This window comes from Sorangium sp. So ce117 (assembly GCF_051524395.1).
Taxonomy (GTDB): domain Bacteria; phylum Myxococcota_A; class Polyangia; order Polyangiales; family Polyangiaceae; genus Sorangium; species Sorangium cellulosum_B.
Map to the genome: position 1 here is coordinate 3,885,514 of NZ_CP150309.1, position 57,671 is coordinate 3,943,184.

Sequence of the window (57,671 nt, forward strand, 5' to 3'; positions counted from 1 at the left end):
ATGCGCTGAAGGAGCTGCTGGTCGGCGGGGGCGGTGCGCCGAGGGGCAATTCGAACGATCGCGAACACAGCAATCTTTCGAGCGTCGAGGACCATGCGAAGAATACTTTGTGCTCTTCTGTTTTTGGCTGTCGCCGGCTGCGGCGATGACACGGACACCACGACATCCAGCAGCACGTCGAGCTCGTCGTCCAGCTCGAGCAGCGCGGCGAGCTCCGGCGGGGGTGATGCCTCCGGCGGCGGCGGCGCTGGCGGCGGCGACACCGGCGGGGGCGACACCGGCGGGGGCGACACCGGCGGGGGCGGCGCTGGCGCCACCGGCGGCGGCGCGGCCACGGGCGGTGGCGGCGACGGCGGCGGTGGTGGCGCCGGCGGCGCGGCGGAGGCGCACTGGGTCGGGACGTGGACGACCGGCCCGCAGCTGACCGAGCCCAACAACAACCCGCCCGCGCCGGGCCTGGCCAACAACACGCTGCGCCAGGTGATCTATACGTCGATCGGCGGCAAGGGCGTGCGGCTGCTGCTCTCGAACGAGTATGGCGACGGGCCGGTGACCATGGAGTCGGTCCACATCGCGGAGTCGACGACCGCCGACGGCATCAACGTGGCCACCGACCATGCACTGAAGTTCGCGGGCGCCGACGCGGTGACCATCGCGGTGGGCAAGACCGTCTTCTCCGATCCGATCGAGTACGCCATCAAGCCCAACACCAAGATGGCGGTGACCATCAAGTTCGGCGCCGTGCCGGCCGGGATCACCGGGCACCCGGGCTCGCGGACCAACTCGTATATCCAGACCGGCAACGGGGTCTCGGCGGCGAACCTGACCTCCCCTATGTCCACCGCGCACTGGTACTACATCACGGGCCTCGACGTCGACGCGGCTCCCGAGGCGGCGGCGGTCGTCATCCTGGGTGACTCGATCACCGATGGCCGCGGCTCGGACACGGACGGGAACACCCGCTGGCCGGACTTCCTGTCTCGCCGGCTGCGGTCCAATCAGGGCACCCAGCAGGTCGCCGTGCTGAACCTCGGCATCGGCGGGGGCAACGTGCTCACCGGCGGGCTCGGGCCGACCGCCAAGGCCCGCTTCCAGCGTGACGTCCTGGACCAGCGCGGCGCGAAATGGCTGATCACGTTCATCGGCGTGAACGACATCGGCACCGACAGCCAGCCGCCCGTCGCCGAGAACCTGATCGCGGCCTATGGCGAGTTCATCACCAAGGCGAAGGAGAAAGGGATGCTCGTTTATGGAGCGCCCATCACGCCGCTCGGCACCGGGTACTTCTCGGCAGCCCGCGAGACGACCCGCCAGACGGTCAACACCTGGATCCGCACGAGCGGCAAGTTCGACAAGGTCATCGATTTCGAGCCGGCGGTCGTCGACCCCAGCGATCCTACCAAGCTGAAAGCTGACCTCGACTACCAGGATGACGGGCTGCACTTCAACCCGACCGGCCTGGAGGCGCTGGCGAACGCCATCGACCTCTTGCTGTTCGTCCCCCAGCCCAAGTAAAGCGGACGCCACTCGTGGGGGGGCGCCCGATCGGGCGCGCGGAGCTCCGAGCTGCCACGCGCCCGGCGAAGACCACCCGCTCCCCCGGCGGAGAACGCGCCTCGGTCCTCGCATGGCGCTGCGATCAGTAACCTGGACAACTGAGTCGTCAGTCTTAACGCGTTGCGCTATGCGTCCTCACGTATTCAGCGGCAACGGTCCTGAGTAGCCTTGTCCCATGCGCGGGCTCGAGGTGGCGCCGTGAGCCGGATCCTGCTGGTCGAGGACGAGGTCGTCATCCGGACGGAGCTCCGGCGGCTGCTCGTCCGTCACGGGCACGACGTCATCGAGGCGGGGTCGGTCGAGGATGCCTCGGCGGATCACGATCTGCGCGCGTTCGATCTGGTGCTGGCCGACGTGCGCTTGCCGGGCGCGCCGGGCACCGCGCTCGTCGGGCAGTGCGGCGGCGCGCCGGTCGTGCTCATGACGAGCTACGCCACGGTGAAGGCGGCCGTGGACGCCGTGAAGCGCGGCGCTGCGGATTACCTGTCGAAGCCGTTCGATCACGCCGAGCTCGTCGCTCTCCTCGACCATCATCTCCCCGGCGCGCGGTCTGCGCCGAGCGCGCTCCCCGACGTCGCGCCAGGCGCCTCGGTGCCCGCGCCGTCTGCGCCGCCCGTGCCGCCCACATCCGAAGACGACGAGCTCGAGGGCATGGTCGGCGGCTCTGCGGCCATGCGCGAGGTGTTCGCGCGGGTGCGCAAGGTCGCCCCGAGCGAGGCGACGCTGCTCGTCCTCGGCGAGAGCGGCACGGGCAAGGAGACGCTCGCCCGCGCCGTGCACCGGTTGAGCCCGCGCCGGCAGCTGGCGTTCGTCCCGGTCCACTGCGCGGCCATCCCCGAGGGGCAGATCGAGGGGGAGCTCTTCGGATACGAGCGCGGCGCCGTCCCCGGCGCGATCTCCGCCCGCGCGGGGCTCTGCGAGGCCGCGGAGGGCGGGACGCTGCTGCTCGACGAGATCGCCGAGCTGCCGCCCAAGGTCCAGGCGCGGCTCCTCCGCTTCCTCCAGACGGGCGAGGTGCGGCGCGTGGGCGCGACCCGCGCCCGGCGCATCGACGTGCGCCTCATCGCGGCGACGCGCCGAGATCTCGTGGCGATGGTGCGCGACGGATCGTTCATGAGCGACCTCTACTTCCGGCTGCGGGTCCTCGAGATCCGCCTCCCGCCGCTGCGAGAGCGGCCGGGCGATGCGGTGCGCCTCGCGGAGTCGCTGCTCCGGCGGCGCGCGTGGGCGATGGGCCGCGCGCCGCTCACGCTGACGCCGGAGGCGCGCGCCGCCATCGCGGCGGCCCCCTGGCCGGGCAACATCCGGGAGCTAGAGAACGCCGTTCACCGCGCGATGGTGCTCGTCGACGCGAGCGAGATCGGGCTGGAGCTGCTCGGGCTCGACGCGCCCCCTCAACCGCCTTTGCCCGCGCCTGCCGCGGACGCGCACGAGGGAGAGCCCCCGTCCGACTCTCTCGAGGGTTATTTCCGCCGCTTCGTCCTCGAGCACCAGCACGAGCTGACGGAGACCGAGATCGCCCGCCGCCTCGGCATCAGCCGCAAGGCGCTGTGGGAGCGGCGGCAGCGGCTCGGGATCCCCCGGCCGCGCTCCTGAGCCTCCGTCGACGGCGGCGCGCCCTCGTCAATTTTTGTTTGACTCGTCGAATGTGAACGTTCACAATTGACTCAGGCACGCTCGGGCAGGGCGGTGACCTGACAACGCCTCCCCTGGATTTGCTTTTCGCGGAAAATTGAACAGGGAGACGGGGAGAACGGTGGAATTTTACTCCCCGTCTCCCTGCCTCCCTGTGAATTTTCCCGAGAGATTCGGGCGAATGCTTCTGGACGGCGACCGCGCGACCACGCCGGGTCGTCGCGATCGAGGAGCAGCGTCGCCTCGACGCGTTCGTTTTTTCTTTTTCTGGCAGCAGCGGGCCGCGCGCTCTCGCTGACACCTCTTATCAGGCCATCACCATGCACCTTCCTTCCCGAACTACCAACACCCGCTCTCTCAACCGACGCGCAGGCGGTACGGCGTCTGCTGTCTGTCTCCTCGCTCTCGTCGCAAGTTGTAGCGGGGAGTCGCAGGTGGGCGACGGTGATGGCGGCGGCGGCGCCACGGGCGCGACGACCGGCCCTGGAACGGGCGTTTCGAGCAGCAGCGGCTCGGGCGGGAGCGACGGGCAAACGACGAGCGGCGGTTCGACGAGCGCCAGCGGAAGCTCCGCCGCGTCCGGGGGCGCTGACCCCGGCACCGGCGGCAGCGGCGACGGCGGCGACGGCGGCGGCGCCCCCGCCGTCTGCCCCGAGACCTACTCCAATCCTCTCATCTGGCAAGACCTCCCCGATCTGGAGGTCATTCGCGTGGGCGACACCTACTACTACACGGCGTCCACCTTCCACCATTCGCCTGGAGCGCCCCTGCTCCGCTCCTACGATCTCGTCCACTGGGAATACGTCTCCCACTCCGTTCCGCTGCTCGACGTCGACCCGTCGTACGACCTGGGCCGGGATAGATCCTATGTGAACGGCATCTGGGCTTCCACGCTCCAGTACCGGGAGAGCAACAAGACCTTCTACTGGATGGGCTGCATGCACAACAAGGGCGGCGGCTGGGTCTTCACGGCCAAGTCCCCCGAAGGCCCGTGGGAGAAGCACAAGGGCGGCTGCTACTACGACATGGGGCTGTTGATCGACGACGACGACACCATGTACGTGGCCTACGGAAACAACACGATCAGCGTGGCGCAGCTGAGCGCAGACGGCTTCAGCCAGGTCAAGAATCAGGTCGTGTTCCAGACGCCGGGCAACATCTCCGGACCGCTGGAGGGCTCTCGCATCATCAAGAAGGACGGGGACTACTACATCTTCACCACGCAGTACGCGAACGGTGAGTATGTGCTGCGCTCGACGAGCGGGCCCTTTGGTCCCTACGAGCTGCGGCCCTTCGCGGTCAAGCTGCCCTACGCCGGCGCTCCGGGCTCCGGCGGCGCCCCGCACCAGGGCGGCGTCGTCCAGACGCAGAACGGCGACTGGTACTACCTCGGGTTCAACGACTCGTACCCGGCTGGTCGCATCCCGGTGATGGCCCCGATGACCTGGACCGACGGCTGGCCGTCGCTCACCCTGGTGGACGGCAAGTGGGGAGGTACGTACCCCTTCCCGAACCTGCCTTGCGGATCGAACCGGGTGAAGCCGCCTGTGACCAAGGACACCTTCGCGGCGGCGACCCTGCGCCCCGAGTGGGAGTGGAACCACAACCCCGACAGCACCAAGTGGTCGTCCGGGGCCGGGCTGACCCTGCAGACGGCGACGGTGACCGACGATCTGTACGCCGCTCGAAACACGCTGACGCGCCGTATCGAAGGACCCGTCTCGATCGCGACGATCGAGCTCGACCACAGCAAGATGCAGAACGGCGACGTCGCCGGCCTCGCTGCCCTGCGCGACATGTCGGCGTGGATCGGTGTCAAGAAGACCAACGGGGCGACGCGCGTCGTGATGACCAATGGGGTCAACATGAACACCTCCTGGGCCACGACGAGCAAGGGCACCGAGGTGGCCGGCGCCGACGTGTCCGGCGGCAAGATCTGGCTGCGCGTGGAGGCCAACGTCCGCACGGATAACGGCGGAGCGCAAGCGCGCTTCTCCTACAGCACGGACGGCGCCCGGTTCACCAACCTGGGCAACACGCTCAGCATGAACAAGAACTGGCAGTACTTCCTCGGCTACCGGTTCGGCATCTTCAACTACGCCACGCAGTCCCTGGGCGGCTCGGTGAACGTCGCGTCCTTCGAGGTAACCAAGCCGTAAGATGCGAGCCGGTCGCCTGCATGGTCATCGGCGTGGCCGAGAGCGAGAGCCCCACGGGCCCGCTCGAGGGCGCGCTGGCGCGCCCGCCGGCTCGTGCACCGTACGGGGTGGCATCGAGCCGGCGGCGTCCTTCGATGACGATGGAGAGGCGTGCCTTGACGGGCGGTTGGCTCCCGCGGGCCGCTCCTGCGCAGGGGCGAGCGGGCCGTGGGGGAGGCGGAGCGGGGCGAGTCTAGTTCTTCGTCGGCGCGGGCGCGCCGCTCTGGATCCACTGGCGGAGGGCCGCGAGCTCAGCGCTCGTCACGCTCGGCTTGCCGTCCGCGGCCTGCGGCATGACGCCCGTCTGGCAGGTGCCGCCGGCGGAAGGCCTGCATCCGGCGCTCCCGGCCGTCCCTGCGACCTTGAGGTAGAGCCAGCTCTGGTCCGGGTTCCCCGGGACGATGAGCTTGAACTGCCCACCGCCCTTGGCGGTCTTGTTGACGAGGCCCGCGACGATGTCCGTCGAGCTGATGTCGCCGCCGAGCGACAGACCTGCTGCGGGACCGGTCGACGGCGCAGCGTGGCAACCGCTGCACTTGTGGATCGCGCTCTCGAAGATCGGACGGATGGTCTCGTGGAACACGCCGGACTCCTCGGGCAGGGGGTTCCCCGGATCCGGATCCGGCTTCAGGTCAGGATTGATGACCTGAGCGATCGCGTCCATCTCGTAGCACTGGGCGGCCACCGCGTCCTTCAGCTTCTGGTCGGTGGGCGACATGCCCTTGGCGACACGGTACTTCTCCCAGACGTTGTCGATCCAGCCGTGCAGCTTCCAGAACATGTAGTTGTCGATGTTCGTGAACTGGTTGCCGAGGCCGTGGTCGGTGTTCTGGGGGCGCACCCACTTGAAGTGGAGATCGCCGTGAAGGCCGCTGGCCTGCTGGTTGCTGCCGGGGATGGCCTGGCCGGCGAAACACTGGAGCCACATGCCGAACGCGCCCTCGTCCGGGAAGCGGCTCAGGTTCTCCGGCTTGTCGATCTCGTCGCCGATCTTCGCGTTGGCGAGCGTCGTGGCGCTCCAGGGCCTGAAGTCCGATCTCCACTGCTGGGGCAGCTCGTCCGCCGTCGTGGGGAACTTCTTGAAGCCCTCGAACTGCTCCGAGTGCTTCGGCCAGAGCTGCTTCAGCGACTGGATCATGTGCCGGTGCATGGCGAGGAACTGGAAGCCGTCGCCCGTCGTCTTGCACTCCTGGTCCGACGGGACCGGGACAGCCGACCTGCAGATATTGACCCTGCTCATGCCCATGCCGCCATTGCAGCGCCGGATGCTATGCCACTCGAAGTGGGCGGCTTGCCATTCGTTCTCCTCCATCCAGGCGATGACTTCCGGCTGAACCGTGAGATCGATCTGGTTGTTCTTCACGAACTCCGCCGAGCCGTCCTTCATCGTCGCGTCGCTGGGATGGGGATCGTAACCATCCACGCAATGATCCTTCGGGTGCGTGTCGCCCGTCCCGCTCGAGCCGCCGGTGCCACCGGCGGGATCTCCGCTCGACGAGGAGGAGCCCGTGGTCGCGGCGGAGCTGGAGGGGTCGCCCGCGCCGGCGCTGCTGGTGCCGGGGCCGGCGCTGGTGCCGGTCAACGAGGAGGTCGTGGTGGAGGTGGACGACACGCCGCCGCCTGCTCCACCAGAGCCCCCGACCTCGGGATCTTCGCCGCCACAGGCGCCCAGCAGCAAGGCCGTGACGCACGAGAGGAAACCGAACGTGCGTTGAGACATCTTGCCCAATGATACGGTGGACGGACCTGCCTGATCGTTGATTCGCATGGTGCTCCTCGTTACCGCTGGATGCCGGACCGCTGGGTGCCGGGTGCATGCTTCCGCGCAGCCGCTGAGCCAGACGCCAGATGGAGCATCGCCCAACCGCCGGTGTCATTTGCGTAGCACGAGGCTTCCGAGCAGAGAAGCGGGTGTAAATTTGCTCCACAACGATCCTCTCCGACGTTGGATGGGCCGCGGGGGAGGGGAAAGTAAAGAGTTTTTAATAAGTCAAGGGTGATCGCCGCTCACCCGGGTGAACGAGGGTTCCGTGCGCCATCCGCCTTCTTCTTGGAAAAGTGAAGCTGTATCGATGGTTGATCCCGTTCAGTGAGGCCATAAATTGCCCGTTCCTGCCCGACCCTTGCGCTGACCTGCGAGATCAAGGGGGCTCCATGGGAAGGCGAGCTCCGCAGGCCAGCGATGCTGGAGGCGGCGAGCGACCTCATCCGAAGTTGACCCGTGGCGGCTGCGCCTTTGATAGCCTGGCCGAGCGGGGCGCTGCTGTGCGTGCCGGCGCTTCGGGGGAGCACGGGACCATGAACGAGAGCCATGTGAATGGTAGTGTTGCAGCGGGCGCGGAGCTGGAGATGCTCCGGCGGCGCAATGCCGAGCTCGAGCGGGAGCTCGCCGAGAGGCGGCGCGTGGAGACCGCCCTGCGGGCGAGCGAGGCGCGGTTCCGGGCCATCGTCGAGGGCCAGACCGAGCTCATTTGCCGTTTCCGGCCAGATGGCACGCTGACGTTCGTCAACGAGGTCTACTGCCGATTCTTCGACAAGACGCCGGAGGAGCTGGTCGGCCACCGCTTCACACCACTGATCCCCGAGGAGGACCAGCGGTTACTAGAGAAGCAGTTCGCGACCGTCGGCCCCGAGAACCCCATCCTCCACACCGAGCACCGGGTCCTGTGCCCGGACGGATCGGTCCGCTGGCTACAGTGGACCAACCGCGCCCCGGTCGGTGATGAGGGGCTGCACGCCGAGTTCCAGTCCATCGGAGTCGATGTCACCGAGCGCCGGCGGGCGGAGGACGAGGTGAGGCGCCTCAACCGCGAGCTCGAGCAGCTGGTTCGTGAGCTATCGACCCCGCTCATGCCGGTGGCGGATCAGGTCATCGCGATGCCGCTGGTCGGCTTCCTGGACGCCGCCCGCGCCGCGGCGGCGCTCGAGACCCTCCTCCAGGGGGTCACCACGTACAACGCAAGGACGGTGGTCGTCGATATCACCGGTGTGGGGGTCTTCGACGCCCAGGTGGCCGACGCGATGATTCGGCTGGCCAAGGCGGTGAAGCTCCTCGGCGCCCAGGCGGTGCTCACCGGCATCCAGCCGCGGATCGCGCAGTCGTTGATCGAACAGGGCGTCGGCCTCGGCGACCTCGTGACGCTTCAAACCCTGAAGGAGGGTATCGCCTTTGCGCTGCGGCGCGAACACCGCGGCTCTCGATCGCCGGCCCGCGAGCGGGCAGCTCGATGAGCTCTCGGAGATCGTCACGGAGCATGTGAAGCGGCCCGCGGGCGCGTCCTCTGCCTCGTTGACCCTCTCGCGCGGCGCGATCTACCTTGCGAGCGCCCCCATGACCCTCCACGTCGTCCGCCAGGGCGAGCTCCCGGCCGCCATGGCGCGTCGCTGCTGAGGGCGATGCTTCCGGCGGACGAGGTCATCAAGAAGCTGGTGGACGTGCTCGCGCCGTACCTCGGCGAGAACATGGCGCGCGCGGCCGTGCGCAGCCAGGCGGACAAGCTGGAGTTCAAGCACGGGCGCCTCTCCCCGGCCGACGTGGAGCGCTTGCTCGCCGCGGTCGCGCCGGGGCTCGGCGTGTTCGTCGGGCGCGACAAGGCCCAGCGGATCCTCGACGAGGCGCGCGCCGCGATCGGGGCGCAGGGAGGAGCTCGATGACGCGCGTCCCCGTTCGCCGCGTGGCGCCGGTGGTGGTGACGATCGTGTGCGCGGTGTACGTCCCGCGCCTGCTGCCCCAGTCCGCCGAGCTCTCCGAGAGGCTCCTCCCGACGTCGGTCGTCGACACCGTGGGTCCGCTCGTGCGGCTCGTGTGCCTCGCGGTCGCCGCCGTGTTCGGCCTGCGCAGCGCCGCGCGCCTCGAGCGCGACAACCCGGCGCGCGGCCCGTGGTTCCTGCTCGGCGCGTGGCTCGCGCTCTTCACCCTGGGCCAGGTCGGGCTCGTGTACTATCCGCTCGTCGCGCGCGCGCCCACGCCGCTGCCGTCCATCGCGGACGCCGCGTTCCTCCTGGGATATGCGCTGCTGATCGCCGCGTCGGTGCGCTTCGTCTTCGTGTACCGCGCGTCCGGCTTCCCCGTCGGCAGCGCGCGCGAGCACCTCGGCATCGCCGCGGGCGCGGCGGCGGCGATGGTGATCATCGGTTATCCCCTGCTCGCGCCGATCGCGCGCGCGCCGGTGCCGCTCGGCGAGCGGCTCATCAACATCGCCTATCCCATCCTCGATCTGATCGCGCTCGTCCCCGCGCTGGTGATGCTGCGGATCGCGCGCGCCTTCCGCGGCGGCAAGGTGTGGGCGATCTGGGGATCGCTGCTCGCGGGCTGCGCGCTCATGGCCGTGGGAGACATCCTGTTCGCGTTCTTCTCCTCGGCGAAGGTGACCGCGTTCGGGCCAGGCGTGGACATGATGTTGCTCCTCGGGTACTTCGCGGCGGCGTGCGGGACGATGCTTCAATACGAGACGATCACCGACTGACGACGGTGGTGCGGTGGTTGCCACAGGTCACAGGACGCCCCGGCGGCGCGCGATGGCACGGTCAGGGTGTGACGGCGGGCGTGACATGTCACGCTCTCGGGTGTGACATGTCACGCTCTCGGGTGTGACATGTCACGGCGGCTCGCCCGGCGCAGAGGTCGAGCCGTCGGCCCGGCGCGCGCCGCGGCTCGCCCATGGGGGTCGAATCTGGCGCGTTGGTGCGCTTGCGCTGCGTCCATGGGTGTCACGCCGGGGAGGGCGCGCCACGCGGCATGCGCGTTGCGTGATCGCTCGCGACACCCGTCCACGGGCGCGCGGCGCCGCCGCGCCATCACACGGAGCTGAGCGCCATGATGTCTGCGCCGATACCGATGACGACAATGAATCTCCTCTCGAGGTCCCTCTCTGTCGAAGAGCGGATCGACGAGGCGGTCCTCTGCGGCAATGTGCCGAGCCCGCTGTCCTCCGTCGCATTTCATGAGGACGTCGAGTGCATCCGCAGGTTCTTCGCCGCGGGGTTCCCGGTTCACCTGGCGGTTCATCGGGTGGACAGCGCCGAGGCGGCGCGCCGGGATTACACGGCGCTGCACACCCACGACGGCCCGGAGATCAACCTGATCCTCCCGGATCCCGCGGGCCTCGAGTACCGCGTCGAGCTCGGTTCCCGCGTCCACCACGTCACCGAGAGCACGAGCATCTGGATCCCGCCGGGCGTCCCGCACTCGGCGAACGTGGTCCGGGGCTCTGGCTACTTCATCACCGCGCGCTTCGACGACGGGGGGGCGAGATGAGACGTGACCTTCCTCGGAGCCTCGACAAGGACGCCGGCGTCAGGAGGCCCGCCGTGGCGGCGTCGAGCGCCGCACAGGCCTACCGGAGAGGGAGCCTCTGGCAGAGGGGGCGCGGCGAGCGCCTCATCGCGTTCGCCGGCGCGAGGCGGGGCGAGCTCGTGCTCGACCTCGGCTGCGGCACCGGCGGCCTCACGCGGCAGCTCGCCGAGCTCGTGGGCCCCGACGGGCGCGTCCTTGGGATCGATCCGGACGAGGCGCGGATCGCGCTCGCCCGGCGCACCGCAGGCGCGCCCAACCTGGAGTTCCAGGTGGCGGCGGCCGAGAGCCTCGGCGAGGTCGCCCGGGACCGCCGCTTCGATCTCGTCTTCTCGAACTTCGTGTTTCACTGGATCCGCGACAAGCGCGCGGTCCTCCGCCGGATGCGCGACCTGCTCCGCCCCTCAGGGCGCATCCTCGTCCAGTGCGTCTCGTCGCTCCCCGCGCTCGTCGGGGAGCTCTCGCGGCTCGCCGACCCTTCGGGGGAGAAGATCCTGCGGGATTTCGCCTTCGAGGACGCCGCGGCGCTCGGGCACCACGTCGAGGGCGCCGGGCTGCAGCTGCTCCGCCTGGAGGAGCAGCATGGAACTCACGTGGTTCCGACGCTGGACGCATTGCTGAGGTGGTGGCAGGCGACGACCCACGAGCGGTTCGACCCACGGGCCATCGAGCCCGCGGCGCTCTCTCGGTTCGCCGAGCAGCACGGCGACGGCGGTGTGTTCCGGGTGCGCGAGACGTTCTGCTGGTTCGAGGCGCGGCTCGCCCCGGCGCACTCGTGGGGACGCGGAGGCTGACTCCCTGAATCTCGAGGGTCTTTTCTGGATTGCGTCGACGTTTGTCTGGTCTCGGGGCCAGGACGACGCGATGCTCCTGGTCGCCACGCCCCCGTTCTTTTCCGAGGTGGGCTACCATCCGCTCCCGCAGCCTCCCGTGGCGGCGCTCGCACCCAGGACCGATCCGAATGTCGATCTTCGAGCTCTCGTTCCAGTCCGGGGAGGCCTCGCTCTCCGTGCGCCGCGTCGTGGTCCAGGAGGCTGTCTCCGAGCTCTTCGCCGTCTCGGTGTGGGCCCGGTCCAGGCTCTCGGATCTCGAGCTGGAGTCGCTCGTCGGCCAGAGCGCGTCGCTCCAGATCCAGCCCGACGCCGCGCACCTCCACTGGCTGAGCAGCAGGCTCTGGCAAGGCGTGTGCAGCCACGTGGAGCAGGTGCAGGCCGAGCCGACGGGGCTCTCGACGTACTACCTCCGCATCGTGCCGCGCCTCTGGCTGCTCACCCAGCGCCGCGGCCACCGCATCTACCAGCACCTCTCCATCCCCGACATCGTCGACGCGCTCCTCGGCGAGTGGGCGATCGAGCCGGCGTGGAAGATCGATCGCGGCGCGTACCCCAGGCTCGAGTACAAGGTGCAGCACGGCGAGAGTGATCACGCCTTTCTCTCCCGCCTCCTCGAAGAGGCGGGCATCGCCTACACCTTCCCGGACCACGGGGCGGACACCAAGCTCACGCTGAGCGACAAGCTCGAGGCGGAGCCGCTGCGGCCGGGGCCGCCGCTGCCGTACGTCGACAACCCCATCGAGACCGCCGAGCGCGAGTTCGTCACCAGGGTGCGGCTCGGCCACGAGGTCCGGCCCGGGGCGAGCACGATCCGCGGCCACGACTTCCGCAAGCCCTCGTTCTCGCTCACCGGCGAGGCGCCCCCGGCGCCCGCGCCCGAGGCGAAATACGAGCAGTACCGCTACGAGCCCGGCGCGTTCCTCGCCGCGAGCGCCGGGGGCGGCGCGCCCGTCGGCGACGCCAAGGGCGTTTACCGCCACGACCCGAAGCACGGAGCCGATCTCTCGACGCGGGTCCTCGCGGCGATGCGCGCCGACAAGCGCGCCGTGCTCTTCGAGGCCAACGTGATCGACCTCTACCCCGGCCGGGTCTTCGCCGTCGATCAGCACCCGCACCCGGAGTTCGGAAGAGGGCCGCTCTTGGTGGCCGAGCTCGAGATCGTGGCCTCGCTCGGCGAGCCGTGGAGCGTGCGCGGGCGCGCGCTCTTCGCCGATCCCAAGGTCCCGTACCGGCCGGCGCGCAAGACGCCCAGGCCGGTCGCGCCCGGGCTGCAGAGCGCGACCGTGGTGGGGCCGCCGGGCGCCGAGATCCACACCGACGAGCTCGGGCGGGTGCGCGTGCAGTTCCCGTGGGATCGCGAGGGCAAGCTCGACGACAACAGCTCGTGCTGGATGCGCGTGAGCCAGGGCTGGGCGGGCGCCGGGTTCGGGATGTTCATGCTCCCCCGCGTCGGCCAGGAGGTGCTGGTGGCCTTCCTCGACGGCGATCCAGATCTCCCGATCGTGGCCGGGCGCGCCTTCAACGGCCGCGAGCTCGTGCCGTACAAGCTGCCGGATCACAAGACGGTGAGCACCTGGAAGAGCAGTTCGTCGCCCGGCGGCGCGGGGTACAACGAGATCAAGTTCGAGGACCAGGCGGGCCAGGAGCTCGTCTACATGCAGGCGCAGCGCGACAGGAACCAGCTCGTCAAGCGCGATGAGGTCGAGCGCACAGCGCGCCACAAGCGGAGCACCGTGGGAGGCGACGAGCACGTGGTCGTGAAGGGCGCGCGAAGGCAGCTCGTCCACGGGGGCGACCACGTGCACGTCAAGCTGGACCAGCGAACGGCCGTCGACGGCTCGGTGTCGCTCACGGTCGCGGTGAACCGGGACGAGCGCGTGGGCGCGAACCACGCGCTCGAGGCCGGCAAGCAGCTCCACATCAAGGCGGGCGCGACCCTTGTGCTCGAGGCCGGGCAGCGGCTCACCATCAAGGGGCCAGGAGGCTTCATCGACATCCACTCAGGGGGCGTCGATATCGTGGGAACCATCGTCAACATCAACAGCGGCGGCGCGGCGGGCGCCGGCCAGGGCGCGAACCCGGCGGCGCCGCTCGAGGCCGAAGAGGCGCACCCCAAGGACACGCCGTCTCCCTGAGACGAGGAGGAGCGAGATCATGCCCGCCGCCGCGCGCCTCACCGATCTGCACACCTGCCAGACCCACCCTGGGACCACGCCGCTCGTCTCGTCGGCCAGGACGGTGAACATCGGCTTCCTGCCCGCGGCGCGGGTCGGCGATCGCGCCGCGTGCCCGGCCAGCGCCGCGATCGTCCAGGGCTCGGCGACCGTGTTCATCGAGGGCGCCATGGCCGCGCGGCTCGGCGACGAGACGGCGCCGAAGGGCGCGATCGTGACGGGGTGTCCGACGGTGAACATCGGCTCGACCCCCACCCTCGATGCGCTGCTCGCCGCGTCCGTGTCGGGGACTCCGTTCCTCGATTGCGAGAGCTGCCGGATGGACGGCGCCGGGTGAAGGCGCTGCTTTATGTGACATCAGGGCTGCTCGCCGGGCGGCGCGTGCGCCTCCAGGCCGGCGAGGCGCTGCGCGTGGGGCGCCTCGGGCGGGCGGACATCGTGATCTCGCAGGATGAGCAGATGGCGCCGGTCCACTTCGAGATCGCGTGGGACGGCGCCGCGTGCCTGCTCGTCGATCGGAGCCGCCGGGGGACGCAGGTCGGCGGCAAGGCGGTCGCCGAGGCCACGATCGGCGACGGCGCCCTCATCGTCGCGGGGCAGACCCACTTCCTGCTGCGGCTCGTGCCCGACGATCTGGGCGCCGATCTCCCCCCTGCGCTGCCGCGCCCGCCGCCGTCACGGGAGCTGCTCGCCGCGCGGGCGGTCGCGCTGGAGGCGCTGCAGAGCGAGCCGGAGCCGCTCTTCGCCCTCCTCGACGCCGCCCGCGAGCGGCGCATCCTCACGCTGCTGCGCGGCTGCGAGGACGAGAATCGCTCGCTCTTCGAGGGCATCGCAGGTGAGGCGATGGCCCGGGCGGCGCCTCACCTGGTGAGGATAGAGAAGGGGTCGGCGCTCCTGCCGGTGCTCGTGAACGAGGGGTGGGGCGAGAGCTGGGGAGTCTACCTGACCGGGCGGAGGCCTCTTCGAGAGGTGCGGCAGAGATTGCGGCGGTCGCTGATCGTGAGGGACGAAGAGACGGGGAAGGGGCTCTATTTCCGGTTCTACGATCCGCGGGTGCTGCGGTTGTTCCTGCCGTCGTGCTCGGCGCGGCAGCGGAGCGAGATCCTGGGGACGGAGATCGGCGGGTTCGTCATCGAGGGCGAGATGGGCGAGGTGCTGCGGCTCGGGGGGGTGTGACGGCGGCTGTCCGGATCCTCAGGATGCGCGCCGCTGCCTGACCTGCACCACGCGCCCCAGCGCCGCCGCCTGGAGCGCCACCGGCTCCGCCTCCCGCTCGTCCATCGCCGGGTGCACCGCCGCGATCACCCGCGCCCGGAAGCGCGCCGAGAGCGGCAGCGCCTCGGCGATCGAGGCCGGCAGGTAGATCACGAGCGGCTGCGTCTCTCCGGAGACGCGCAGCAGCCCGCGCAGGTGCGGCCCGCCCAGCACCTTGCGCTTCTGGTAGTGCCGCTGCTCCAGCAGCGCGCGCTCCACCTGCTCGTTCGCGAGCTCTACCCGGCCCCTCTTTCCGTGGCCGAGCGCCTCGCGGATCTTCCCGCACAGCGCCTCGGCGACGGCGGGCGCTGTCGAGACGCCCGGCGTGGCGAGGAATTTCTCGGCGGCCCCGAGCGCCGCCGCGAGCGCGTCGTCGCCGGCCGCGAGCGGCGTCGCGGTGGAGACCAGCGCCTTCAGCGTCTCCACTTCGTCAAAGGACAGCGAGAGCTCGCCCTCGACCAGCTCGAGCGGCGGCACCGGCATGCCGCGCTTGCCGGCGGCGCGCGCGAGCGCCCCGTGGACGCCCGCGACGTCGGCGGCGGCGCCGCGATCGAGGATCTCGAAGACCTGCGCCCGATCCTCGATCTCGGCGGGCTCGTCGGAGAGGGCCGGATCGTCGGCCTCCGGGTCGAGGGGCTCGGCCTCCATGGCGTCGAGCAGGCACTGCCAGGCCGGCTTGCGGACGATGCGCGGCACGCTCTTCCGATCGAACCAGACGAGCGTCAGCGCGTCCCGCTGCGCCGGCGCGAGCGCGGCGCTGGCGTCCGCTGTCCCGCCTGCGCCCGCGAGCATCGCGCCGATGGTCTGCGGCGCCGCCGGCGCGTGCGGGATCATGCCCATGGCGCTCGACCCGGGCTGCGGAGCGCCGGCCGCCCAGGGGCTCACCGGCTCGCCGGGCGAGGCCTTCGCGATCGGCGGGGCAGGGATCGGAGAAGGGGTATTCGGAGGAGGGGTGTTCGAAGGAGGGGTGTTCGATACGGCCGCGGGGGGCGGCGCCGAGGACGGGGCGACGAAGGGGAGAGGCACCTTCGTCGCATCCTCGGTGAGATCGCCCGTCTGGCCCTCGGCCGAGCTCGGCTTCGGTTGGACACCGGGCGGCTCGGCCGGCCGCGGAGCGGGCGCCTCGGGAGGAGGCGGCGCGGGCGGCCCCGCGCGAAAGGGCATGATCGACGCCTGCACGGCGTCGAGCGACTTCGCCGGCATGTCGACGGTCTGCTTCGACGGGCCGAGGGAGGGAGGCGTCACCCTGAGCGCGGCCGGGGCCACCCGCGGCGGCGGATGGGGCCCCGGCGCCGAGGGGGTGGGCGCCTCGGCCGACGCCTGCCGCGCGGGCCGCTCCAGCGAGACGCGGATCTGCCCTGACTCCTTGGGGCTCGCGAGCGGGAGCTGGCCTCGCCAGGTCAGCGTGCAGAGGAGGCGATCGGTGTCGATCACGAGCGTGTCGCAGCGCATGCCGAGATCGCGCGGCCCGCCGGCGCGGCCGGTGACGGTCGCCCGCGGGCGGACGCCGGGGAGGCTTGTGACGAGGCGCGGGTGGCGAGGATGGAGGTTCTCGAGCACGATCTGCTCGTCCTCGCGGAGCTGCAGCAGGCGCTGATCGAGCGGAGCGACGTTGAAGAAGGTGCGATCGAGATCCTCCGGCAGCGGGCTCGAGAGGAGCGCGCCCGACGACCAGGCCGCCGCGTGTCTGCCGAGCCTGCGGTGCCGCAAAGGCCAGGTGGGGGCGATGGGCCCGAAGCCCACGGCCGCGATCGGGTCGTTCGGGCTGGCCACGAGGTGATCCACGGGGAGGAGGTTCGGGACGGCGGCCCTGCCGCGGGCGTCGCGCGCCTCGCGATGGATGCCCGCAGGGTTGTCCGTGTCCGGCCCGCCCGCGGCGCGCTCGTAGGCGAGCGGCATCGCCGTGAAGTGCGCTCCTTCCTGGAGCTCGCCCCCCTGGGTGAACAGGCGATCGCAGAACACCTGAATGGGTTTGTCGATCTCGCCCACCGCCATCCGCGCGATCAGCGACCGCGCGGGGCTGCCGCCGGGCGCGTGGGCGTGGCCGATGAGGACGACATCGGCGCCCTGCTTCTGCGGCGCGAGATCGCTCGCCTCGATCAGGCTGCGCGCGGGGTCGTCGCCCAGGTGCGCGTCGCGCTCGCGGATCGGCTCCTGCGCGGGCGCGAGCGGCGACTCGCCCGGCGCGAGCGTGAACGTCGCCTTGCAGACGACGGTGAGCACCCAGGTCAGGGAGCGCACCTGCCAGAGGAGCGAGGCGACGGGGAGCGGCCCGTCGGAGACGACATCCATAGGTGGGCCGACGGTACCACCACTCCGGCAAATTGGATTCGGTCAGGCGCGGCGCTCCGCGCCGTCAGGGGGCGCGCGGGCTGTCCGCGATGAACGGGAGCCCTGCCGCGGCCGCGTCCCGGAACGCCTGGGCCGAGGCGGCGGCCCGCTGCATGCACGGCCAGCACGGCTCTGCCTGCGCATCGTCGGGCTCCTCCACCGGCGCTGCCGCGGCGCGCGGGCGCTGGGCCGGGACCGCCGCGGCGGGCGAGGGCGCGGGCTGGGCCAGGTCCTTCCCGGAGCCACCCTGGTCCGGGGCCTCCGCGACGTGCACGTGCCCCGCCGCGAGCGCGGCCGCGAGGTGGTCGATCACCTCGCGATCGTCCGGCGATATCGAGAGCCAGGGCCGATCCTCGCGGAGGAACCGCCGCAGATCGTGCAGGATCTCGGCGCGCGCGCAGAGCGAGGCGATGGTGCGCCGCGCCGCGAGCCGATCTCCGCGAAGCGGCACGCGATCGCCCTGGGGCGGCTCTTCCCACGACCAGAAGAGATCGATCCACCGCTCCTCGCCCGGCCTCGCGGGCCCGCCGCCCTCCGGCGAGACAAGGTCGAGAAAACGCTCGTTCAACCGCAGCCGCAGCACGGAGGCAGGTTATCATGCCCGGGGCCGCGCCGGGCGGCCTCGCCGCGAGGTGATGGATGGATGACGCCGCGCTCGATCGAATCGTTCAGCACCTCTGGGGCGCGGAGGCGGACCTGGTCTACGCCGTCCTCGACGGCGCGCGCGACACGGCGATCTCCGGCTCGGTGCGCTCCTCGGACCTGCCGCACTGCTGCCTCCTCGCGGGCGAGCTGGGCCCGGAGCTGGCCCAGGTGGCGCCCTACCTGGTGAGGCTCCAGCGATCGGGGGAGTTCACGCGACGCCTGCTCCGGCTCGGGTGGGGGAAGAGCTGGGGTATCTTCCTCGCCACGCCGTCTCCCCTCGAGACAGTGCGGCGGCACCTGCGCCGGCTGCTCCGTGTCCTGGGTCCGGACGGAGCCGCCATGTTCTTTCGCTACTACGACCCGCGGGTATTGCGCACCTACCTGCCCACGTGCAACGCCGGGGAGCTCGGCGAGGTGTTCGGTCCTGTCCTTCGTTACGCGGTCGAGGGCGAAGACACCGGGGAGCTCGTCGTGTTCCGGCGCGCCGGGCCCGAGCTCGCGCGCTCCGTGGTCGACCTCCGGGCGGCCGCGCCGGCGTGAAGCCGAAGCGCGGCCCTGTTGCTCCATGCGCGTGTCGTTCGCGTCGACGCAAGAAATGCAGGTCGCTGCCCACGATCCCGGCCGCGGATCCTCGGCAACGCCACCTTGCCAGCCCGCGATGAAGCCCGGCGGGACGTCGGCGCGCGGGTTGCACGTCGTGAGTCCAGTGCGACCAACGCTTTTCGAGATCGTGGTCAAGACGGCCGTGACCCACTCTGTCACCTACACCATCGTGGGTCTTCTGGCGTCTTCGCTGCTCGATTATACGCGGTTCTTCGCAGAGTCCAGCCTGAACCTCCTGATGCGGCCGACGAGCGATCCCTGGGTGATGGCGGGGCCGCTCTTTCAGCCCATCCGGGGAGTGATGTTCGGGGGGCTCTTCCATCTGCTGCGCGAGCCGCTCTTCGGGAAGAGGAACGGGTGGCTGGTGATGTGGATCGCCCTGGTGGTGATAGGCATCCTTGGCACGTTCGGACCGGCTCCGGGATCCATCGAGGGGATGGTCTATACGACGTTGCCGACATGGGTCCACCTCAGGGGTCTTCCAGAGGTTCTCCTGCAGTCCCTGTCTCTGTCGCTGCTGCTGTCAACCTGGGTCCATCATCCGGAGAAGAGATGGTTGCGCTGGACGATGGGAATTTCCTTCTCGGTGCTGCTGTCGTTGCCCGTCATCGGCCTGCTGGTAGGTCAGCCACGGTAGCCGAGCTCACCGCCCTGAAGCGGCGGTCACTCCTCCCTGAGGAGCCCGCGAAAGATGTCCACATAACTGACGATGCCGACCAGCGCGCCTTCTCCGTCGACGACCGGGAGCGCGCCGATCTTGTTGTCGAGCATGAGCTCCATGAGCTCGGTGACGTCCGCGTCCGGACTGGCGCTCACGACATTGCCGCTCATGATCGTGGACACCGGCGCGCCGGCCTTCCGCGGCGCTGCGCCGACCACCGCGGTGTCCTCGGCGTAGGGCGACTGGAGCGCGCGCAGGTCGCGATCGCTGAGCATCCCGACCAGCTCACCCTGCTCGTCGACGACCGGCACGTGGCGGAAGTCCATCGTCTGGAGCACGTTCACCGCCTCGCCGATGGGGTCGTCGACCCGCACGGTCCGGGGGTTCTCGGTCATGAGCTCGGCGGCGCAGATCTTGGGCAACGGCATCACATGCACATTTGAAGCAACTTCCGGACCCGTCGATCCTTCGATGATGTCGAGCTCGCCGGATGCGCGAGCGGCCCCATCCGCCGGCCCGGCGACGCCGCCGAGGGCCTCTCCGAGGCGCGCGACACGACGCGACACGACACGATGATATAGGCGTTCGGCGGCGGGAGCCTCCGAGGGGTGGCGCGAGAGATCGTCTCTGGCCGCGATGAACACCGGCCGGTCGTGGATGCGCGGCGTGGCCTTGGCTGCTGAGCGCGCATCGTGCGACAGCCACACGGCATGCGACCTCCCGTCGTGATCCGAGCTCTCCGCGCACCGCCGTTCGCCGCGCCCGCCCCGCCACGCCGCGAGGTGACGGCGTGGCCCTGCGCGGCTAAGCTCGCGCTCGTGCCGTTTCCCCGGAAGACCAACCCCCTGCGCCGCCTGCCCGCGCTCGCGCTCGCGCTCGCAGCGCTGACGGCGATCGCCGGCGCCGCGTGCGTCAGCAAGCCGACGATGCAGCTCGACCACGCCGAGATCACAGGGATCCGCATCGCCTTCCCGCCGAGCCTCGGCATCCTCATGACGATCGTCGTCAACGTCCACAACCCGAACTCGTACGACGTCGCTGTCCGCGCGGTGCGCGGTCAGGTCGTGCTCGCCGGCCGCTACCCGCTGGCTGTCGACTTCCGGGCCGACGGCGACGGCGTGTGGCTCGCTTCCGACCGCACGACCCAGGTCCGCGTCCCGGTGAGCGTCCCCGTCGATCTGGGCTTCCAGCTGCTCCGCGAGACGCTCACGTCGCCCGTCATCCCGTACCGCTTCAGCGGCCGGGCGGACGTCACCGCGACGCGCACCTTCCGGCTCGAGGCCGACGACTACTCGATCGACGATCACGGCGTCGTCGCCCGCAACCAGATCGAGACCGCCCTCGGCATTCTGCGATAACACCCGCCGCGGCCGGAGGCCGCCGGCGGCACCCTGGCGGCCCACGGGGCGCCCCCGCGCGGACGAACACGCGCTCGGTCTCCGGCGAGGACCACGCGCCGCGGTGCCCGCGTCGCCGTGGCGCGCGACGTGCCGAGGTTGCGCAAGTCGCGCCGACGCGGCGCGGCTGCCCTCGACGTCGGCGCCCGCGCTGGCCGGCCGGCCAGATCGACGCTCGACGCAATGACAGTCCATGACAGCGGCGCGCCCGCGCCGTGAGCGTCTCCCTCCTTCCTGGTGGCGGCTCCCGCCATCAGGTGGAGGCTCCGGCCTCCAGGCGGCACGGCGAGCCCCGACGCGCAGCCTCCGCGCGGGACATCCTGCGCGTCCTGCTCGCTCTCCTCGGCGGTGCCTCGCGCCGCCACGGAGCACGCGGGATCCGGGCCAGTCCGTTCATCGATGGATCGGCGTGTTGGCCACCGACTTGCTTCGGCTCGCTCCTGAACTCGGTCGCACTTGCGACACACGCGTCCCGCGCCTTCGGCGCGAGGGGGAGCTTTCATGGTGGATGGCTGTTCCAGCGGTTTTCTCGCGCTCGATCCGGAGATGAGGCGCCTGCGCGAGGCCCTCGAGACCGTGGCGCCCACGCCGCTTCCGGTCCTGATCCTCGGCGAGACCGGGACGGGGAAAGAGGTGGTGGCGGAGTGGATCGCCGGCATGTCGGGGCATCCCCGCGAGCGCTTCGTGAAGGTCAACTGCGCGAGCCTGTCGGAGTCGCTCGTCGAGAGCGAGCTCTTCGGCCACGAGCGCGGCGCGTTCACCGGGGCGGTGGCGCCGCGCGAAGGGCTGTTCGAGGCCGCCCACGAGGGCACGCTCTTCCTCGACGAGGTGGGGGAGCTGTCCCCGCGCACGCAGGCGAAGCTGCTCCGCACGCTGGAGTACGGCGAGATCGTCCGCGTCGGGAGCACGCGCCCGCGGCGCGTGGACGTCCGGGTGATCGCGGCGACGCACCGCGATCTCGAGCAGATGGTGCGGGAGGGGAGCTTCCGCCAGGACCTCTACTTCCGCCTCAACGCGATCACCCTGCGGATCCCGCCGCTCCGGGCCCGCACCTCCGAGATCCTGCCGCTCGCGGCGCTCTTCGCGGCGCGCCTGTCGCAGCGGCTAGCGCGCCCGGCGCCGCCGCTCGCGAAGGAGGCGACGGACGCGCTGCTCTCGCACGCCTGGCCGGGGAACGTCCGGGAGCTGCGCCACGTGGTCGAGCGCGCGGTCGTGATGTCGAAGGGCGGGACGATCGGCGCGGACCACCTGATGCTGGAGGCGCCGCGGGCGCCGGTCGAGGCCGGGATCAAGGGCGATCTGCGCTCCTTCGAGCGAGACCGCATCGTCGCCGCGCTCGAGCAGGCCCGCCAGAACCAGACGCGGGCCGCCGAGCTGCTCGGCGTGTCGCGGCGCACGCTCACCAACAAGCTCAACGCGTACGGCATCGCGCGGCCCCGCAAGAAGGTCGCGCTGGAGGAGTGCTGACGTGGCCTCGCCGTTCTTCCGCACGATGCGGTCGCTCGAGATCGAGCGCGGTCCGAGGACGTGGATCCGCCTCGCCGTGATCCTCGCCGTCCTCGGCGCCTGGGCGGGCTGGATGCACGCGGCGCGCGTCTCCGTCTACGCGACGACCGGGAAGGCGCGCCTGGAGGTCAGCCGGATGGCCCACCGCGTGGCCGCCGCCGAGCCCGGGCGCGTGTCGGTGCTGCAGGTCTCGCTCGGCCGCCACGTGGAGCAAGGGGAGGTGCTCGTCGAGCTGGACGCGGCCGTCGAGGAGCGGCGCCTGGAGGAGGAGCGCACGAGGGCGGCCGCGCTCGCGCCGAAGATCGAGGCGCTGCAGCACCAGATCGCGGTCGAGGAGGAGGTGCGCGCGTGGCAGGTGAAGCTGTCCGACGCCTCGGTCGCGCGCGCCAGGATCGACCTGCGCCAGCGGGATCTCTCCGCCGCGCACGGCGAGGAGCTCCGCGCGATCTCCGAGCGCCTGCACGACGAGCGGCTCGCGTCGACGGCCGACCACCTCGAGGCGAAGAGCCGCGCCGCCGACGAGCACATCAAGGCGGAGGGGGCGCGCGCCGATGTCCGGCGGCTCTCGGTCGCGGGGCGCCACGACGAGCGGCAGACGGCGGCCCGCCTCGCCGAGCTGGCCCGCGCGCTCGGGGATCTGGTGGCCGAGCAGCAGGCGGCCGACGCGGCGGTGCACACGGCGCTCGCGCAGATCGAGCGGCGCAAGGTCCGCGCGCCCATCGCGGGGAAGCTCGGGAACATCGCGGCGCTCCAGGTGGGGGACGTGCTCAAGCCGGGCGACCTCGTGGCGACGGTCGTCCCGGGCGACGACCTCCACGCCGTCGCGCTCTTCGCGCCGTCCGACGCGGTGGGGCGCGTCGTCCCCGGGCAGCGGGCGCGGATGCGCCTCGACGGGTTCGCGTGGACGCAGTTCGGCATGATCGAGGGGGAGGTCTCCCACGTCGCGAGCGAGCCGTACGACGGCGCGATCCGCGTCGAGCTGCTCGTGCGGCCGGAGAGCGCGGCGTCGATCCCGGTGCAGCACGGGATGCCGGGGACCGCCGAGGTCGAGGTGGAGCGCGTCTCGCCGTGGGCGCTCCTCCTGCGCGCCGTGGCGCCGGGAGGTGCGCGATGAAGCGCGCGTTCCTCGTCCCCGAGGTGCTGCAGGCGTCGCTCATGGACTGCGGCCCCGCCGCGCTCAAGGCGGTGCTGCAGGGGTTCGGCGTCGACGTGCACTACGAGTGGCTCCGCGACCGCTGCCAGACGGACGTGGACGGGACGTCGATCGACGCGCTCGCCGCGCTCGGGCAGGAGCTCGGGCTCGCGACCGCCGAGGTGGTGGTCCCCCACGACAGCTTCCTCCTGCCAGAGGCCGACTGCCTGCCCGCGATCGTGGTCAAGCGCGGCGCGGGCGGCGCGCTCCACTTCGTGGTCGTCTGGCGCCGGCTCGGGCCGTTCGTGCAGATCCTCGACCCAGGCAGCGGGCGCCGCTGGGTGCGCGCTGAGCGCTTCATGGAGGACATGCCGCACTTCCCGATCCCGATCTCGGTCGATCGGTGGCGGCGGTGGGCGTCGTCCGCCGACTCGCTCGGCCCGCTCCGCGCGAAGCTGCGCGCGCTGCGCGCAGACGGGGAGGCGCTGATCGCCCGGGCCGACGCGGACCCGGGGTGGCGGCCCTTCGCGGCGCTCGACGCCGCGGTGCGGATGGTGGCGCGCCTCGTCCGCGGCGGCGCGATCGCGCGCGGGGGCGAGGCGCAGCGCGTGCTCGAGGGCGTCTTCGAGCGCGCCCTCGCCGGGGAGGCGGGCGCCATCCCGAAGGGGTTCTTCTGGGCCACGGAGGGCAAGGCACCGGGGAAGCTCCTCGTGCATGGCGCCGTCATCGTTCACGTCGGCCCGCGTCGCCCGCGTCAGGGCGGCGCGGGCGAGGCCAGCGCGGCCGCGCCCGCGCCTAGGTCCTCGGCTGTCGCGCCGCCGCCGAGCTACCGCGGCAGCGCCGCGCCCGAGGCCGCGCGCGCGGCCACGCCGGACCGGCCCGCGCCGCGCGCGAGCGCGACCGCGGCGCTGCCGGCGTCCGTTCGCCGGGAGCTCGAGCTGCCGACGCCATCCCCCTCGCGCCTGTTCTTCTGGATGCTGCGCGCCGACGCGGGCGGGGCGCTCGCGCTCGTCGGGCTGGCGCTCGCGGCGAGCGCGGCCATCGCGGCGATCGACGTGGTCGTCCTCCGCGGGCTGTTCGACGCGGTGAAGAGCGTCACCGTCGCGTACCAGCGCGCGCTCGGGCTCCTCGCCCTCGTCGCGTTCGCCGCCGGGGGCCTGGCGCTCGAGATCTTCGTGGCCCACGCCGTCTCGCGCCTCGGGCGCGCCCTCGAGGTGCGCTTCCGCGCCGCGTTCCTGGAGAAGCTGCCGCGGCTCGAGGATCGCTACCTGCGCAGCCGGCCGACCTCGGACATGACCGCGCGGGGCCACGCGATGCACCTGATGCGCGAGGCCCCGGCGCTCTTCGCCCGCATCGCGCGCGCGGCGCTGTCGTTCGCCGCGACGCTCCTCGGGGTCGTCTGGCTCTACCCGGGCGGCGCGTGGCTGTCGCTTGTGGCGGCGGCGGTCGCGCTCGCCGCGCCGTACCTCGCGCGGCGGCCGCTCGTGGAGAGCCTCATGCGCCTGCGCACGCACGCGGCGTCGCTCGAGCGGTTCTACCTCGACGCGCTGCTCGGCGTCGTGCCCATCCGCGTCCACGGCGCGGAGCGGGCGGTGCGGCGCGAGCACGAGGCGCTGCTCGTCGAGTGGGCGCGGACGGGCCGGCTCGTGCACGCGCAGTCCACCGCCATGCAGGCCGCCCAGGGGATCGCGAGCACGGCCGTGGCGGTCGCGATCGTCGGGGGCTACGTCGCCTCCGGCGGCCCCGCCGCGGCGCTGCTCCTGCTCGTGTTCTGGTCGCTCCGCCTCCCCGCGGCGGCGCAGGAGCTCGTCGCGGCGCTGCTCGGCTGGAAGAACGTGCGCAACGCGTCCGTGCGCCTCTTCGCGCCGCTCGCGGCGCCGGAGATGGACCTGCCCCGCGCGCCCGCCGAGGACGCCGACGACGCGACGCGCGCCGCGCAGGGCGCCGCGCCGGCCGCCGCGTGCGCCACGTCGATCGACCTCCGGGGCGTGAGCGTGAAGGCGGGAGGGCACACGCTCCTGTCCGATGTCTCGCTGAGCGTCCCGGCGGGGGCACACGTGGCGATCGTGGGGGCGTCGGGCGCGGGGAAATCGTCGCTGCTCTCGCTGCTCCTCGGGTGGCTGCGGGCGTCCGGGGGGGAGGTGCTCGTCGACGGGCGCCCCTTCGACGACGCGGCGGTCGAGCGCCTGCGCCGCACGACCGCGTGGGTGGACCCGGCGATCCAGCTCTGGAACCGCACGCTCCTCGAGAACATCACCTACGGCCACGCCGGCGACGCCCTCGCGCGCGTGCCCCTGTCCATGAGCCAGGCCGAGCTCACCGGCGTCCTGGAGAGCCTGCCCGACGGCTTGCAGGCGGCGATCGGCGAGGGGGGCGCGCGCCTGTCGGGCGGGCAGGGGCAGCGCGTCCGCCTCGCGCGGGCGCTCATGAAGGGCGACGCGCGCCTCGTGCTCCTCGACGAGCCGTTCCGCGGGCTCGAGCGCGAGCGGCGCCGGGAGCTGCTCGCGCGCGCGCGGGAGCACTGGGGGCGCTCGACGCTCGTCCTCGTCAGCCACGACGTCATGGACACACTCGGCTTCGACCGCGTGCTGGTCGTCGAGGGGGGCAGGGTCGTCGAGGACGGCGCGCCGCACGAGCTCATGGATGACCCGCGGAGCCGCTACCGCGCGCTCGCCGAGGCCGACGCGCGGGCGCGCGACGAGGTCTGGTCGAAGGAGCGCTTCCGGAGCGCGACGATGGAGGGCGGCCGGCTCCTCCAGGGGGCGGCGTGAAGGCGGGCGAGGCCGGACAGGCCGCGCTGGCGGGGCTTGCGTGGCAGCCGTCCGCGCTCGGCCACGCGATGAGCGCGCTCACGGCCGCGTGCGGGCTCGCGAGCGGCGCGGCGCCGTCGCCCGGCGCGCCGCCGGAGGGCGACCCCACCGCGTGGATCGAGGCGTACGCGGGGTGCATGGGCGTCGAGGCGGAGGCCGTCCAGTGCAGCTTCGCCGAGCTCGCGCGCGCGCTCCCGTCCCTCGGCCCCTCGATCGTCCGCGTCGAGCAGGGCTACCTCGCTGTGATGTCCGCGGGCCGGCGGGGGCTCTCGGTGCTGACGCCGGCGCTCACGCCGGCGCGGATCCCGCTGGAGACGGTGCGCCGGGCGCTCACCGCCCACCTCGAGGATCGCCCCGCGTCGCACGTCGACAAGTGGCTCGCCGCGGCGCGCGTCCCGCCGCGGCGCGCCGCGCGGGCGCGCGACGAGCTGCTCTCCCAGCTCGTCGCGGATCGCCCCATCGACGGCGTGTGGCTGCTGCGCCCCGATCCGGGGTCGAGCTTCCGGCGCCTGCTCTCGAGGCGCGGGGTGCTCCGCCGGGGCGCGATCTTCCTCGCGGCCGCCGCTTTGCAGATTGCGCTCGGCGTCTTCGCCTGGTGGCTGATCGGCGCGGGCGCGCTCGACGGCGACGTGCAGCCGGGGTGGCTGCTCGCGTGGGTGCTCCTGTCGCTCTCGGCGCTCTTCGTGCAGCTGTTCGCCTCGTTCACGGGGGGCATGCTCACGATCGACGTCGCCGCGCTCCTCAAGCAGCGCCTGCTGTGCGGCGCGCTCCGCCTGGATCCGGCGACGATCCGGGCGCGCGGCTCGGGCGAGCTGCTGGCGATGGTCTCGGAGTCCGAGGCGGTCGAGACGGCCGGGCTCGGCGGCGCGCTCGGGGCGATCGTCGCGCTCGTGCAGCTCGCGAGCGCCGCGGCGGTCCTCGCCGCCGGCGCCGGCGGCGGCCTCCACGTCGCGCTGCTCCTCGGGTGGACGCTCTCCGTGGCGCTGCTCGGGCGCCGCTTCGCCCGGGAGCGGGCGGCGTGGACGGGCGAGCGGTTCGCGATCACGAGCGGCTTCGTGGAGCACGTCGTCGGGCACCGGACGCGCGTCGCCCAGCAGGCCTCGCAGCTCCACCACCTGGAGGAGGACGCGGCGCTCGAGCGCTACCACCGCGCCGCGCGCGGAATGGATCGCGTGGGGGATCTCCTTGCGTCGCTCCCGGCGCGCGGGTGGCTCGCGCTCGGGCTGCTCGGCCTGGTCCCGGCGGTCCTCGGCGGGGTGGGCGTGGGCCCGCTCGTCGTCGCGACCGGCGGCATCCTCCAGGCGCAGGCCGCGTTCGCGACGCTGGCGACGAGCCTCGGCGCGCTGCTCTCGGCTGCGGTGTCGTGGCGCTCGATCGCGCGGCTTTTTGCGGCGGCCGAGGGCCGCGAGCCCGCAGGGATCCCGCAGGCCGTGCTCGGGCGCTCCGCGGCGTCGGACGTGGTGATCGAGGCGCGGGGCGTGTCGTTCCGCTACGACGGGGAGCGCGGCGAGCCCGTCCTCCGCGGCTGCGACCTGGTCCTCTCGAAGGGCGACCGGCTGCTGCTCGAGGGGCGCTCCGGCGGCGGCAAGTCGACGCTCGCGGCCGTGCTCAGCGGCCTTCACGCGCCGTCGTCGGGGCTCGTGCTGCTGCGCGGCCTCGACCGGCGGACGCTGGGCGGGGCGGCGTGGCGCAGCCGCGTGGCGAGCGCGCCGCAGTTCCATGACAACCACGTTCTCTCCGGGACGCTCGCGTTCAACCTGCTGATGGGCCGCGCGTGGCCCGCGTCGCCCGAGGACCGGCGGGAGGCGGAGGTCGTCTGCCGCAAGCTGGGGCTCGGGCCGCTGCTGGACAGGATGCCCTCGGGGCTCGATCAGGTCGTGGGCGAGACAGGGTGGCAGCTCTCGCACGGCGAGCGGAGCCGGCTGTTCCTGGCGCGCGCGCTGCTCCAGCGCTCGGACGCCGTGATCCTCGACGAGAGCTTCGGGGCGCTGGATCCGCTGACGGCCCGCGAGTGCGTCGGCGCCGTGCTGGAGCGGGCGCCGGCGCTGATCGTTATCGCGCACCCGTGAGCGTGAGGGAGCGGATGCTCCTCCCCTTGTCATGGCCTCTGGGGGGACCGTCGTGTTACGATGCCCATGGGATGAGCGCCTGCCTGCACCCCGTCGCGTCGCGTTCGTGGCCTTGCCGCGGCGCGCGTAGCGCGCTCATTCCCCTGCGATCCCGGCTCCTCTGCCGGAGGTCGCCCGCACGCTCGTAGGGGAGCGGCCTTCCGGCGTCTTTCGCTGGCCGCTCCCTGAAGGAAGCGGGCCTGGCGTCGAGGGCGCCTGAGCGGGCGACCTGGGCGAGCACTCACGCCGTCCAGCTCGCCGGCGCGGACCCTCGGCCAAGCCCGGATCGCACTGACGACACAAGGAGATCCCAGCTCATGGCACCTCACACGAATCCCATCGTCCTCACCGAATTTGACCGCGATCGCCTCGCGCGGCTGCTCGAGGCGCTGCGCGCGCGGCCCGGGGGAGACTCCCCGAACCTGGAGGCGCTCGAGATCGAGATCGAGCGCGCCGACGTCGTGAAGCCGGCGGATATCCCGCCGAACGTGGTCACCATGAACTCCAGGGTCGAGCTCTTCGATCTCGACACGGAGGAGCGGCTCTGCATGACCGTGGTGTTTCCCGGGATCGCCGACGTGAAGAGCGGCCGTATCTCGGTGCTCGCGCCGATGGGGCTCGCGCTGCTCGGCTGTCGAGAGGCCGACGAGGTGGAGTGGCCCACGCCGAGCCGCACCCGGCGGCTCCGGATCGAGCGCATCGTCTATCAGCCGGAGGCGTCGGGTCGCTTCGATCTGTGAACCTTCGGCGTGAGCGGCCGGCCTCGCCGGCGCATCGTGCGTCTTGAACCGTCTTGAACGCGAAAGGCCCGACGCTGCTCATCGCAGCGCGGGCCTCCGCGGTCGTATCGTCAGGTTCGAGGGGCCGGTCGCCGCGGGCTGCGGTCTTCGGCTCCTCGCGGGCCTCGTCGGCGTCTCAGCAGCAGCAGCCGGGCGGACAGGTGCAAACCGGCGCGGCAAGGCCCGCCTGGAGCTCCGTGGGGACCTCCACCGTCAGGCGCGCAGGGCGCTCCTCGACGATCTCCTGCTTCGACTCGACCTCGACCTCGACCTTGATCTGCTCGTTCATGGCGATTGCTCCGTAGATAGGTTGGTTATTTCATTCGGGGACTCGACGTCCCGCGAGGAGGGCTATTGCAGTCGCCGTGCCACGCCGTTTTGGGCGCGGTATCGGCCGCTTTGGCGCGGTATCGGCCGCGCTTGAGCAACCCCTTTCCCAATTGGGGAAATCCGTCTGGCATCGCCCTTCCCTTCCAACCAGCTTCCGGTGCGCCGAGCACCGAAAACGCCGATCTGGGCCCGTCCCCGAAGCGGGTGAGCGCCGCTCGGCACGAAGCTCGCAACGGGTCCGCGGTGATGGACACGTCAATCATCCCCGAACTGCTCTCCTTCCGTGCGCCGTGGCTCGAGGAGAAGCTCGTCAAGGACCGGATGGTCTCTTCCCGCGACGATGCGGCGCGGCTCTTCGACGAGGTGAAGAAATACATCTTCGTCTGCCGCGCAGACCGGACCCGGCAAGTCCCCATGTTCTCCCGCAGGGTCGACGAGGTCTGGCACCAGTTCGTCCTCTTCACCGAGGAGTACGCGGCGTTCGGCCATCGCTTCTTCGGCGAGTTCGTCCACCACACCGCCAACACGGCTCCTCGCGGCCCCGGATCGCGCCCCGAGATGACCCGCGCCGAGTTTCGCGCCGAGTACGAGGCGCTCTTCGGGCCCGTCTCCGCGGCGTGGAGCGACGAGCTCGCCGTGACGCCCGACACCCGGCTCATCCGCGTCACGTTCGGCCGCCCCATCTTCGTGCGGGTCGAGCAGGGGAGGGCGGAGCTCGTGTGGTCGCTGGAGCCGCCGCGCGTCCTCCTGCGCATCGACGCGTGGGCGAAGGACGCGCTGCAGTTCATCGTCGACTGCGATCACTTCTATGTCCGCGAGCTCCCCGGCCTCGAGGACAGCGAACGCGTGGCGCTCTGCCGTCCGCTCGTGAAGGGCGACTACCTCCGGATCGCGCCATGAGGCTCGCCGAGCTCACCGCCGTCTTCGGGCGGCTCGATTTCCCGGGCCCCGAGGGCCGCGGCCATCCGCCGCGCGATCACGTCCGCGCGGTCGAGGGCGCGGTCCGCGCCGGGCTCTCGGACGACGAGCTCCTGCTCGACCTCTTCGCGCTCGAGATCGAGCGTCGCGACGGCGCGCCGGATCTCGCGCCGTTCCACGTCCTCCCCGAGGTCGGCGTGCGCCTCGCGTTCGCGTACTGGCGGCCCGGGCGCGCGGCCGGCGCCCACGAGCACTCGGACTGGACGGTCACGGCGGTCGTCCACAACACGCTCGATGTCGCGACCTTCGACTGGGACGCCACGGCCCGCGCGCGGCGGCTCGTGCCGAAGCGGCTGTTCTCCGCGGAGGCCGGGCGGGTCGGTCACATCTACGGGCCGTGCATCCACGACCCGCGGAACCCGACGGGGAGCTGGTCCATCTCGCTGCACCTGTTCGGCCCTCACGACGGTCCGGTCATCGAGGCGCAGGTGGGCCCCATCGAGGGCCTGACCCCCATGGCGCGCCGGGCTGAGCCGGACGACGCGCTCTCGGCGGCGCTCGTCGCGCACGAGCGGGAGTGCGTTCGCCGGGCGCAGATCGACGCCCTCGAGCGCCGGGGCCCGCAGGCCGCCGCGCTCCTCGCGCGCCTCCACGCCCGCGGCGACGCGGGGACCCGGCGGCGCGCCGCCCGGTCGCTCGGCCGGACCGAGGCCCTCGGCGCGCACACCGTCCTCGCGCGCCGCTGGCCGGGCGTGGATCTCGACGCGGCGCCCCGCGCGGGCCGCGCCGAGCTCGTCGCCCGCTGCGGCGCGCGCGCCCAGGTCCTGCTCCGCGTCGACGCGTGGGCCGGGCCCGCCCTCCGCGCGGTGTCGGCCGCCCGGGAGCTCCGCCCCAGCGACATCCCCGGCCTCGCGGAAGCGGAGCAGCTCGCCCTCGCCCGCGCCCTCGTCGACTGGGGAACCTTTCAGCCCTTCGAAGCGCAGGAGAACTGACCCATGCAATCCACGCAATCCACGCAGCTCACGCAACCCGCGCAAACAGACGTCGTGACGCCGGGCGCGCCCAGGCGGCCTGATCTCTTTGCCTACCGGGCGCCGTTCGTCATCAGCAAGCTGCTCATGAACAAGACCGTGGCCACCGAGCGCGAGGCAGAGTCGCTGTTCCGGGAGCTCGTGCGTTATCTCTGGCTGGTCGACTCCGACCGCTCCCGCGCTTATCCGATGTTCTCGCTGCGCGTGGACGAGGCCTGGCACCAGTTCGTCCTCTTCACGATCGAATATGCCGACTTCTGCCAGCGCTTCTTCGGGCGCTTCCTGCACCATGCGCCGAGCAACGCGCCCGTCACGCACGCCTGCCGCGAGGCGACGTGGGACGAGTTCGCGGCCGCGTACAGCGCCCTGTACGGCAAGCCGCCGCCCGAGCTGTGGAGCGACGCTTCGTCCGTCTGCGGCCCTCGCCGCGTGGTCCGCGATCGCGAGGTGTCGGTCCGGCTGAGCGACGGCAAGGCGGAGCTCATCGACGGCGACGCGGTGCTCGTCCGCGTCGACGCCTGGGGCGAGCCTGCGCTGCGCTTCATCGCCCGGCACGGCATCTTCTACGTACGCGAGCTGCCCGGGCTGGACCTGGACGACCGGATCGCCCTCTGCCGGGCGCTCGTCGCGTCGCGGACGCTGCGCGTCGCTCCGTAGCCGGTGCGGCCGCGCTGCGACCGTCGCTACCGCGTGCCCACGCCCAGGAGGGCGGTCATCGAGAGCTGCTGAGGACCGTCGCCGAACCGCGCCTGCAGCCTGCCGAGGATCGCTTTGCCGAACGCTTCCCAGCGCTCGTCGCCCAGCTTGTCCCGCAGGAGCACCAGCGGCGCGTTCGTCCGGCAAACCGAGCGCCAGAACTCCTCGGTCGAGGGCGACTCGCGGGAGTGCTCCACCTCGCGCACCGAGACGTCCTGGAACCCGGCAGCTTCCATCTCGGCGCGGAACTCGCCTGGGTCTCCGAGCGGCGCCTTGCCCTCGCCGAAGGGCAGCCCGGGCAGCTCGGCGCCGATCCCCGAGAAGAGCTCGGCCAGGATGGGCGTCCTGTCCATCGGCGCCCAGCTCCCGACGACGGCGCGGCCGCCGGGACGCAGCACCCGGAGGAGCTCGCGGAAGCCGCGGTCGCGGTCGGGGAAGAACATCAGCCCGAACATCGAGAAGGCGGCGTCGAACGCGCCGTCCTCGAAGGGCAGCGCCATGCCGTCGCCGACGCGGGCGTCCACCGCGAGCCCCGCGCGCGCGGCGCGCTCGCGCAGCTGCTCGACCATCGCGGGCGCGAAATCGATCGCGGTCACGCGCGTCTCCCCGGCGGCGAGGAGGGACAGGGTGCCTGGCCCGGCGGCCACGTCGAGCACGCGGGCGCCCGGGCCGATGCCGGCGAGCCGGAGCGCGTCTGCGGCATACTTCTCGAAGTGAGGGACGATATCGGCCGCGTAGTCGTCGGCGACCATGTTCCACGCGACAGGGGTGGCGAGGGGGCTCGGGGGCTGGGTCATCGGCGACGGTGCTACCATGGGCGCGCCGAGCGGATCCAGCCGCGGGCGCCCCGGCGCGGCGTTTCCGCGGTCGGCGTGTTCTTCATCGCGCTGTGCCCTCCTGCGCCCGCTGCCGCGCCAGCACCTGCCCCGCGAGGAGAGCGATGTTGAGCAGCATCAGGTTCTCCGCCAGCTGCACGTGCCGCTGCTCTGGCAGGATGGATATCGACACCGCCGCCGTGAACAGCAGCGCGCTCCCCGCGCGCGCGAGCTGATAACCGCGGCGATGCCGTCTCGACAGCTGGAGCACGAGCGCCACGAGCGCGGCCGCCGCGAGGATCGGCTTGAGCACGGTGAGCGGCCGGCGGTAGGGGAGGGTGAAGGAGCGCGTCTCGTGCCAGGTCGACACGTCGATGCCGTAGATCTGCTTCACCGCCTGGTGCGCAGTGGACGCCGGGGTCAGCTTGACGTGCCGGTCCAGTCTGCCCACCGACAGCGTCGCTTCCCGGAGGTGGTCAAGCAGGATACTCCCAGCGTCGGCGGGTCTGTCGAGCGCCGCGCTGAGCGCGACGCGGCTCGCCCAGCGATCGAGCGCCGGCGGCGGGAGGTGGAGCTCGCGGGCGGCGATGGCCAGGGGGGATTCGTCATCCCACATCACGAAGTCGAAGCCGCGCAGGTTGCCGTCCCCGTGCTCCCGGAGGAGCGCGACGGAGCGCTCGTCCGGGGCGGCGTGCTCGGGCCGGATGAGGCGAGCGAGCATGCAATAGCGGTTGATTCCGGCCCAGCTCTCCATCGCCCAGGCGCCGCGATGACTCCGGTAATGGCTCATGTAGGCCAGCACGATCAGGCTGGCCGCCATGACGAAGGCGCAGGGGGCGAGCAGGCGGCGGGCGCGTTCGCCGGCGCTGGCGGTCGGGACGCGAAGGGCGCTGGCGATCGTGAGGGCGGCGAGCAGCCCACAGACCAGGAGACCCACCACCCTGACAGAGGCGCTCGCGCCGGCCGCGAGGCCCGCCGCGCCGAGCAGCCAGGGGGAGCCGCGGTGGGCTCCTTCGGCAGCGGCATAACCCGCGAGGGCGACGAGGAACAGGAACAGCGCCTCGGAGAGCACATGGGTCTCGAGCAGGAGGTTCGTGGGCCAGAACAGGCACAGCCCGAGCGCCGCGAGCGGCGCCCAGCCCGGGCGCGGCGCGAGCCGCCGGGCGATCCCGTAGAACAGCAGCGCCGTGATCAGGCCGAGGGTCAGCTGCGTCGCCTGGATGAGCCGGAGATCCGCGGAGATCGCCCGGAGCCCGCGCAGGAACCACGAGTAACCCTGCTGCCGGTCCAACGCCGGAGCCGCGCCCGGCAGCGAGCGGAAGAGATAGGTCCCGCTGTCGAACCAGACCCTCGGCTCCGGCTGCGCCGCGAACAGGGCGGCCCGCAAGGCAGCGCCCAGCGCGACCAGAGCCGCGGCGGCGCGCCGCTCCGGCGTGAACCAGCCTGTCCAGCGCACCGCTGTCACGCGTGCGCCGTGACCCCCACCGGTCCCTCCGAGCGCGGCGTGATCCGCGGGTCAGGGGTCTCGCAGAGCTTCGGGCGGCGGTGGGTGATGACGAGGCGCACGCAGGGGAGAAGGAGACCGAAAAGCTCTCGGGCGTGTCAAGCACCAGCCGCGCGCCCGGTGACGGGTCGACAGCGCATGCTTCATGCCGTCCGGGTTCGTCCCCTCGTATGTCCTGTTGCGAAGCTGGGAGCGCTCACGCCCTCGGGGCGAGGCGACGACAACCGCGCATTCGCGCGAGGGAGATGCCGTGATGAGGTGATGCGGAGATCACCGCGCCACCGCGCTCTCGCGCCGATTCGCCATGCGCGCCTGCGCCAGCGCCTTCGGCGCGCCTCTCGGGCCGGCGGGGCTCGCCGCCGCCTCCGACGAGCCTGGATCAGCGTCCGAGTCCGCGCCCTGCTCGTCATCCGCCTTGTCGGCGTCGGCCTCGGTCGCATCGTGGCGCGGCAGCACGGTCCTCGCGGTCGACACGAGCAGCACGCTGGTCAGCGCGACGACGCTCGCAGAACCGGCGACGAGCACCGCGATATGCATCATTGTGCGCTGGAGGAGGCTCCCTTCATTCAACTTCCGGAGGATCTTCAACATGGTGCTACCTGCCTCGTTCGCGAGCGCCCGCTCGCTGCCAGCGTCTGTGGGACATCTCCTGCGAATGCGAGGGTCGTGCCAGCATCCATCCGCTGGTACCTGCGCATGGATCGAGGGGCTTCTTGCGCCGCTCTGCCAAAGCTGACACGTCCGCCACCTGTACAATGGCTCATCCTGCCAAAATGACAATCCGTTCTTTGAGCGTCTTGCGTCGCGTCGCCACGTCGCCGCGTCGCCGCGTCGCCGCATGAACCGCGTTGCGTACCGAGCGCCGACCGCGCGCGCCGGCGACCGTGGCGACGGGAAGACATGCGTGTCTGACGCGCCTGCCGAGCCTTCCACGCTTTCGGGTCGCATCCTGTCCTGTCGATTTGACCAGCCTGCACGAGGACTCCGTCGCTTCGTCCACCACAACCACCACACGACCCCACGTGCGGGCTCTTCCGGCGGGGCGCGCCGCCGTCGCGCCGTCGTCGCCGATCACGGCCCCTTCCTGCGCGCGGCGGGGTAGAGATCGGGCCCATGCTGCTCACCCGCGCCGAAGCCACCGGATTCCGGGAGACCTCCCTGCACGCCGACGTCATGCGGTTCGTCCGCGCGCTCGAAGGCCGCAACGACCCGCGCCTGCACGTGACCACCTTCGGGACCAGCCCGGGCGGGCGGGAGCTGCCGCTGCTCGTGCTGTCCAAGGACGGCGTGCGATCCCCGGACGAGGCCCGCCGCGCCGGGCGCCCCGTGGTGCTGATGCTCGACGGGATCCACCCCGGCGAGGTGGAGGGCAAGGAGGCCAGCCTCGCGCTCGTCCGCGATCTGCTCGACGGCCGCCACCCCGACTGGCTCGACGCGCTCGTGCTCCTCGTCGTTCCGCTGTTCAACGCGGATGGCAACGACGCGCTCGATCCGCGGAACCGCCGCCTCGACCTCAGGAAGCTCACCGGCCAGCCAGGTCCCGTCGTCGGCACCCGCACCCAGAGCCAGGGCATCAACCTGAACCGCGACTACCTCCGCCAGGCCGCGCCCGAGATGCGCCTGCTCCAGCAGCGCGTGTGCATCCCCTGGGCGCCCGATCTCACGATCGACAACCACGCGACCAACGGGTCGGTGCACCGGTTCCACATGACGGTCGACGTGCCGCACACCATCGAGTCCGGCCGCCCCGAGCCGATCGCGATGGTGCGCGACCGCCTGGTCCCCGACGTGATCGCCGCCGTCCGGCGGCGCGGCTTCGAGAGCGGCTGGTACGGCAACTTCGTCGAGGACGAGCGGGTGCTCGACGCCGACGGCGAGGTCGATCCGGCGGCGCCCGTCGGCCTCGGCTGGATGACCTACCCGCACCATCCGCGGTTCGGCTCGAACTACCGCGGGCTCACGGGGCGGCTCGACCTGCTGCTCGAGTGCACCAGCTATCTCCCGTTCGAGGAGCGCGTCCAGACCGCCTCGGCGTGGCAGATCGAGGCCCTCTCCTGGGTCGCCGCCCACGCCGACGCGGTCCGCGAGGTCGTGGCCGCGAGCGCCCGGCCGCCGGAGCGCGTCGCGGTCCGGTACCGCCTCGAGCCGACGGGGACCCCTATCGACATCCTGACGCGCAGCCCGCGGGCGTTCGACGGCGAGCCGGTCACCCTGCGGATCCCGCACCACGCGCGGTTCGTCGGGACCACGGTGGTGGATCGGCCGCGGGCCTACCTCGTGCCGCCGGCGATCGCCGAGGCCCTGCGCCGGCACGGGCTCCGCGTCGAGCCGGCCGGGGGCGTCCACGACGTCGAGGTCGCCCGGGTGGCGTCGCTCGGCGCCGAGGGCGGACGGGCGATCCTGGAGGCGGCCCGGGTCGGTGAGGTGTCGGTGCGGTGGCGCGAGGAGGCCCGGCGGGCCCCCGAGGGCTGGTTCCAGGTCGACACCGAGCAGCCGCTCGGCGCGATCGCCGTGTACCTGTGCGAGCCGGAGAGCGACGACGGGGCGGTCGAGAACGGCCTTGTGGAGGCGCCCGCCCTCGGGGACGAGCACCCGGCGTGGCGGGTCCGGTGAGCCCGGAGGGGCCGGGCGGTCAGGGCTTCCTGGTCGCCATCGCGAACGCGATCCCGTGCGAGAGGTCGCGGCGCGTGACGATGCCGCTGAGCTCCGCCTCCAGGCCCATCAGCGCCTGAGCGACCTCGGGCCGGATGCCCGTCAACACCACCTCGACGCCGAGCAGCCGCACCGCCTGCGCGATCCGCGCGAGCGCGCTCGCCGCCGCCGTATCGAAGGCGGAGACACCCGTGAGGTCGACGATGCATACCTGCGCCCCCTTGTCGGAGATCTTGTGGAGGAGCGCCTCCGCCAGCTGGTGCGAGCGGCGCTCGTCCAGCGTGCCGATGATCGGCAGGACCAGCACCTCGTCGCAGATCGGGATGATCGGCGTCGACAGCTCGCGAAGTGCGGCAGACTGCACGCGCAGCCGCTCCTGGAGCTCCTTCTGCCTGGTGATGACCTCGGTGAACATCATGATGCCGCCGATCTCGCCGCGCTCGTCGTGCCACGGGAAGACCTGCCAGCGCACCCACTCGATGCGCCCGTCGGCCCGCTGGAACGGGTCTTCCTCGCGGCGCTCGCTCGCGCCTGCGAGGCAGCGCTGATGGATGTCTCTCCATCGCTGCGGGATCTCGGGGAAGACCTCGTAGTGCGAGAGGCCGATGAGCTCGCCCGGCGGAAGGCCGTAGTCTTCGAGCCAGCGCCTGCTCGTCAGCAGGTAACGCATGTCGCGGTCGAACAACGCTACCGCCGCCGGCATGTAGTTTGTCAGGAGTCGCAGGTATTCTTCGATCCGTCCCACCCTCGCGTCGCGACGAATCATGTCCTTCTCGAGCGCGCGCACTCGCTGGCGCAGCCGCTCGATCTCCGCGACGAGCTCCTCGTGCTCCCGTCCCTGCATGGCGCAGCTCCCCCTGTGTTGCCCCGGGCGCGCTCGCGCTCTCGCGCGTCGTCGCGAGTCTATAACGACGCCGGCCCACGCCCGCAGCCCGTCGCGCGGCTCTTGCCGCCGCCCCGCTTCGCGGCGCAAGCTGCGCGCATGGCGCCCCCCTCGACACCGCCGGCCCCCGCAGCCCCGACCGGCCTTCCGATCCAACGAGAGCCCATGAAGGACCAGATTCCCGGGTTTCTGTTCATCGACCACATCGCCATGGCGGTGCCCGCCGGGCAGCTCGACGCGCAGGTGAAGGCGTACGAGATGCTCGGCTTCCGCGAGGTGCACCGGGAGGAGGTGCGGGGCACGGATCAGGTCCGCGAGGTGATGCTCCGCATCGGCGACAGCGACAACCACGTCCAGCTCCTCGAGCCGCTCTCTCCCGAGTCTCCCGTCCAGAAGCTCATCGAGAAGAACGGCGGTCGCGGGGGCTTCGCCCACGTCGCCTACCGGGTCAGCGACGTCCAGGCCGCCTTCGACGATCTCAAGGCGCGCGGCTTCCGCATCATCGACGCGGCGCCGCGGCCGGGCTCCCGGGGCACGACGATCTTCTTCGTGCACCCCCGATCGCGCGAGGACGCGCCGTTCGGTCACCTCATCGAGGTCGTGCAGTCCCATGGATGACAGGCTCTTCGGCGATTTCGCGCCGGTCGCTCTCGCGACGTGGAAGCAGGCGCTCCACCGGGATCTCAAGGGCAAGACCGCGGACGACCTCTCCTGGGCGAGCGCCGAGGGGCTGCTCGTGCCGCCGATCTTCGCGCCGGACAGCCCCCCGCTCCCGCCGGCCACGGGAGGCCCGCTCGTGGCGTCGCTTGTCGCCGAGCTCCGGAGCGGCGCGCCGGAGCTGCGCTTCACGATGGGATGCAGCTATTTCCCGGAGATCGCCCGCCTCTGCGCCGCGCGCCTCCTCGCCGAGCGCCTGCGGCCGGGCGCCACGATCACCGCCGTCATCCCGTCGGCCGCGGTCCCTGGCGACGAGGAGCACAAGAACCTGCTCCGCGGCATCGTCGGGATGATGGCGGCCATCGCGGGCGGCGCGGACGACATCGTCGTCACGCCGCCCGAGCGCCTGCTCGGCAACGCCCGGGTCATCCTCCGCGAGGAGGCCCGCTTCGACCCGCGCGACAGCCCTGCGGCCGGCTCCTGGACCATCGAGCAGCTCGCGCGGAGCCTCGCGCGCGCGGCGATGCAGCAGCTCGGCGACACAAGGGAGATCCCGGAGCCGGGCGCGGCCCCGTCGGACGTCGCGTCGCTCGAGCACCTCGGCTTCTCCGCCGGCGCGCCGCCGTTCCTGCGCGGGCCGTATACGAGCATGTACGTGGTCCGCCCGTGGACCGTCCGCCAGTACGCCGGGTACTCCACGGCCGAGGAGTCGAACGCGTTCTACCGCCGCAACCTCGCCGCCGGGCAGACCGGGCTCTCGGTGGCCTTCGACCTCGCGACCCACCGCGGCTACGACTCGGATCACCCGCGCGTGGTCGGCGACGTGGGGAAGGCCGGCGTGGCCATCGACACCGTCGAGGACATGAAGATCCTCTTCGACCAGATACCGCTCGATACGATGAGCGTGTCGATGACAATGAACGGCGCCGTGCTCCCCGTCATGGCGTTCTACATCGTCGCCGCCGAGGAGCAGGGCGTGCGCCCCGAGCTGCTCTCCGGGACCATCCAGAACGACATCCTCAAGGAGTTCATGGTCCGGAACACCTATATCTACCCTCCGGCGCCGTCGATGAGGATCGTCGCCGACATCTTCCGTTACACCGCCGAGAAGATGCCCAGGTTCAACTCGATCAGCATCAGCGGCTATCACATGCAGGAGGCCGGCGCGACCGCCGAGCTGGAGCTCGCGTACACGCTCGCCGACGGCCTCGAGTACCTGCGCACCGGGATCGCGTCGGGCATGGATATCGACGATTTCGCCGGGCGGTTCTCGTTCTTCTTCGGCATCGGCATGGACCATTTCACTGAGATCGCCAAGCTGCGGGCCGCGCGGCTCCTGTGGGCGAAGATCGTGAAGGGGTTCCACCCGAAGAACCCGAAGACGATGGCGCTGCGGACCCACTGCCAGACGTCGGGCTGGAGCCTCACCGAGCAGGACCCGTTCAACAACGTCACGCGCACGGCCATCGAGGCGCTCGCGGCCGTGCTCGGCGGCACGCAGTCGCTGCACACGAACGCCCTGGACGAGGCGCTGGCGCTCCCCTCCGACTTCTCGGCGAAGATCGCGCGCGACACCCAGCTCTTCTTGCAGCGGGAGACCGAGGTCTGCCGGGTCATCGACCCGTGGGGCGGCTCCTACCACGTCGAGCGCCTGACAGACCGGCTCGCGCGGAGAGCGTGGCAGTTCATCCAGGAGGTGGAGTCCCTGGGCGGCATGGTCAAGGCCATCGAGAACGGCCTGCCCAAGCTGCGCATCGAGGAGGCCGCGGCCCGCAAGCAGGCCCGGATCGACGCGGGCCGTGACGTCATCGTCGGGGTCAACGCGTACAGGCTGGAGAGAGAGGCGCCGATCGCGCTCCGCGAGGTGGACAACACCGCCGTTCGCGAGAAGCAGCTCGCGCGGCTGCGCGAGGTGAAGGCCGCCCGCGCGGAGGCCGCCGTGGGCGAGTCGCTCGCCGCGCTCACCCGCGCTGCCGAGACGGGCGAGGGGAACCTGCCGGCGCTCGCCGTCGACGCCGCGCGCCGCCGCGCGACGCTCGGCGAGATCTCCGACGCGCTCGAGCGCGTCTTCGGCCGCTACGAGGCCCCGGTGCGCACGGTGAGCGGCGTGTACGGCGCGGAGATCCGCGATGCGGGCGCTGGCCGCGAGGTGGAGGCGCTCGTCCGCGAGTTCGCGGCCCTCGAGGGCCGGCGCCCGCGCATCCTGGTCGCCAAGATGGGTCAAGACGGGCACGACCGGGGGATGAAGGTCATCGCCACCGCCTTTGCGGATCTCGGGTTCGACGTCGATATCGGCCCGCTCTTCCAGACCCCGGACGAGGTGGCGCGCCACGCCGTCGAGAACGACGTGCACGTAGTCGGGGTCTCCTCGCTCGCCGGCGGCCACAAGACCCTGGTGCCGCAGCTCATCGAAGCGCTCGGGCAGGCCGGCCGCGGGGACATCCTCGTGGTGGCGGGCGGCGTGATCCCGCCGCAGGACTACCGGTATCTGGAGGAGCGCGGCGTCGCGGGGATCTTCGGGCCCGGGACGGTCATCCCCGAGGCCGCGGCGCGCATCGTCCGGACGCTCCTTGGGAGCCTCTCGTCGCAGGAGGCGCGCTAGGTTGAAGGCGAGCCCGAGGGAGCTCGTCGATGGTCTCCTCGCGGGCGACCGGGCGGCGCTCGCGCGCGCGATCACGCTGGCCGAGAGCTCGCTCCCCCGCCACCAGGAGCTCGCCGAGGAGGTTCTGGAGCGCTGCCTGCCTCACGCCGGCGGCGCCGCGCGCCTCGGCATCACCGGCGTGCCCGGGGTCGGCAAGAGCACGTTCGTCGACGCGCTCGGCGTTCACCTCGTGCGCGATCGCGAGGAGACGGTGGCCGTGCTCGCGGTCGACCCGAGCAGCCCTGTCCATGGCGGGAGCATCCTCGGCGACAAGACGCGGATGCCACGGCTGGCGAGCGACCCGCGGGCCTTCATCCGCCCCTCGCCGTCGGGCGGCTCGCTCGGCGGCGTGGCGCGGGCCACGCGCCAGGCCATCCTGCTCTGCGAGGCGGCCGGATACCGCAACATCCTTGTCGAGACGGTCGGTGTCGGGCAATCCGAGGTCGCGGTCGCCGACATGACGGATTGCTTCCTGCTCCTCATGCTGCCTGGGGCCGGCGACGAGCTGCAAGGCGTGAAGCGGGGCATCATGGAGCTCGTCGATCTCGTGATCATCAACAAGGCCGATGGCGGGAACGTCGACAGGGCCGCGCGAGCGCGCCGCGATTACGAGAGCGCTTTGCACCTGTTCCCGCCGGCGCCTCACGGCTGGGCGCCCGTCGCCTCCGTCTGCTCGGCCCAGGAGGGCCGCGGCGTCCGCGAAGCGTGGGAGAGCGTGCTGCGCCACCGCGCGCACATGCAGGCCAGCGGCTGGCTCCTGCGCCGCCGCGCGGGGCAGGCGCGCCGCTGGCTGTTCGAGCTCATCGAGGGGCACCTGCGGGAGGCGTTCCTGCGCAGCGCTGCCGTGCGCGAGCGCCTGTCTGGCGTGGAGGCGCTCGTCGAGGCGGGATCGCTCAGCCCGCTGCGCGCCGCGCGGCAGCTGCTGGAGGCGTGGGAGCCGGCCGGGAAGGGCTGAGGGGGCGAGCGCTGCGAGATCTCGAGAGGGAGAAGAAACGCAAAGGCGCAAAGGCGCAAAGACGCAAAAATGAAATGATGCAAAGAGCAGGGATGAGCTCTGTCCCTCTCCCTTGCGTCTTTGCGCCTTTGCGCCTTTGCGTTTCTTCTCCTCTTCTCACCAGGGCCTGCCGCAGCACGAGAACCGGGAGCCGCAGATCATGGACCTCGAGGCCAGCGCAGCCTATAGGGTGCCAATCCCATGCGTGACGTCTGCTGGCGCTGCCGGCGCCCCCGTCCGGTCTGCTATTGCGCGCTCCTGCCTTCCTTGCCGACGAGGACCCGGGTCGTGCTCCTCCAGCACCCGCGCGAGCGGAAGGTTGGCATCGGCACGGCGCGCATGGCCCACCTGGCGCTTCCCAACTCCGAGCTGCACGAGGGGGTGGTCTTCGAGGACGACGCCCGGATCGCCGCCCTCGCGAGCGATCCGACCACGGCCGTGCTCTTCCCCGGGGGCGACGCGCCCGCGGCGGGAGGGGCGCCGGTGCGCTCGCTCATCGTGGTCGACGGCACGTGGTGGCAGGCGAGGAAGATGCTCGCGCTGAACCCGCGCCTGGCCTCGGTGCGGCGCATCGGCGTGACGCCCCGCGCGCCGGGCAACTACCGCATCCGCAAGGAGCCCCGGCCCGAGTGCCTCGCCACGGTCGAGGCGGTGGCCAGCGCGCTGGCCGCGCTCGAGGGCGAGCCCGCGCGCTTCGACGAGATGCTGCGGGCCTTCACGTTCATGGTCGACCGGCAGATCGAGCACCAGGCGAGGAGCAACGCCCCGCGACGGCGGCGCGCGCAGGCGGCTTCGCCGCTCGCGCCGCTGCGCCCCTACCGCGCCGAGCCGGCGAGGGTGGTGCTCGTCGACGGCGGGGCCAGCTCCGGGTGGCCGGCGGGCGCCGGCGCGGCCGAGCCGACGTCCGAGCTCGTGCACCTCGTGGCCTGCCGCCCGTCGGGCGAGCGCTTCGAGGCGTTCCTCCGCCCGCGCCGGCCGCTGGGCCCAAGCGTCGCGCACCAGCTCGAGGTGCCCGAGGACCGCCTGCGGGGCGGCGAGGACGCCGGCGCGGCCCTGAGCCGCTTCCGCGCCTTCGTCGGCGATCGCGGCGTGCTGGGCACCTGGGGCTCCTTCACGGTGGACCTGCTCGCGCAGGAGGGCCTCGAGCGCCCGCCCTCCCTCGACCTGCGCGACCTCTGCGCGCGGCACCTGCGCCGGCGGCCCGGCGGCATCTCCAACGGGGCGCAGGCGCTCCTGGCCGCCGAGCCGACGGCGCGCGGCAGCGGGCGCGCCGGGCGCGCGGTGGGGTGGCTCGAGGTCGTCCTCGCGCGCCTGCTCGACCTCGCGGGGGAGGACTCGGCACCAGACAGCTAGAGAGACAAACGGGTTCAAACCGCCTGCAAACAGCCAGAAATTGAACGCCCAAGGCGCCAAGGACGCCAAGAATTTATTGTTGTCTTGGCGCCTTGGCGGCTCGATTCTCTGGTTTCCAAGCCGATCAGTGCTCTGGCACCACGACCGGTAGCCGCCCCGGATCAGCAGAAGAACCGCCACGGCGCCGAGGCCGCCGAGAGGAGAGGGGAGGGATTGTCCCGGTACTTCCCCTCCTGTCTCGATACGCGCGCTGGAGCGCTGCGCGCGTCAGTATGGCCAGAGAGGGGGCCGGGCGTCCGAACGCCCGAGCGGCGACGCCCGGACGGATCGCGCCGGCTTGACCGTGGCCAAGGTGACCTGTACCGTCTGGCCACCTTCGTTGCGAGATTCCCTCGAGACGGCGAGCGAAGAGGAGCGAAAGCCTTATGGACGGGCGGGCGTCGAACGACAGATTCAGGATGAAACAATACTTCCAATTCGGCGACGGGCCGTTCCTCAAAGGGGCCGGGACGAGGTCGCCGGAGGCGTGGTTCTTGGGCCCGAAGGCCGAGAACGCCGACGAGTTCGAGAGGCTCATCGTCGAGGCCATCCGGGATCACTCGTTCTGGCGACGGAACTTCCACCCTCAGGATCCCACGCACATCACCGAGCAGTCCAAGCGGCAACCGTCCTATCTCCACGCGATGGATACGCTGAAGGACAGCTTTCGGTCGCTCATGTCGTTCCTCAAGAAATCCGTGCCCTTCTTCAGCGATCGGTACCAGGGGCACATGAACTGGGATACCTCGATCCCCAGCGTGCTCGGCTACTTCGCTGCGATGCTCTACAACCCCAACAACGTCGCATTCGAAGGGTCCACGGCGACCACGATCCTGGAGATGATCGTGGGCGACGATCTCTGCCGGATGCTCGGCTATCCGCTGCCGGACGAGGGCGCCGGCGACAAGGCCATTCGACCCTGGGGACACATCACTTGCGGCGGCACGGTCGCGAACATCGAGGCGATCTGGTCTTCCAGGAACTTGAAATTCTACCCGTTGTCGCTCCGGGACGCGATGAGATCCGAGCCGAGCCTCTCGGCGGCGCGTGAGCTCGTCGTGACCACGTGCGACGGCAGGCGCGCGCTGCTCTGCGACCTCGACGCCTGGTCGCTCTTGAACCTCAAGGTGGACGAGATTCTCGCGCTGCCCGCGCGCCTCACGCAGGAGTACGGCATCTCGAGCGATACGATCACGGCGGCGATGGCGGGCCACTCCCTCCAGCACCTGGGGATCCAGGAGCTCTACCGGCGATGTGGGGCGGACCTGCCGTGCTCGCCTGTGTTTCTCGTCCCCGCCACGAAGCACTACTCATTCCCCAAGGCAGCGGCCGTGCTGGGCATCGGCTCGGCGAACGTGCTCGATATCCCCGTGGACTGCGACGCGCGGATGAGCCTCTCCGCGCTGGAGGCGACGCTGAAGCGTTGCCTCGACGAGCGGCGGCCGGTCTACACGGTGGTGAGCGTCGTCGGGAGCACGGAGGAGAGCGCGGTCGATCCGCTGAAGGCGATCCTCGACCTGCGCCATCGATTCCAGAAGGAGGGGCTCTCGTTCACGGTCCACGCGGACGCCGCATGGGGCGGCTATTTCGCCTCGATCCTCCGCCCTGACGAGGGGCCGCGCGCGAAGGACGCGCCCTCGGGGCCTGCGGCCGAGATCGGGATGAGCAGGTACGTGACGGCGCAGCTCTCGGCGCTCGGCCGGGCGGATTCGATCACGGTGGACCCGCACAAGTCGGGCTATGTCCCGTACCCGGCCGGGGCGCTCTGCTACCGGAACTCGGCGATGCGCGACATGGTGACGTTCAAGGCCCCCTACATCGTCCACGGGGACGCGGAGCCGACCGTGGGCATCTATGGGCTCGAAGGGTCGAAGCCAGGAGCCGCGGTGGCGGCGGTCTACCTGAGCCACAAGGTCATCCGGCCCACCCGGAGCGGGTACGGGCAGCTCCACCGGAAGGCCCTGTTCAACTGCAAGAGGTTCTACGCTCGGCTCCTCTGCTTGGCTCGCCGGGAAGATCGGTTCATCATCGTCCCGGTCCCGCGGCTTCCAGCCGAGATCGGGGGCGGCGACGTGGAGAGCGAGCTGCAGTTCATTCGCGAGCGCATCGACCGACCGAGCCTCGAGGAGCTCCTGGCCGACCCCGAGGCGATGGCGGTGCTGCCGGAGCTCGGTCCCGATCAGAACATCCTCACCTACGCCGTCAACTTCAAGCACCCAGACGGTTCGATCAACACCAGCCTTGAATTGATGAACCGATTGAACAAGGCGATCTATGATCTCTTGAGCATCGCCCCCGGGGACGACATCTATCACTACCGGATGATCGTGAGCACGACGGACTTCAGCGAGGAGCACTACGGCAACGTCTTCATCGAGGACTACAAGCGGCGCCTCGGGGTCGCGGCGTCGCTGGGCTCGACGGTGACGGTGCTGAGGTCCACGGTGATGGCGCCCTGGCTCCCGGAGTCGCCTGAGGGGAGCATCCTGGATGTGCTGGAGATCGAGCTTCGCGATGCGATCTTCAAAGCGATGATGCGGGACTCGATGCTCCAGGCCTTCGAGGAGATCGACACGAATCGGGACGGCGCCCTGGACGTGGCCGAGATCATGGCGAAGTTTCGCGAGAAGGGCTTCCACGACAGCGAAGTTGACGAGTTTTTGCAGGTCTGCGACCTCGACAGGAACGGCAGTGTGTCCGTGAGCGAGTTCCTCGGGGCGTTCTCGCACTTCCTGATGAAGGCGAAGCTCTCGGGGAGAGAGGCGAGGGGGTAAGCCAGGCGGAGTCGGACCCTCGCCGCCTGGCTCAAGGCCGAGCCGGGAGCTCGCGGCGCCGCCGTGCCGCTGGGCCAGCGTCGAGCCAAGCGCCCTGAACGCCGTTGCGGCGCCGGGCCCCGCGTGAGATGCTCCGGCCGTGGCATTCCTCCGGCTGCGCTGAGCTCGGCATCCGCGTCCGCCCTGTCGCCCCGGCGCTGCCGGGGCAGCGAGGCGTGCGCGCGGGTGCCTGTCCGTGCCCTGTCTTCCCCTGCAACGTGGAAGACCGGGGCGCGGTGACTCATGCCCGGCAACCTGGAACGTTCACGTCACGCACGCCCCGCCGGCCGTGAGCTCGCGCCGCGAGTCTTCCCCATCCGCGCGCGCCGCCCTGGAAAGGTGGCGCGCGAAGAGGCTCGCTCTCATGACCGGAATCAACGAAATCTCCTCCACCGGCTCTTCCTCCTTCGCGCCCATCGATTCGGTCGGCGCGCTCCTCGATGCGGCGCGCCGCGAGGGGCTCCGTCTCGTCACGTCCCACGCCGACTTCGACCGGAGCGGGCTCGACTTCCTCGTCGTGCACGCCCACGACGAGGACGGCGTTCCGTGGGTCGTGCGCACGCCGCGTCGCATCGCGGTCGTCGCATCGGCGCGCGTCGAAGCGCGCGTGCTGGCCCTCGTGCGCCAGCGCTTGCCGGTGGCCGTGCCCGACTGGCGCGTGCACACCGACCACGTGATCGCCTATCCGCGCCTCGGCGACGTGCCCGCCGTCTCCTTCGATCCCGAGGCGGGCCCGCGCTGGAGCCGCGTCGATCCGGCGGCGCCGTCCGATGTGTTCATCGCGTCGGTGGCCGAGGCGCTCGCGGCGCTCCAGCGCGTGGACGCGGCGGCGGCCCGCTCGGCGGGCGTCCCCGTGAAGTCCATCGACGACGCGCGCCAGGTCCATGCGCGGGCCATGGACGAGACGCGCGCCGCGCTGGCGCCGCCGGACGCGCTGTGGGCCCGGTGGCAGCGCTGGCTCGAGAACGACGCGATCTGGCCGCGCGACCTCGCCCTCGTGCACGGCGATCTCCACCCCGGCCACATGCTCCTCGACGAGGGCGGCCGGCTCACGGGGATCCTGGACTGGACCGAGGCCCATATCGGCGATCCCTCGGTCGACTTCGCGCTCTTCGTCGGCGCCTTCGGCAAGCCCGCGCTCGACGCGTGCATCGCGCGCTTCGAGGCGGCCGGCGGCACGACGTGGCCGGGCCTCGCGGCCCACGCCGGCGAGCGCTGGGCGGCGTTCCCCGCGATCGCGGCGAAGTGGGGAGTCGAGTCCGGCGACGAGGGCGTGATCACCCACGCGCGCAACCTGCTCGCAGGGATCGTGGCCGAGAGCGGGTGAGCGCCGGCTCGTCGCACCCCATCACCCATCGTCATGATGCGCTGCGTTGTGAGCCCGCTTATGTTCAGCCGCGGCGGCCCTGAGTAGCCTCTCCACATGACCGGAGGACACGGCGCGGATGCCGGCGCCGCGGATCGCGCGCTCGTGCTCATGCTGCTGGGCACGGTGCTGCTCGTGTCGCCGGCGCGGCTGCTCTGGGCCCGAGGCCTGCTCGCGGTGGCCACGGTCTTCGCGGTCTGGGCCGCGCTGATCGCGCTCGCCTTGCTCGCGACGCGCTCCGACCGCGGCGATCGCGGCGACCTACCAGGCGGCGATCACGCCCGCGGCGAGCGCGAGCGCCGCGACCCGGCGCCCGGTGACGCTGATCGAGGCCCGCCGTGATCGACGTCGGCGTCCTCCTCTTCGCCACGGTGGCCTGGCTCGCCGTGCTCGCCGCGATCGCGCTCGCCGCGCAGCGCGAGCGGATCCCCCGCGCGCTCGCGCGTCACCCGCTCGTCCTCGCCCTCTCGCTCGGCGTCTACGCCTCGTCGTGGACCTACTACGGCGGCGTCGGCTTCGCGCAGCGCCACGGCCTCGTCTTCCTCGCTGTCTACCTCGGCCCGACGCTCGCGTGCATCGCCACCCCGCTCCTCTGGTCGCGCGTCCTGCGGATCACGCGCGAGCAGCGCCTCTCCTCGCTCGCCGACCTCTTCGCCTTCCGCTTCCAGAGCCCCGCGGCGGGGGCCGTCGTCGCCGCCTTCTCCGTCGTCGCCAGCGTGCCCTACGTCGCGCAGCAGTTCCGCGCGACCGAGCAATCGGTCCGCGTGCTCTCCGGGCCCGGGCACGAGGAGGCCGTGGGCGCCGTCTTCTGGGCGCTGCTCACGCTCTTCACGGCGTTCTTCGGCGCCCGTCCGGCCGCCGAGCAGGGGCGGGAGGACGGCCTCGCGGCGGCGGTCGCGTTCGAGTCGGCGGCGAAGCTCGCCGTGCTCGCGGCCGTGGGCCTCGTCGCCGTGCTCGGGGCCTTCGGCGGGGCGGGCGGGCTCGCGGACTGGCTGGGCGATCACGCCGCCGAGGTCGAGGCGCTCGGCCGCCCCGTGCGCGAGGACAGCGGCTGGACGTCGATGCTCGTCATCAGCTTCGCCGCCGCCTTCCTGCTGCCGAGGCAGTGGCACATGGCGTTCGCGGGCGGCGCCGGCGACCGCGCGCTTGCCAAGGCGGCCTGGGCCTTCCCGCTCTTCCTGCTCGCGCTCAACCTGCCCGTGCTGCCCGTCCTCTGGGCCGGGACCCGCCTCGCGCCGGCCGAGCCCGCCGACAGCTTCGTGCTGCTCGTGCCGCAGCTGCTCGGCCAGGGCTGGCTCGCGCTCGCCGCGTTCATCGGCGGCATCTCCGCGGCGAGCGCCATGGTCATGGTCACGGCCGTCGCCCTCGCGAGCGCCAGCGCCACGCACCTGCTCCTGCCGCTCGCCCGGAGGACGCTGCGCCGCAACGTCTACGCGCGCGTGCTGTGGCTCCGCCGCGGGCTCCTGATCGTCATCCTCACCGGCGGGTGGCTCTTCCACCGCGCGCAGCCGCACCGCGGGCTGCTCGTCGAGAGCGGCATCGTGTCGTTCGTCGCCTTCGCGCAGTTCCTGCCGGGGCTGCTCGCCGCGCTCTTCTGGGAGCGCGCGACGCGCGCCGGGTTCCTCGCCGGGCTCCTCGCCGGCATCGGCACGTGGACCGCCACCTGCCTCGCGCCCTTCCTGCCCGAGCTGTCCGGGCTCGAACCGGGGTGGCTCGATCTCCTGCGCGAGGGCGCGGGCCAGGCCGACCCCGCGGCGTACGGGGCGGCCACGGACACCTGGTCGCTGCCCACGTTCGTCTCGCTCGCCGTCAACGGCGCCACGCTCGGCCTCGTCTCGCTCCTGCGCCCCCCGGCCGAGGAGGAGCGCGAGGCGGCGCGCCTGTGCACGCGCCGCGAGATCGGCCCGTCGGTCGAGCGCGCGACCGTGGCCTCGAGCGTGGCCGCGCTCGAGGAGCGGCTCGCGCGGCTGCTCGGCCGCGAGGCGGCCGCGCTCGAGGTCACGCGCGCCCGGATCGAGCTCGACATCCCGCGCGACGAGACGCGGCCCACGGAGCTCCACGCGCTGCAGGAGCGCCTGCACCGCAACCTGTCGCCGCTCGTCGGCCCGGTGCTCGCGAGGACCGTCGCGGAGGCGGACGCGCAGGCCGCCCCCGGGGCGCTCGGCGGTAGAGCGGCGACCGGCGCGCTCACCGAGGAGCTGCGCTGGCTGGAGCGGCGCCTCGCGCGCGGGGAGGCCACGACGACGTTCGTCGGCGCCGCGAAGGAGCTCGACCTCCTGCGGCGCTGGCTCCGCTCGGTGCTCGCGCAGCTCCCCCTCGGCGTCTGCGCCGTGGGCTCCGACGGCGCGATCAGCCTCGTGAACCGGCGCCTCGAGGCGCTCGTCGGCGCCGAGGAGCGCGACCTCGTCGGGGCGCCGCTCGACCGGCTGCCGGCCCCGTTCGCGGAGCTGTTCGCGCGCGCCGCCCGCGCCGCCTCGGCGGGCGAGGCCGGCGCGGACGAGATCGAGGCGCACGTGGCCGGCCGCGCGCGCTCGCTGCGCGTCCACCGCGCCGCGCTCGATCCGCTCGACGCGCGCGCCGCCTCGGGGGGCGTGGTCCTCCTCGTGGAGGACCGCACCGAGCAGCGCGCGCTCGAGGCGCAGCTCGCGCACCGCGACCGCCTCGCCCAGCTCGGCCGCCTCGCCGCCGGCGTGGCCCACGAGGTCGGCAACCCCCTCACCGGCATCGCCTGCCTCGCGCAGAACCTCCGCGCCGAGTCCGACAGCGACGAGATCCGCGCGCGGGCGGGCCTCATCCTCGGCGAGGCGGCGCGCATCGAGGCCATCCTGCGCTCGCTGCTCGACCACAGCCGCACCGGCGCCGTGCCGAAGCCCGGCGAGGGCGCGCGCGCGCGGGTCGGGCGCGTGGCGCTCGCCGAGGTGGTCGCCGAGGCCGTGCGGCTCATCCGGCTCGACCGCGCGGCGCCCCACGTCCGGGTGGATCAAGCCTGCCCCGACTCGCTCGTCGTCATCGGCGACCGGCGCGAGCTCGTCCAGGTCTTCGTCAACCTGCTCGCGAACGCCCGCGACGCGTCCGAGGCCGGCGCGCTCATCGCCGTCCGAGGGTGGATCGAGGCGGGCCAGATCGTCGTCGAGGTCGAGGACCACGGCAGCGGCATCCCCGAGGAGCTCCTCGCCGCGGTGCTGGAGCCGTTCGTGACGACGAAGCGCGACCCGAGCGGCACGGGGCTCGGCTTGCCGCTCTCGCGCTCGATCGTCGAGGACCACGGCGGGACCCTCACGCTGCGGAGCGCGGTGGGGCGGGGGACGACGGTCGTCGTCCGGCTGCCGCTCGCGGGCGCGGGGTGAAGCGGTCGGCGCGGGACGTCGGGTGTTACCGATCGTAACGAGACGTCGCCGAACGAGCCCGCCAGCGTGCTTGCTCCGTGGACGAACAGGTATTCTCAAGGCTGCTTGCGTGGTATTGAGATCAAAGAGAGCAGCATTCCGCGAGCCGGGGGTGACAGGGCATCGACCCACGCGCTGCCCGGCCCCTCCTCCTCCCTCGCGTGCGGGGTGAGGAGGAGCCATGAAGAACACCCTGGCTGCCTCTTTCCGCTCGGCGCGCCTCCAAGCCCGTCTCCGGCCCTCTCGACGAGCGCTGGAACTCCTCCGAGGAACCGTTCTCATGGCACAGACGTCTCCCCAAACCTTCGCCGTGACGCCCACGAACCAGGCCCCCGCGGCCGGGCGTGAGGTTGTCAGCAGCTCCACGCTCTGGAAGGTCATCTTCGCGTCCGCTGGCGGCACGATGATCGAGTGGTACGACTTCTATATCTTCGGGAGTCTCGCCGCGATCATCTCGACCCACTTCTTCCCGAAGGACAACCCGACGGCGAGCTTCCTCTTGACGCTCGGCACGTTCGCCACGGGCTTCGTCGTCCGCCCGTTCGGCGCGCTCGTGTTCGGGCGCATCGGCGATATCGTGGGTCGTAAGTACGCGTTCCTCGTGACGCTGCTGCTCATGGGCGGCGCGACGGCGCTCATCGGCTTCTTGCCGACGTACGACAAGATCGGGCTGCTCGCCCCGATCGCGCTCGTCCTGATCCGCCTCGTTCAGGGCCTCGCGCTCGGCGGCGAGTACGGCGGCGCGGCGGTGTACGTCGCCGAGCATGCGCCCGACGAGAAGCGCGGCTTCTACACCTCGTTCATCCAGATCACGGCGACGCTCGGTCTGTTCGTCTCGCTGGCGGTGATCCTCAGCACCCGCCTCATCGTGGGCGAGGAGGCCTTCAAGGAATGGGGCTGGCGCATCCCGTTCCTCCTGTCGGTCCTCCTCGTCGTCGTGTCCTTCTACGTGCGTTCCCGCCTCAAGGAGTCGCCGATCTTCAGCAAGCTCAAGGCCGAGGGGAAGACGTCGACCGCTCCCATCAAGGACAGCCTCGGCAACAAGCGCAACTGGAAGGTCATCCTTGTGGCCCTCTTCGGCGCCACGGCCGGCCAGGGCGTGGTCTGGTACACGGGGCAGTTCTATGCCCTCTACTTCCTGCAGAACACGCTGAAGGTCCCGTTCATCACGGCCACGATCGTGATCGCCTCCGCGCTCGCCCTGGGCATGCCGTTCTTCGTGTTCTTCGGCGCGCTCTCGGACCGCATCGGCCGCAAGAAGATCATGCTCGCGGGCAACCTGTGCGGCGCGATCGGCTTCTTCCCCGTGTTCTGGGCGATGAAGCAGAACGCGGACAACCCGGTCGTGCTCACCGCGCTCGTGTTCGTGCTCGTGCTGTTCGTCACGATGGTCTACGGCCCGATCGCGGCCTACCTCGTCGAGGCCTTCCCTGCGAAGGTGCGTTACACGTCGCTCTCGATCCCGTACCACGTCGGCAACGGCGTGTTCGGCGGGCTCTTGCCGCTCATCGCCTCGTCGGTGACGGTCGCGACGGGCAACATCTACGCGGGGCTCCTCTATCCGATCGCGGTGGCGCTCATCACCGTGGTCGTCGGCGGGATCTTCCTGAAAGAGCGCAGCGACGTGCGCCTCTGGGACGAGCTCGATCGCCCGGCTTGACGGCGATCTCCCGGCGGACGGAGCGCTGCTCGCGCGCCGTCCGCCGCCTCCTGCTCCTTGCAGATTCGTGGGATACGGGCTCGGCCGTCAGGCGCTGAAGCGAGGCATACGAGAGTACGCCGCAGCGAGCCGCACGACGTGGATGAGCCCGTAGAACTGAACCCTCCCTCGAAATTCCGGAAAAATTCACAGGGAGGCGGGGAGGAGAGGAGTGGAATCCCACCAACCTCCCCGTCTCCCCGCCTCCCTGTTCAATTTCTCTTCTCGAAAATGCCAATAGAATGAGGGGATCCGTCAGCCCGTAGAGTGCACTCCGGTGTGCCCCGCCATCACAGAACGAGCTCCGCGCGGCAGGACAGCAACGTACCAATCGGGCTCACGGGGTCCCGACGACGTTCTACGTCAACAGCGGGAGGAACGACCTGGCGAACTTCGACGAGACGTGGACGAAGGCAGTCCAGGACGGCCACGAGCTCGGCAACCACACGGCGCACCACTGCCATGACGACATGACCGAGTGCGCGGGCGAGTGGGCCGGCAGCCTCATCGAAGAGATCGACGAGTGCACCGACTACATCGTCTCGAACTGCGGCCAGAGCGACGTCTGGACGATGGCCTCTCCCTTCGGCGACGCGGGCTGGAACGAGCACGGCTACTACGAGATCGCGCTCGACGCGGGCGCGCTCACCTTGTCGCCGTAAAAACCCTGTCATCCCGGCAGTCGAGCCGGCGCGCGCGGCGTCCTCGGCGCCCTCACGGGCGCGGCGCCGCGCGCGGGCGCCGTCCATCGTTCACGCAGACCTGTTAGCGGGTCGCCCAGGCCCGATTCGGCTGAGGGGCGCTCTGTTACCGCATCGCTCGATGCGCGGCCCTGATCTCGCGCACGAACCACAGAGGCAGCGAGGGCACAGAGGAGCATCCGTGTGCTCTGTGCACCTGTGGTTCAAATAGTTTCTCTTCAAGGAACCAGGGTGGCCGTGGGAGACGCGATGTTGGCAGATCGCATCGATGAATAGTTTCGTTGTCACTGGTGGCTGTGGGCTCGCCGGTGTGCCCTGGGCTGCTTCGTTACATCGAACCACAGCATGGTATTTGATTCGTCGCGGGCTTGAGAGAGCAATTGTGCTTGACTCGGTACGTGGTGTGATCGAAGGGTCGCTGGTCGGGCATCAGAAATGGGAAGCGGGAAATGGGAGGCGGGAAATGGGACATTGGAGGTACGAAGCAAAGATAGGTTGAGCGCGCCGTGTCATATGCTTTGCGCGCGGCGCGTCGGCGTGGCATCTTACCGATATTGCTTGCGGCCCTTCCGGCCGCTCCTAGGAGAAAATTCATGCGCTTTGCTAGCTTGCTGAGCCTCGGCTCGGTTTCGATCGCTTGCTGCCTGGCTGCCTGCATCGCCGCGTCTCCGGACGACGAAGAGATCCTGTCGCTGGAGGGCGAGCTGCTCAGCTCGGACGGGACGATGTCGGCGGAGCTGTCGTACCAGTCTCAGTGGCCGACGGGGTACTGCGCCAACGTGACGGTGAAGAACGCGAGCTCGAAGGCGAGCACCTCCTGGGGCCTTTCGATCGCGCTCAATGGGGCGACGCTGGCCAACTCGTGGAACGCGCGGATCACGCAGTCGAACGGGCAGCTGAACGCCACCAACGAGAGCTACAACGGCTCGCTGGGGGCAGGAGCGTCGACGACCTGGGGGTTCTGCGCGAACGGCACGGGGAAGCCGTCGATCACGTCGGTCAACGGCAACGGGAACGGCGGCTCGACGTCGGCGAGCTCCAGCAGCGCCTCGAGCAGCTCCAGCAGCGCTTCGAGCAGCTCCAGCAGCGCTTCGAGCAGCTCCAGCAGCAGCTCCTCGGCCAGCTCTGGCGGAGGTGGCGCGGGCGGCAGCGGAGGCTCAGGCGGCGGAGGCGCGGGCGGCAGCGGTGGAGGCCCGGTGGTCAATTCCGGCCTTCCGACGCCACCAGGCTCCAGCAACGTGGCCAAGCCGTCCGGCGCGGCCGGCGGGTTCAGGGTCATCAACTGGGCCGGCTTCACGGGCGCCGTGTCGTACACGTTCGATGACTCGAACTCGAGCCAGATCCAGAACTACGAGACGCTGAACGCGCTCGACGTTCCGTTCACCTTCTACCTCCAGACAGGCAAGACCGAATCGACCAATTCGGTGTGGCAAAGGGCGCTGAGCGACGGGCACGAGCTCGGCAACCACACGAAGAGCCACTCGAGCAACGACAGCGGCTCCGATACGGACGCCGCGACGCAGTTCATCGAGAGCAGGTTCGGGACCAAGGTGTGGACGATGGCGGCGCCGAACGGCTCGTCCGTGTACACGGGCATCGCCAGGACGCGCTTCCTCATCAACCGCGGCGTGGCCAACAACCTCATCGGACCGAACGACTCGACCGATCCGTTCACGCTGCCCTGCTACATCCCGCCGACCGGCGCCTCCACGACGGTGCTGGACCAGCAGGTCACGAGCGCGCGGGACGCCAAGAAGTGGCGCACCGTCCTGGTGCACGGCTTCACCGGCGGCTCCGACGGCGCCTATCAGCCCGTAGGGCTCCAGGCCTTCGTGGATCACGTCAAGCACTCGAAGGCGCTCGGCGACATGTGGCTCGACAGCGTGGTCAACGTCGGCGCTTACTGGCGCGGCCAGAAGGCGGTCTCCTCCGCCACCACCTCGACGTCCGGCGGCGCGACGACCTACACGTGGCAGCTCCCCGCCAACTTCCCGCCGGGCAAGTACCTGCGCGTGACGGTCACCGGCGGCACGCTCAAGCAGAACGGCGTTCCGCTGAACTGGGATCCGCACGGCTACTACGAAGTGGCGCTCGACGCGAAGTCCGTGACGCTGTCGCCGTGACGTAGCGGGCCCGCGTCCCGCGGGCCCTCTTCCGCCGCGACGCGCGCGGTGGGTTTTTGAACCGCCAAGACGCCACAAGACGCCAAGAAGACCACAATCATCTTGGCGTCTTGTGGCGCCTTGGCGGTTTCATTGTTCCGGTAGGGTAGGGGACTTCCCACCAGGATCCGCAAAGGAGCTCTGTCTCCTCCGCGGTTCCAATGTGGCATCTTGCGTGGTTTGCTTGCGGCCCGTCCGGCCGTTTTCAGGAGAGAATTCATGCGCTTTGCTAGCTTGCTGAGCTGGGGCTCAGTCTCGATCGCTTGCTGCCTGGCCGCCTGCATCAGCGCGTCTTCCGACGACGAGGAGATCCTGTCGCTGGAGGGTGAGCTGCTCAGCCCGGACTCGACGATGTCTGCGGACCTGTCGTACCAGTCGCAGTGGCCGACGGGGTACTGCGCCAACGTGACCGTGAAGAACATGAGCGCTAGGCCGAGCACCTCGTGGGGCCTTTCGATCGCGCTCAACGGAGCGACGCTGGCCAACTCGTGGAACGCGCGGATCACGCAGTCGAACGGGACGCTGAACGCCACCAACGAGAGCTACAACGGCTCGCTGGGAGCAGGAGCGTCGACGACCTGGGGGTTCTGTGCGAACGGCACGGGGAAGCCCTCGATCACGGCGGTCAACGGCAACGGGAACGGCGGCTCGATCTCGGTGAGCTCCAGCAGCAGCGCTTCGAGCAGCTCGAGCAGCGCTTCGAGCAGCTCGAGCAGCAGCGCTTCGAGTAGCTCCAGCAGCAGCTCCTCGGCCAGCTCTGGCGGTGGCGGCGCAGGTGGCAGTGGCGGCGCGGGCGGCAGCGGCGGTTCAGGCGGTAGCGGAGGCTCAGGCGGCGGGGGCGCGGGCCCTGGCTGGGACTGGGCCGGCATCATCGGGACCGGTCAGAGCCTGTCGGTCGGGGCGCAGGGGACGCCGGCCAGGGCGACCACCCAGCGCCGTCACAACCTCAAGCTCTCGCTGGGCAACGCCTCCGTGCCGCCCTTCGATCCGAGGAACGGCTCGCTCTCGATGGTGCCGCTCGTCGAGCCCATCCGCGCGCTGGCCACGGGCTACCCGAGCGCGTATCCGCGCAACATCTATGGCGAGTCGCCGCACACGGCCATGGGGGACCAGATCACGGCGCTGGTGCAGGCAGCGACGGGCGGCGATTACATCAGCGTTCACACGGTCGTCGGCGAGAGCGGACAGGCCATGTCGGTCATCCGGAAGGGCGCCACCGACACCGGCTCGACGGGTCGGGCCTACGCGGCGTCGCTGTTCGAGGCCGCCGCGATCGCCCGCCTCGCCGGCGCGGCAGGCAAGACGTACGGCGTCGGCGCGATCGTGATCACCCACGGCGAGTCGGACGCCGGCAGCTCCAGCTACAAGAACGACCTCATCAAGCTCTGGTCCGACTACAACGCCGATCTCAAGCCGCTGACCGGGCAGACCCGGTCGATCCCGATGTTCGTGTCCCAGCAGCACGCCTATCCGAGCGGCTCGAACCAGCGGTCGGCAGCCACGCTCGCGCAGTGGCAGGCCGGGATCGACCGCCCGGGCGACATCATCTGCTCGGGGCCGAAGTACCAGTACCCGTACGCGAGCGACAACATCCACATGACCGCGATCGGGTACGAGCGGCTCGGCGAGAAGCTCGGGCAGATCTATAGCGAGAAGGTCGTGCAGGGCCGCGACTGGCAGCCGCTGCAGCCGACGCGGGTCGAGCGCAGCGGTCGCGTGATCACTGTGCACTTCCACGTGCCCGTGCCGCCGCTCGCCTGGGACAGCGCGCTCCCCGCGCCGCACCAGAGCGCGCTCACCGAGTGGGCGCAGGGACGCGGCTTCGAGGTCCGCACGGCGAGCACAAGGATCCCGATCAGCTCCGTCGCGATCTCGGGCGATACGGTGCGCATCACGGTCGGGAGCGATCTCCCCGCGACCGGCGTCTGGGTCGGCTACGCCATGACCAGCGACGGCACGGCGTTCTCCGGCCGGACGTGGCGCTCGGGCCAGCTGCGCGATTCGGATCCCTTCGTCGGATCGATGACGGGGACCGCGCAGCCGAACTACGCGGTGGCGTTCGAGATGGCCGTGCCCTGAGGCCCGCCGGCGCGGCGGCTCCCTCGGGATCGTCGC

At 71.3% G+C, this 57,671-nt stretch carries 43 protein-coding genes and 1 pseudogene; 35 read left to right on the plus strand and 9 right to left on the minus strand.

Annotated features, from left to right (window positions below):
• Nucleotides 1–93: 93 nt before the first annotated feature.
• The 3 genes from WMF46_RS14590 (at nt 94) to WMF46_RS14600 (ending at nt 5,351) form a co-directional block, all read left to right on the plus strand.
• Complete coding sequence (locus tag WMF46_RS14590) at nt 94–1,515, plus strand: SGNH/GDSL hydrolase family protein (protein WP_437986166.1); 1,422 nt, start codon at nt 94–96, stop codon at nt 1,513–1,515.
• 240 nt (nt 1,516–1,755) lie between these two features.
• Nucleotides 1,756–3,153 (plus strand): sigma-54-dependent transcriptional regulator, encoded by a 1,398-nt coding sequence (locus WMF46_RS14595; RefSeq protein ID WP_437986167.1) that lies wholly within the window; start codon nt 1,756–1,758, stop codon nt 3,151–3,153.
• A gap of 359 nt (nt 3,154–3,512) precedes the next feature.
• Complete coding sequence (locus WMF46_RS14600) at nt 3,513–5,351, plus strand: glycoside hydrolase family 43 protein (protein WP_437986168.1); 1,839 nt, start codon at nt 3,513–3,515, stop codon at nt 5,349–5,351.
• A gap of 232 nt (nt 5,352–5,583) precedes the next feature.
• On the opposite strand, the gene WMF46_RS14605 is transcribed toward WMF46_RS14600, so the two are convergent.
• Nucleotides 5,584–7,110: a hypothetical protein gene (locus tag WMF46_RS14605; RefSeq protein ID WP_437986169.1), complete on the minus strand. Its 1,527-nt coding sequence runs from the start codon at nt 7,108–7,110 to the stop codon at nt 5,584–5,586.
• A gap of 578 nt (nt 7,111–7,688) precedes the next feature.
• On the opposite strand from WMF46_RS14605, the gene WMF46_RS14610 reads away from it, so the two are divergent.
• The 8 genes from WMF46_RS14610 to WMF46_RS14645 all read left to right on the plus strand — a co-directional run bounded on the left by WMF46_RS14610 (nt 7,689) and on the right by WMF46_RS14645 (nt 14,866).
• Nucleotides 7,689–8,621 carry a PAS domain S-box protein gene (locus WMF46_RS14610; protein WP_437986170.1) on the plus strand — a complete coding sequence of 311 codons (933 nt, stop codon included), beginning with the start codon at nt 7,689–7,691 and terminating at the stop codon, nt 8,619–8,621.
• A 165-nt stretch (nt 8,622–8,786) separates the two neighbouring features.
• Nucleotides 8,787–9,044: a hypothetical protein gene (locus WMF46_RS14615; RefSeq protein ID WP_437986171.1), complete on the plus strand. Its 258-nt coding sequence runs from the start codon at nt 8,787–8,789 to the stop codon at nt 9,042–9,044.
• Nucleotides 9,041–9,856: a hypothetical protein gene (locus tag WMF46_RS14620; RefSeq protein WP_437986172.1), complete on the plus strand. Its 816-nt coding sequence runs from the start codon at nt 9,041–9,043 to the stop codon at nt 9,854–9,856. Before WMF46_RS14615 ends, WMF46_RS14620 begins: the two co-directional genes overlap by 4 nt.
• A 371-nt stretch (nt 9,857–10,227) precedes the next feature.
• Nucleotides 10,228–10,647 carry a hypothetical protein gene (locus tag WMF46_RS14625; RefSeq protein WP_437986173.1) on the plus strand — a complete coding sequence of 140 codons (420 nt, stop codon included), beginning with the start codon at nt 10,228–10,230 and terminating at the stop codon, nt 10,645–10,647.
• Entirely contained in the window at nt 10,644–11,477 is an 834-nt protein-coding gene (locus WMF46_RS14630; protein ID WP_437986174.1) for a class I SAM-dependent methyltransferase, read from the plus strand. Before WMF46_RS14625 ends, WMF46_RS14630 begins: the two co-directional genes overlap by 4 nt.
• Nucleotides 11,478–11,644: 167 nt before the next feature.
• Nucleotides 11,645–13,651, plus strand: coding sequence for a type VI secretion system Vgr family protein (locus tag WMF46_RS14635; RefSeq protein ID WP_437986175.1), 2,007 nt, complete (start codon nt 11,645–11,647; stop codon nt 13,649–13,651).
• 19 nt (nt 13,652–13,670) lie between these two features.
• Entirely contained in the window at nt 13,671–14,027 is a 357-nt protein-coding gene (locus WMF46_RS14640; RefSeq protein ID WP_437986176.1) for a PAAR domain-containing protein, read from the plus strand.
• Nucleotides 14,024–14,866, plus strand: a complete 843-nt coding sequence (locus WMF46_RS14645) for a DUF4123 domain-containing protein (protein ID WP_437986177.1) — start codon at nt 14,024–14,026, stop codon at nt 14,864–14,866. Before WMF46_RS14640 ends, WMF46_RS14645 begins: the two co-directional genes overlap by 4 nt.
• 18 nt (nt 14,867–14,884) lie before the next feature.
• Here the strand turns inward: WMF46_RS14645 and WMF46_RS14650 are convergent, their stop codons facing one another.
• On the minus strand, nt 14,885–17,236 hold the full coding sequence (locus WMF46_RS14650; RefSeq protein ID WP_437986178.1) for a DUF2169 domain-containing protein: 2,352 nt from the start codon (nt 17,234–17,236) through the stop codon (nt 14,885–14,887).
• Nucleotides 17,237–17,300: 64 nt separating this feature from the next.
• Complete coding sequence (locus tag WMF46_RS14655) at nt 17,301–17,843, minus strand: hypothetical protein (protein WP_437986179.1); 543 nt, start codon at nt 17,841–17,843, stop codon at nt 17,301–17,303.
• A 71-nt stretch (nt 17,844–17,914) separates the two neighbouring features.
• Between WMF46_RS14655 and WMF46_RS14660 the strand changes: the two genes are divergently transcribed.
• Nucleotides 17,915–18,460: a DUF4123 domain-containing protein gene (locus tag WMF46_RS14660; RefSeq protein WP_437909076.1), complete on the plus strand. Its 546-nt coding sequence runs from the start codon at nt 17,915–17,917 to the stop codon at nt 18,458–18,460.
• Between the two features lie 25 nt (nt 18,461–18,485).
• Nucleotides 18,486–19,160 (plus strand): hypothetical protein, encoded by a 675-nt coding sequence (locus tag WMF46_RS14665; RefSeq protein ID WP_437986180.1) that lies wholly within the window; start codon nt 18,486–18,488, stop codon nt 19,158–19,160.
• A 26-nt stretch (nt 19,161–19,186) separates the two neighbouring features.
• Here WMF46_RS14665 and WMF46_RS14670 read toward each other — a convergent pair whose 3' ends face one another.
• Nucleotides 19,187–19,612: a CBS domain-containing protein gene (locus WMF46_RS14670; RefSeq protein ID WP_437986181.1), complete on the minus strand. Its 426-nt coding sequence runs from the start codon at nt 19,610–19,612 to the stop codon at nt 19,187–19,189.
• Nucleotides 19,613–20,002: 390 nt separating this feature from the next.
• On the opposite strand from WMF46_RS14670, the gene WMF46_RS14675 reads away from it, so the two are divergent.
• The 6 genes from WMF46_RS14675 (at nt 20,003) to rnk (ending at nt 28,877) form a co-directional block, all read left to right on the plus strand.
• On the plus strand, nt 20,003–20,542 hold the full coding sequence (locus tag WMF46_RS14675; RefSeq protein ID WP_437552539.1) for an LEA type 2 family protein: 540 nt from the start codon (nt 20,003–20,005) through the stop codon (nt 20,540–20,542).
• 540 nt (nt 20,543–21,082) lie between these two features.
• Nucleotides 21,083–22,048: a sigma-54 interaction domain-containing protein gene (locus WMF46_RS14680; protein ID WP_437986182.1), complete on the plus strand. Its 966-nt coding sequence runs from the start codon at nt 21,083–21,085 to the stop codon at nt 22,046–22,048.
• Between the two features lies 1 nt (nt 22,049).
• On the plus strand, nt 22,050–23,201 hold the full coding sequence (locus tag WMF46_RS14685; RefSeq protein ID WP_437986183.1) for an HlyD family secretion protein: 1,152 nt from the start codon (nt 22,050–22,052) through the stop codon (nt 23,199–23,201).
• The gene (locus tag WMF46_RS14690; protein ID WP_437986184.1) at nt 23,198–25,990 is read left to right on the plus strand and encodes an ATP-binding cassette domain-containing protein; all 2,793 of its coding nucleotides are present in this window, start codon (nt 23,198–23,200) and stop codon (nt 25,988–25,990) included. Before WMF46_RS14685 ends, WMF46_RS14690 begins: the two co-directional genes overlap by 4 nt.
• Nucleotides 25,987–28,098, plus strand: a complete 2,112-nt coding sequence (locus WMF46_RS14695; RefSeq protein ID WP_437986185.1) for an ATP-binding cassette domain-containing protein — start codon at nt 25,987–25,989, stop codon at nt 28,096–28,098. The genes WMF46_RS14690 and WMF46_RS14695 overlap by 4 nt, the downstream gene beginning before the upstream one ends.
• 356 nt (nt 28,099–28,454) lie before the next feature.
• Nucleotides 28,455–28,877, plus strand: a complete 423-nt coding sequence (gene rnk / locus WMF46_RS14700) for a nucleoside diphosphate kinase regulator (protein WP_437552561.1) — start codon at nt 28,455–28,457, stop codon at nt 28,875–28,877.
• Nucleotides 28,878–29,052: 175 nt separating this feature from the next.
• Here rnk and WMF46_RS14705 read toward each other — a convergent pair whose 3' ends face one another.
• Entirely contained in the window at nt 29,053–29,205 is a 153-nt protein-coding gene (locus tag WMF46_RS14705; protein WP_437986186.1) for a hypothetical protein, read from the minus strand.
• 287 nt (nt 29,206–29,492) lie between these two features.
• Here WMF46_RS14705 and WMF46_RS14710 point away from each other — a divergent pair, with 287 nt between their 5' ends.
• Genes WMF46_RS14710 through WMF46_RS14720 form a run of 3 tightly spaced genes read left to right on the plus strand, consistent with a single transcriptional unit; the run spans nt 29,493 to nt 31,852 of the window.
• Nucleotides 29,493–30,146: a hypothetical protein gene (locus WMF46_RS14710; RefSeq protein ID WP_437986187.1), complete on the plus strand. Its 654-nt coding sequence runs from the start codon at nt 29,493–29,495 to the stop codon at nt 30,144–30,146.
• Nucleotides 30,143–31,156 carry a hypothetical protein gene (locus WMF46_RS14715; RefSeq protein WP_437986188.1) on the plus strand — a complete coding sequence of 338 codons (1,014 nt, stop codon included), beginning with the start codon at nt 30,143–30,145 and terminating at the stop codon, nt 31,154–31,156. The genes WMF46_RS14710 and WMF46_RS14715 overlap by 4 nt, the downstream gene beginning before the upstream one ends.
• Before the next feature lie 3 nt (nt 31,157–31,159).
• A complete protein-coding gene (locus WMF46_RS14720) occupies nt 31,160–31,852 on the plus strand; it encodes a glycine-rich domain-containing protein (protein ID WP_437986189.1) in 693 nt (230 codons plus the stop codon).
• Nucleotides 31,853–31,878: 26 nt separating this feature from the next.
• Here WMF46_RS14720 and WMF46_RS14725 read toward each other — a convergent pair whose 3' ends face one another.
• The 3 genes from WMF46_RS14725 to WMF46_RS14735 all read right to left on the minus strand — a co-directional run bounded on the left by WMF46_RS14725 (nt 31,879) and on the right by WMF46_RS14735 (nt 34,801).
• Complete coding sequence (locus WMF46_RS14725; protein ID WP_437986190.1) at nt 31,879–32,688, minus strand: class I SAM-dependent methyltransferase; 810 nt, start codon at nt 32,686–32,688, stop codon at nt 31,879–31,881.
• An 82-nt stretch (nt 32,689–32,770) separates the two neighbouring features.
• Complete coding sequence (locus tag WMF46_RS14730) at nt 32,771–34,171, minus strand: hypothetical protein (RefSeq protein ID WP_437986191.1); 1,401 nt, start codon at nt 34,169–34,171, stop codon at nt 32,771–32,773.
• A gap of 309 nt (nt 34,172–34,480) precedes the next feature.
• Nucleotides 34,481–34,801: a hypothetical protein gene (locus tag WMF46_RS14735; protein ID WP_437986192.1), complete on the minus strand. Its 321-nt coding sequence runs from the start codon at nt 34,799–34,801 to the stop codon at nt 34,481–34,483.
• Between the two features lie 522 nt (nt 34,802–35,323).
• On the opposite strand from WMF46_RS14735, the gene WMF46_RS14740 reads away from it, so the two are divergent.
• The gene (locus WMF46_RS14740; protein ID WP_437986193.1) at nt 35,324–36,823 is read left to right on the plus strand and encodes a M14 family metallopeptidase; all 1,500 of its coding nucleotides are present in this window, start codon (nt 35,324–35,326) and stop codon (nt 36,821–36,823) included.
• Between the two features lie 19 nt (nt 36,824–36,842).
• Here WMF46_RS14740 and WMF46_RS14745 read toward each other — a convergent pair whose 3' ends face one another.
• Nucleotides 36,843–37,706, minus strand: a complete 864-nt coding sequence (locus tag WMF46_RS14745; RefSeq protein WP_437986194.1) for a PAS domain-containing protein — start codon at nt 37,704–37,706, stop codon at nt 36,843–36,845.
• A 204-nt stretch (nt 37,707–37,910) separates the two neighbouring features.
• Between WMF46_RS14745 and WMF46_RS14750 the strand changes: the two genes are divergently transcribed.
• The 12 genes and pseudogenes from WMF46_RS14750 to WMF46_RS14805 all read left to right on the plus strand — a co-directional run bounded on the left by WMF46_RS14750 (nt 37,911) and on the right by WMF46_RS14805 (nt 57,635).
• Complete coding sequence (locus WMF46_RS14750; protein WP_437552567.1) at nt 37,911–38,363, plus strand: VOC family protein; 453 nt, start codon at nt 37,911–37,913, stop codon at nt 38,361–38,363.
• Nucleotides 38,356–41,004, plus strand: coding sequence for a methylmalonyl-CoA mutase (gene scpA, locus WMF46_RS14755; protein WP_437986195.1), 2,649 nt, complete (start codon nt 38,356–38,358; stop codon nt 41,002–41,004). Before WMF46_RS14750 ends, scpA begins: the two co-directional genes overlap by 8 nt.
• A gap of 1 nt (nt 41,005) precedes the next feature.
• A complete protein-coding gene (meaB, locus tag WMF46_RS14760; RefSeq protein WP_437986196.1) occupies nt 41,006–41,998 on the plus strand; it encodes a methylmalonyl Co-A mutase-associated GTPase MeaB in 993 nt (330 codons plus the stop codon).
• A 240-nt stretch (nt 41,999–42,238) separates the two neighbouring features.
• Nucleotides 42,239–43,390 carry a DTW domain-containing protein gene (locus WMF46_RS14765; RefSeq protein ID WP_437986197.1) on the plus strand — a complete coding sequence of 384 codons (1,152 nt, stop codon included), beginning with the start codon at nt 42,239–42,241 and terminating at the stop codon, nt 43,388–43,390.
• 458 nt (nt 43,391–43,848) lie between these two features.
• Nucleotides 43,849–46,203, plus strand: a complete 2,355-nt coding sequence (locus WMF46_RS14770; RefSeq protein ID WP_437986198.1) for a pyridoxal-dependent decarboxylase — start codon at nt 43,849–43,851, stop codon at nt 46,201–46,203.
• Between the two features lie 403 nt (nt 46,204–46,606).
• Nucleotides 46,607–47,569: a macrolide 2'-phosphotransferase gene (locus tag WMF46_RS14775; protein WP_437986199.1), complete on the plus strand. Its 963-nt coding sequence runs from the start codon at nt 46,607–46,609 to the stop codon at nt 47,567–47,569.
• 96 nt (nt 47,570–47,665) lie between these two features.
• The gene (locus WMF46_RS14780; RefSeq protein WP_437986200.1) at nt 47,666–47,950 is read left to right on the plus strand and encodes a hypothetical protein; all 285 of its coding nucleotides are present in this window, start codon (nt 47,666–47,668) and stop codon (nt 47,948–47,950) included.
• Nucleotides 47,947–50,955 (plus strand): ATP-binding protein, encoded by a 3,009-nt coding sequence (locus WMF46_RS14785; RefSeq protein ID WP_437986201.1) that lies wholly within the window; start codon nt 47,947–47,949, stop codon nt 50,953–50,955. The genes WMF46_RS14780 and WMF46_RS14785 overlap by 4 nt, the downstream gene beginning before the upstream one ends.
• Before the next feature lie 319 nt (nt 50,956–51,274).
• Nucleotides 51,275–52,654 (plus strand): MFS transporter, encoded by a 1,380-nt coding sequence (locus WMF46_RS14790; protein WP_437986202.1) that lies wholly within the window; start codon nt 51,275–51,277, stop codon nt 52,652–52,654.
• 383 nt (nt 52,655–53,037) lie between these two features.
• A pseudogene (locus tag WMF46_RS14795) lies at nt 53,038–53,355 on the plus strand (polysaccharide deacetylase family protein); the annotation flags it as partial.
• A 632-nt stretch (nt 53,356–53,987) separates the two neighbouring features.
• Nucleotides 53,988–55,517 carry a cellulose binding domain-containing protein gene (locus WMF46_RS14800; RefSeq protein ID WP_437986203.1) on the plus strand — a complete coding sequence of 510 codons (1,530 nt, stop codon included), beginning with the start codon at nt 53,988–53,990 and terminating at the stop codon, nt 55,515–55,517.
• 258 nt (nt 55,518–55,775) lie between these two features.
• The gene (locus tag WMF46_RS14805) at nt 55,776–57,635 is read left to right on the plus strand and encodes a cellulose binding domain-containing protein (RefSeq protein ID WP_437986204.1); all 1,860 of its coding nucleotides are present in this window, start codon (nt 55,776–55,778) and stop codon (nt 57,633–57,635) included.
• The last annotated feature ends 36 nt before the right edge of the window (nt 57,636–57,671 follow it).

What these genes read in the sequence shown, in the direction of transcription:
- WMF46_RS14590 (WP_437986166.1), top strand. Translation starts at nt 94, where the DNA reads ATGCGAAGAATACTTTGTGCTCTTCTGTTTTTGGCTGTCGCCGGCTGC.
- WMF46_RS14600 (WP_437986168.1), top strand. Translation starts at nt 3,513, where the DNA reads ATGCACCTTCCTTCCCGAACTACCAACACCCGCTCTCTCAACCGACGC.
- WMF46_RS14605 (WP_437986169.1), bottom strand. Translation starts at nt 7,110, where the DNA reads ATGTCTCAACGCACGTTCGGTTTCCTCTCGTGCGTCACGGCCTTGCTG.
- WMF46_RS14610 (WP_437986170.1), top strand. Translation starts at nt 7,689, where the DNA reads ATGAACGAGAGCCATGTGAATGGTAGTGTTGCAGCGGGCGCGGAGCTG.
- WMF46_RS14615 (WP_437986171.1), top strand. Translation starts at nt 8,787, where the DNA reads ATGCTTCCGGCGGACGAGGTCATCAAGAAGCTGGTGGACGTGCTCGCG.
- WMF46_RS14620 (WP_437986172.1), top strand. Translation starts at nt 9,041, where the DNA reads ATGACGCGCGTCCCCGTTCGCCGCGTGGCGCCGGTGGTGGTGACGATC.
- WMF46_RS14625 (WP_437986173.1), top strand. Translation starts at nt 10,228, where the DNA reads ATGACGACAATGAATCTCCTCTCGAGGTCCCTCTCTGTCGAAGAGCGG.
- WMF46_RS14630 (WP_437986174.1), top strand. Translation starts at nt 10,644, where the DNA reads ATGAGACGTGACCTTCCTCGGAGCCTCGACAAGGACGCCGGCGTCAGG.
- WMF46_RS14635 (WP_437986175.1), top strand. Translation starts at nt 11,645, where the DNA reads ATGTCGATCTTCGAGCTCTCGTTCCAGTCCGGGGAGGCCTCGCTCTCC.
- WMF46_RS14640 (WP_437986176.1), top strand. Translation starts at nt 13,671, where the DNA reads ATGCCCGCCGCCGCGCGCCTCACCGATCTGCACACCTGCCAGACCCAC.
- WMF46_RS14650 (WP_437986178.1), bottom strand. Translation starts at nt 17,236, where the DNA reads ATGGATGTCGTCTCCGACGGGCCGCTCCCCGTCGCCTCGCTCCTCTGG.
- WMF46_RS14660 (WP_437909076.1), top strand. Translation starts at nt 17,915, where the DNA reads ATGGATGACGCCGCGCTCGATCGAATCGTTCAGCACCTCTGGGGCGCG.
- WMF46_RS14665 (WP_437986180.1), top strand. Translation starts at nt 18,486, where the DNA reads ATGCGCGTGTCGTTCGCGTCGACGCAAGAAATGCAGGTCGCTGCCCAC.
- WMF46_RS14670 (WP_437986181.1), bottom strand. Translation starts at nt 19,612, where the DNA reads ATGCCGTTGCCCAAGATCTGCGCCGCCGAGCTCATGACCGAGAACCCC.
- WMF46_RS14680 (WP_437986182.1), top strand. Translation starts at nt 21,083, where the DNA reads ATGGTGGATGGCTGTTCCAGCGGTTTTCTCGCGCTCGATCCGGAGATG.
- WMF46_RS14690 (WP_437986184.1), top strand. Translation starts at nt 23,198, where the DNA reads ATGAAGCGCGCGTTCCTCGTCCCCGAGGTGCTGCAGGCGTCGCTCATG.
- rnk (WP_437552561.1), top strand. Translation starts at nt 28,455, where the DNA reads ATGGCACCTCACACGAATCCCATCGTCCTCACCGAATTTGACCGCGAT.
- WMF46_RS14705 (WP_437986186.1), bottom strand. Translation starts at nt 29,205, where the DNA reads ATGAACGAGCAGATCAAGGTCGAGGTCGAGGTCGAGTCGAAGCAGGAG.
- WMF46_RS14710 (WP_437986187.1), top strand. Translation starts at nt 29,493, where the DNA reads ATGGACACGTCAATCATCCCCGAACTGCTCTCCTTCCGTGCGCCGTGG.
- WMF46_RS14715 (WP_437986188.1), top strand. Translation starts at nt 30,143, where the DNA reads ATGAGGCTCGCCGAGCTCACCGCCGTCTTCGGGCGGCTCGATTTCCCG.
- WMF46_RS14720 (WP_437986189.1), top strand. Translation starts at nt 31,160, where the DNA reads ATGCAATCCACGCAATCCACGCAGCTCACGCAACCCGCGCAAACAGAC.
- WMF46_RS14725 (WP_437986190.1), bottom strand. Translation starts at nt 32,688, where the DNA reads ATGACCCAGCCCCCGAGCCCCCTCGCCACCCCTGTCGCGTGGAACATG.
- WMF46_RS14735 (WP_437986192.1), bottom strand. Translation starts at nt 34,801, where the DNA reads ATGTTGAAGATCCTCCGGAAGTTGAATGAAGGGAGCCTCCTCCAGCGC.
- WMF46_RS14740 (WP_437986193.1), top strand. Translation starts at nt 35,324, where the DNA reads ATGCTGCTCACCCGCGCCGAAGCCACCGGATTCCGGGAGACCTCCCTG.
- WMF46_RS14745 (WP_437986194.1), bottom strand. Translation starts at nt 37,706, where the DNA reads ATGCAGGGACGGGAGCACGAGGAGCTCGTCGCGGAGATCGAGCGGCTG.
- WMF46_RS14750 (WP_437552567.1), top strand. Translation starts at nt 37,911, where the DNA reads ATGAAGGACCAGATTCCCGGGTTTCTGTTCATCGACCACATCGCCATG.
- scpA (WP_437986195.1), top strand. Translation starts at nt 38,356, where the DNA reads ATGGATGACAGGCTCTTCGGCGATTTCGCGCCGGTCGCTCTCGCGACG.
- WMF46_RS14765 (WP_437986197.1), top strand. Translation starts at nt 42,239, where the DNA reads ATGCGTGACGTCTGCTGGCGCTGCCGGCGCCCCCGTCCGGTCTGCTAT.
- WMF46_RS14770 (WP_437986198.1), top strand. Translation starts at nt 43,849, where the DNA reads ATGAAACAATACTTCCAATTCGGCGACGGGCCGTTCCTCAAAGGGGCC.
- WMF46_RS14775 (WP_437986199.1), top strand. Translation starts at nt 46,607, where the DNA reads ATGACCGGAATCAACGAAATCTCCTCCACCGGCTCTTCCTCCTTCGCG.
- WMF46_RS14780 (WP_437986200.1), top strand. Translation starts at nt 47,666, where the DNA reads ATGACCGGAGGACACGGCGCGGATGCCGGCGCCGCGGATCGCGCGCTC.
- WMF46_RS14790 (WP_437986202.1), top strand. Translation starts at nt 51,275, where the DNA reads ATGGCACAGACGTCTCCCCAAACCTTCGCCGTGACGCCCACGAACCAG.
- WMF46_RS14800 (WP_437986203.1), top strand. Translation starts at nt 53,988, where the DNA reads ATGCGCTTTGCTAGCTTGCTGAGCCTCGGCTCGGTTTCGATCGCTTGC.
- WMF46_RS14805 (WP_437986204.1), top strand. Translation starts at nt 55,776, where the DNA reads ATGCGCTTTGCTAGCTTGCTGAGCTGGGGCTCAGTCTCGATCGCTTGC.